The 57671-nt window shown below is 34.3% G+C and carries 47 protein-coding genes and 3 tRNA genes (1 of these 50 running past the window's edge); 19 read left to right on the top strand and 31 right to left on the bottom strand.

From position 1 onward, the window contains the following. The 5 genes from ACT3CE_RS17585 to tnpA all read left to right on the top strand — a co-directional run. Positions 1-790, top strand: the end of a protein-coding gene (locus ACT3CE_RS17585; protein ID WP_444711077.1) for a sodium:solute symporter family transporter. The gene continues 944 nt to the left of window position 1, outside the view; the window shows 790 of its 1734 coding nt (coding positions 945-1734); its start codon lies beyond the left edge, outside the window; the stop codon is at positions 788-790. Between the two features lie 66 nt (positions 791-856). Then, positions 857-1558, top strand: a complete 702-nt coding sequence (locus ACT3CE_RS17580; RefSeq protein ID WP_444711076.1) for a hypothetical protein — start codon at positions 857-859, stop codon at positions 1556-1558. Positions 1559-1664: 106 nt separating this feature from the next. Continuing rightward, entirely contained in the window at positions 1665-2711 is a 1047-nt protein-coding gene (gene thiL, locus ACT3CE_RS17575; RefSeq protein WP_444711075.1) for a thiamine-phosphate kinase, read from the top strand. Between the two features lie 165 nt (positions 2712-2876). Beyond that, on the top strand, positions 2877-3338 hold the full coding sequence (locus tag ACT3CE_RS17570) for a hypothetical protein (protein WP_444711074.1): 462 nt from the start codon (positions 2877-2879) through the stop codon (positions 3336-3338). 300 nt (positions 3339-3638) lie between these two features. Then, positions 3639-4088, top strand: coding sequence for an IS200/IS605 family transposase (gene tnpA, locus ACT3CE_RS17565; protein WP_444711073.1), 450 nt, complete (start codon positions 3639-3641; stop codon positions 4086-4088). Between the two features lie 271 nt (positions 4089-4359). On the opposite strand, the gene lpxA is transcribed toward tnpA, so the two are convergent. The 4 genes from lpxA to ACT3CE_RS17545 form a co-directional block, all read right to left on the bottom strand. Continuing rightward, the gene (gene lpxA, locus ACT3CE_RS17560; RefSeq protein WP_320117535.1) at positions 4360-5142 is read right to left on the bottom strand and encodes an acyl-ACP--UDP-N-acetylglucosamine O-acyltransferase; all 783 of its coding nucleotides are present in this window, start codon (positions 5140-5142) and stop codon (positions 4360-4362) included. Between the two features lie 67 nt (positions 5143-5209). Next, on the bottom strand, positions 5210-6601 hold the full coding sequence (locus ACT3CE_RS17555) for a bifunctional UDP-3-O-[3-hydroxymyristoyl] N-acetylglucosamine deacetylase/3-hydroxyacyl-ACP dehydratase (RefSeq protein ID WP_444711072.1): 1392 nt from the start codon (positions 6599-6601) through the stop codon (positions 5210-5212). A gap of 50 nt (positions 6602-6651) precedes the next feature. Then, complete coding sequence (gene lpxD / locus ACT3CE_RS17550) at positions 6652-7692, bottom strand: UDP-3-O-(3-hydroxymyristoyl)glucosamine N-acyltransferase (protein ID WP_444711071.1); 1041 nt, start codon at positions 7690-7692, stop codon at positions 6652-6654. 220 nt (positions 7693-7912) lie between these two features. Then, positions 7913-9175: an HD domain-containing protein gene (locus ACT3CE_RS17545; protein WP_444711070.1), complete on the bottom strand. Its 1263-nt coding sequence runs from the start codon at positions 9173-9175 to the stop codon at positions 7913-7915. A gap of 347 nt (positions 9176-9522) precedes the next feature. Between ACT3CE_RS17545 and rimP the strand changes: the two genes are divergently transcribed. The 6 genes from rimP (at position 9523) to ACT3CE_RS17515 (ending at position 16916) form a co-directional block, all read left to right on the top strand. Next, positions 9523-9987 carry a ribosome assembly cofactor RimP gene (rimP, locus tag ACT3CE_RS17540; RefSeq protein ID WP_444711069.1) on the top strand — a complete coding sequence of 155 codons (465 nt, stop codon included), beginning with the start codon at positions 9523-9525 and terminating at the stop codon, positions 9985-9987. 20 nt (positions 9988-10007) lie between these two features. Continuing rightward, the gene (nusA, locus tag ACT3CE_RS17535; protein WP_444711068.1) at positions 10008-11240 is read left to right on the top strand and encodes a transcription termination factor NusA; all 1233 of its coding nucleotides are present in this window, start codon (positions 10008-10010) and stop codon (positions 11238-11240) included. Between the two features lie 64 nt (positions 11241-11304). Continuing rightward, entirely contained in the window at positions 11305-14310 is a 3006-nt protein-coding gene (infB, locus tag ACT3CE_RS17530) for a translation initiation factor IF-2 (protein WP_444711067.1), read from the top strand. Positions 14311-14589: 279 nt separating this feature from the next. Further along, positions 14590-15129, top strand: a complete 540-nt coding sequence (locus ACT3CE_RS17525) for an RNA polymerase sigma factor (RefSeq protein WP_444711066.1) — start codon at positions 14590-14592, stop codon at positions 15127-15129. Beyond that, the gene (locus tag ACT3CE_RS17520; protein ID WP_444711065.1) at positions 15107-15706 is read left to right on the top strand and encodes a hypothetical protein; all 600 of its coding nucleotides are present in this window, start codon (positions 15107-15109) and stop codon (positions 15704-15706) included. Before ACT3CE_RS17525 ends, ACT3CE_RS17520 begins: the two co-directional genes overlap by 23 nt. A gap of 4 nt (positions 15707-15710) precedes the next feature. Further along, a complete protein-coding gene (locus ACT3CE_RS17515) occupies positions 15711-16916 on the top strand; it encodes a hypothetical protein (protein WP_444711064.1) in 1206 nt (401 codons plus the stop codon). A 60-nt stretch (positions 16917-16976) separates the two neighbouring features. On the opposite strand, the gene gcvH is transcribed toward ACT3CE_RS17515, so the two are convergent. The 16 genes from gcvH to ACT3CE_RS17435 form a co-directional block, all read right to left on the bottom strand. Beyond that, entirely contained in the window at positions 16977-17351 is a 375-nt protein-coding gene (gene gcvH / locus ACT3CE_RS17510) for a glycine cleavage system protein GcvH (RefSeq protein ID WP_320117544.1), read from the bottom strand. A gap of 198 nt (positions 17352-17549) precedes the next feature. After that, the gene (gene sov, locus ACT3CE_RS17505; protein ID WP_444711063.1) at positions 17550-25025 is read right to left on the bottom strand and encodes a T9SS outer membrane translocon Sov/SprA; all 7476 of its coding nucleotides are present in this window, start codon (positions 25023-25025) and stop codon (positions 17550-17552) included. A 100-nt stretch (positions 25026-25125) separates the two neighbouring features. Continuing rightward, entirely contained in the window at positions 25126-25707 is a 582-nt protein-coding gene (gene ruvA, locus ACT3CE_RS17500) for a Holliday junction branch migration protein RuvA (protein WP_444711062.1), read from the bottom strand. A gap of 140 nt (positions 25708-25847) precedes the next feature. Continuing rightward, positions 25848-26906, bottom strand: coding sequence for a 4-hydroxythreonine-4-phosphate dehydrogenase PdxA (gene pdxA, locus ACT3CE_RS17495; protein ID WP_444711061.1), 1059 nt, complete (start codon positions 26904-26906; stop codon positions 25848-25850). A 180-nt stretch (positions 26907-27086) separates the two neighbouring features. Next, complete coding sequence (locus tag ACT3CE_RS17490) at positions 27087-28526, bottom strand: leucyl aminopeptidase family protein (protein ID WP_444711060.1); 1440 nt, start codon at positions 28524-28526, stop codon at positions 27087-27089. Positions 28527-28684: 158 nt separating this feature from the next. Next, positions 28685-29065 carry a hypothetical protein gene (locus tag ACT3CE_RS17485; RefSeq protein WP_444711059.1) on the bottom strand — a complete coding sequence of 127 codons (381 nt, stop codon included), beginning with the start codon at positions 29063-29065 and terminating at the stop codon, positions 28685-28687. A 3-nt stretch (positions 29066-29068) separates the two neighbouring features. Then, on the bottom strand, positions 29069-30064 hold the full coding sequence (locus ACT3CE_RS17480) for a DUF4837 family protein (RefSeq protein WP_444711058.1): 996 nt from the start codon (positions 30062-30064) through the stop codon (positions 29069-29071). A gap of 25 nt (positions 30065-30089) precedes the next feature. Then, positions 30090-31538, bottom strand: coding sequence for a transglycosylase SLT domain-containing protein (locus ACT3CE_RS17475; RefSeq protein WP_444711057.1), 1449 nt, complete (start codon positions 31536-31538; stop codon positions 30090-30092). 167 nt (positions 31539-31705) lie between these two features. Further along, positions 31706-31900 carry a twin-arginine translocase TatA/TatE family subunit gene (tatA, locus tag ACT3CE_RS17470; protein ID WP_444711056.1) on the bottom strand — a complete coding sequence of 65 codons (195 nt, stop codon included), beginning with the start codon at positions 31898-31900 and terminating at the stop codon, positions 31706-31708. Positions 31901-31949: 49 nt separating this feature from the next. Continuing rightward, positions 31950-33305 (bottom strand): RIP metalloprotease RseP, encoded by a 1356-nt coding sequence (rseP, locus tag ACT3CE_RS17465; RefSeq protein ID WP_444711055.1) that lies wholly within the window; start codon positions 33303-33305, stop codon positions 31950-31952. A 78-nt stretch (positions 33306-33383) separates the two neighbouring features. Beyond that, positions 33384-34532 (bottom strand): 1-deoxy-D-xylulose-5-phosphate reductoisomerase, encoded by a 1149-nt coding sequence (locus ACT3CE_RS17460; RefSeq protein ID WP_444711054.1) that lies wholly within the window; start codon positions 34530-34532, stop codon positions 33384-33386. A 20-nt stretch (positions 34533-34552) separates the two neighbouring features. Then, positions 34553-35425: a M23 family metallopeptidase gene (locus ACT3CE_RS17455; protein ID WP_444711053.1), complete on the bottom strand. Its 873-nt coding sequence runs from the start codon at positions 35423-35425 to the stop codon at positions 34553-34555. A gap of 115 nt (positions 35426-35540) precedes the next feature. Further along, positions 35541-35613 (bottom strand) — tRNA-Met (locus tag ACT3CE_RS17450). An 80-nt stretch (positions 35614-35693) separates the two neighbouring features. Beyond that, positions 35694-35766, bottom strand: a tRNA-Met gene (locus tag ACT3CE_RS17445). 82 nt (positions 35767-35848) lie between these two features. After that, positions 35849-35921 (bottom strand) — tRNA-Met (locus ACT3CE_RS17440). Between the two features lie 164 nt (positions 35922-36085). Beyond that, positions 36086-36535, bottom strand: coding sequence for a DUF4268 domain-containing protein (locus ACT3CE_RS17435; protein WP_444711052.1), 450 nt, complete (start codon positions 36533-36535; stop codon positions 36086-36088). A gap of 127 nt (positions 36536-36662) precedes the next feature. On the opposite strand from ACT3CE_RS17435, the gene ACT3CE_RS17430 reads away from it, so the two are divergent. From ACT3CE_RS17430 to rnhA, 6 genes are all read left to right on the top strand, one after another. Then, positions 36663-37811 carry a metallophosphoesterase gene (locus ACT3CE_RS17430; protein ID WP_444711051.1) on the top strand — a complete coding sequence of 383 codons (1149 nt, stop codon included), beginning with the start codon at positions 36663-36665 and terminating at the stop codon, positions 37809-37811. Positions 37812-37825: 14 nt separating this feature from the next. Continuing rightward, on the top strand, positions 37826-38506 hold the full coding sequence (locus ACT3CE_RS17425; RefSeq protein ID WP_444711050.1) for a DUF4956 domain-containing protein: 681 nt from the start codon (positions 37826-37828) through the stop codon (positions 38504-38506). Between the two features lie 35 nt (positions 38507-38541). Continuing rightward, positions 38542-39618 (top strand): hypothetical protein, encoded by a 1077-nt coding sequence (locus ACT3CE_RS17420; RefSeq protein ID WP_444711049.1) that lies wholly within the window; start codon positions 38542-38544, stop codon positions 39616-39618. Between the two features lie 83 nt (positions 39619-39701). Continuing rightward, positions 39702-40307, top strand: a complete 606-nt coding sequence (locus ACT3CE_RS17415; RefSeq protein WP_444711048.1) for a ribonuclease HII — start codon at positions 39702-39704, stop codon at positions 40305-40307. Positions 40308-40563: 256 nt separating this feature from the next. Next, positions 40564-42741 carry a S46 family peptidase gene (locus ACT3CE_RS17410; protein ID WP_444711047.1) on the top strand — a complete coding sequence of 726 codons (2178 nt, stop codon included), beginning with the start codon at positions 40564-40566 and terminating at the stop codon, positions 42739-42741. A 125-nt stretch (positions 42742-42866) separates the two neighbouring features. Next, positions 42867-43325 (top strand): ribonuclease HI, encoded by a 459-nt coding sequence (gene rnhA / locus ACT3CE_RS17405; protein WP_444711046.1) that lies wholly within the window; start codon positions 42867-42869, stop codon positions 43323-43325. 8 nt (positions 43326-43333) lie between these two features. Here rnhA and ACT3CE_RS17400 read toward each other — a convergent pair whose 3' ends face one another. From ACT3CE_RS17400 to ACT3CE_RS17365, 8 genes are all read right to left on the bottom strand, one after another. Further along, positions 43334-44359, bottom strand: coding sequence for a potassium channel family protein (locus tag ACT3CE_RS17400; RefSeq protein WP_444711045.1), 1026 nt, complete (start codon positions 44357-44359; stop codon positions 43334-43336). 119 nt (positions 44360-44478) lie between these two features. Continuing rightward, positions 44479-44829, bottom strand: coding sequence for an S-adenosylmethionine decarboxylase (locus tag ACT3CE_RS17395; RefSeq protein WP_444711044.1), 351 nt, complete (start codon positions 44827-44829; stop codon positions 44479-44481). 38 nt (positions 44830-44867) lie between these two features. After that, complete coding sequence (locus ACT3CE_RS17390; RefSeq protein ID WP_444711043.1) at positions 44868-46409, bottom strand: polyamine aminopropyltransferase; 1542 nt, start codon at positions 46407-46409, stop codon at positions 44868-44870. Between the two features lie 110 nt (positions 46410-46519). Continuing rightward, complete coding sequence (locus tag ACT3CE_RS17385; protein ID WP_444711042.1) at positions 46520-47389, bottom strand: DUF350 domain-containing protein; 870 nt, start codon at positions 47387-47389, stop codon at positions 46520-46522. A gap of 32 nt (positions 47390-47421) precedes the next feature. Further along, complete coding sequence (locus tag ACT3CE_RS17380; RefSeq protein ID WP_444711041.1) at positions 47422-48207, bottom strand: hypothetical protein; 786 nt, start codon at positions 48205-48207, stop codon at positions 47422-47424. A gap of 101 nt (positions 48208-48308) precedes the next feature. After that, positions 48309-48845 (bottom strand): DUF4178 domain-containing protein, encoded by a 537-nt coding sequence (locus ACT3CE_RS17375; RefSeq protein ID WP_444711040.1) that lies wholly within the window; start codon positions 48843-48845, stop codon positions 48309-48311. A gap of 134 nt (positions 48846-48979) precedes the next feature. Further along, a complete protein-coding gene (locus tag ACT3CE_RS17370) occupies positions 48980-49684 on the bottom strand; it encodes a PspA/IM30 family protein (protein WP_444711039.1) in 705 nt (234 codons plus the stop codon). A 21-nt stretch (positions 49685-49705) separates the two neighbouring features. Further along, positions 49706-50101, bottom strand: coding sequence for a YbjN domain-containing protein (locus ACT3CE_RS17365; protein WP_444711038.1), 396 nt, complete (start codon positions 50099-50101; stop codon positions 49706-49708). Positions 50102-50622: 521 nt separating this feature from the next. Here ACT3CE_RS17365 and sucC point away from each other — a divergent pair. Together sucC and sucD are read left to right on the top strand one after the other, a co-directional pair. Beyond that, complete coding sequence (gene sucC, locus ACT3CE_RS17360; RefSeq protein ID WP_444711037.1) at positions 50623-51792, top strand: ADP-forming succinate--CoA ligase subunit beta; 1170 nt, start codon at positions 50623-50625, stop codon at positions 51790-51792. Then, the gene (gene sucD / locus ACT3CE_RS17355) at positions 51792-52667 is read left to right on the top strand and encodes a succinate--CoA ligase subunit alpha (protein WP_444711036.1); all 876 of its coding nucleotides are present in this window, start codon (positions 51792-51794) and stop codon (positions 52665-52667) included. Before sucC ends, sucD begins: the two co-directional genes overlap by 1 nt. A 68-nt stretch (positions 52668-52735) precedes the next feature. Here sucD and ACT3CE_RS17350 read toward each other — a convergent pair whose 3' ends face one another. From ACT3CE_RS17350 to ACT3CE_RS17340, 3 genes are all read right to left on the bottom strand, one after another. Next, positions 52736-54880: an OmpA family protein gene (locus ACT3CE_RS17350; protein ID WP_444711035.1), complete on the bottom strand. Its 2145-nt coding sequence runs from the start codon at positions 54878-54880 to the stop codon at positions 52736-52738. 18 nt (positions 54881-54898) lie between these two features. After that, a complete protein-coding gene (locus tag ACT3CE_RS17345; RefSeq protein WP_444711034.1) occupies positions 54899-55843 on the bottom strand; it encodes a PorP/SprF family type IX secretion system membrane protein in 945 nt (314 codons plus the stop codon). 10 nt (positions 55844-55853) lie between these two features. Further along, positions 55854-57671 (bottom strand): Ig-like domain-containing protein (locus ACT3CE_RS17340; RefSeq protein ID WP_444711033.1); only part of this gene is annotated, 1818 nt, incomplete at its 5' end.

Below are 57671 nucleotides of genomic sequence, written 5' to 3'. Positions count from 1 at the left end.
GGAAATGTATCTTAAGTTTATTCCTGAATTATTAAAACCCATTGTAATAATAGCTTTACTAATGGCTTTTATTAATGGAATAGAAGAATTATTCAATTGGGGATCGAGCATGTTAAATTTTGATTTATACAAAGGATACATCAACAAAACAGCATCAGATAACCACTACAAGTACTCTGGATATGCAATCATGTTCCTACTTCTATTCATCGGATCTACAATAAGCAATTGGCAGGATTCATTTCTCAGATTAATTAAATTCTTTTTTTCGATATCAGCCGGAGTGGGTCCTGCTTTTATTGCAAGGTGGTTTTGGTGGAGAATGAATGCATGGGCACAATTATCAGCAATGTTAAGCTCACTCCTATATGCGGTACTATATAACTATCTCATTACAAACTCAACAATATTTTATGAATTCACAACAAACACTTCATCTACACTCCACATTTCCGATTTTTACACCAAACTTATCATTCTAAGTTTATCTGTCATTTTCACATGGATAATAACTGCATTATTCACTCCTAAAGACAACAACGATACTTTACAGAAATTCTATACAACAGTTCAACCAGGAGGATTTTGGCCATGGGCAAATAAAAATGACAATCTTATTTTATTAAAAAAGATATGTTGGATTCTACTATTCTCATTAGCCAACATCACAATTGTAATTGGAGGATGGATTCTAAAATACCACAATCTTACTTTAGGCTCTTTACTTATTCTTACATCAATCATTATCTTTATATCAGGAGTATTTAAAATAAAGAAAATATTACAATAGTTTTGTAACTTACATGCAGAATTTAATAGTCTATAAATAAATCTTAACACACTTCAATCCCACATAATGAACATTCTGGAAATATTAAATACAACAGATTTTATAGAAAAGTATTTAGATGAATCGCAATTCCCTAATGGATATAAATATTCAGATATTGACGAAATTTCTTTAGTAGAAGACGACCAGGTGAAAAGCAACGAAATAGATGGGGTAATTGAGGTTTCTTTCATTGGAAATTTTAGAAAAAGAAGTGAGTTCATTAAACACGATGAAGAAACCACTCTTTGGGTAGATTATACTGCCCAAAACACCGATACTGAATACGACTTTAAAATCACAAATTACGAGCTTAAAAAAACCAGATCTTTATTTCCAGACAAAATTCTCTTCTTAAAATCTGTAAAATCTGTCCGATCTCCAAAAACCTTAATAAAAAAAGAAGTTGAAGTTATACATATACCTCCCAAATACATAATCGATGACAACAACAACAAAATTGTTATGGAATCTTCCAATGGACTAAGGTTCGTAACTGCATTGCTTTATTATATCGATTACTATTGTGTAGGAGTAAGATGGCACTCTTTAAATGGTCTTGGCACACCTCAATCCACAGCCAAAAGCACATGGATGATCCTACCTCAGGAAGTCGGAATTAACCTTATTGAATTCTATCAAAAAATGAATTATGGATTTGTAGAAAATGATGCGCAATATTTTCTTGATAAACTACACTCGAACAAAACAATTAGAATAAAAGATTAATTATAGACCTGACAGGTTTAAAAAACCTGTCAGGTCTAATTTAATATTTTCCCTACCTTTGCAAGCAAATTCTATTAAAAGATAATTACATCACATAGGCAACATTATGCAAGAAAACAAGGCACAGGGAACCGATATTTCATCAATGGGAGAATTCGGTTTAATCAAACATCTTACTAAAAACATCAAGTTAAAGCACGAGAGCACCAATGTTGGTATTGGCGACGATGCTGCCGTATTGGATTACAGCAATAAAAAAACTGTTGTTACTACCGATTTATTGGTAGAAGGAATTCATTTCGATTTAATGTATACCCCACTAAAACATTTGGGTTACAAGAGTATTGCAGTAAATGTTTCGGATGTTTATGCCATGAATGCTTGTCCTAAACAGGTAACTGTATCTATTGCAATCTCAAAACGATTTACTGTTGAAGCAATAGAAGAAATTTATGATGGCATCCGTTTGGCTTGCGAAAATTACAATGTCGATTTGGTGGGTGGAGATACAACTTCATCGCTAACCGGAATGTGTATTTCGGTAACTGCTATTGGTGAAGCTAAAGAAGAAGAATTAGCATACAGAAGCGGTGCTAAAGTAAACGATCTAATCTGCGTAAGCGGAAATTTGGGTGCTGCCTATGCTGGTTTACAATTACTAGAGCGCGAAAAACGTGTTTTCGATAGTAACCCAAACATGCAACCTGACTTAACTGGCCACGATTACATTTTAGAGCGCCAGTTAAAGCCGGAAGCCAGAAAAGATATCTACGAAAGATTAAAAGAGGCTAAAATTGTTCCTTCTTCTATGATTGATATCTCTGATGGATTATCGTCGGAATTGATGCATATCTGTGAAAAATCGAAAGTAGGTTGTCAAATTTATGAGGAAAAAATTCCTGTCGACTACGAAACCCATAAAATGGCCGAAGAGCTGAACATGAACTACAGCACTTTCTCACTTAATGGTGGAGAAGATTATGAATTACTTTTTACTGTTCCTTTGGATAAATTCGATGATATTGAAAAAATGGAAGACGTAAAAGTAATTGGCCATATTACCGAAGAATCGAAAGGTCTTTATTTGGTTACCCGCGATAATGTGGAAATTGAATTACAGGCTCAGGGATGGAATCCGTTGAAGGAAGAGTAATCCACAAATGCACTCAAATAAACACAAATAAGTAAAAAAATATCATATAAAACACATCCTGAGGGTATCACTCCATGTGATGCTCTCAGTTGTTTAATACAAGCTATATTTTTTTTAGATTGATACCTTCACTTGAAGTGAAAGCATCAAACTAAAAACAAAAAAATGAAAAAATACTCCTATACCTACCTATCTAAAGTTCGCTTTCTATTCATCTTGTTATCAATGCTATTTACAGTATTGATTGGTGCTGTACTACTACTCGTATCAATAAAACCATCAATCAACTGGTCTATATTTATACTTTTCTCACTTCCTATATTGTTTGTCATACTCTTGAACCTTCTAGCAAGAAAACAGGCTGAGATTAAAACATTATTAATTACGGATATAGGCATCCAATATGATGATCAACTTGTAATGTGGGAACAAATTAAATGGTACCGATTCGACCATAGCCCAAAAGGTTCTTATGAAAAAATAGTAATTCAAACTTTAGATGAAAGATTTCGAATCCATTATTTTGATACCAAATCACACAAAAAAGACTGGAAGCAACTAAAGAATAATTTGAAAATTGCCATTGAAGAGAATTGCCCAGATTTGGAGAAAGCAAAACTGTTTTAAACTAACTTATTCTGTCCTTCTTATCAATTCTCTAAAAAACAAAAAACTGATTTTAAAATTCTTCACAATTTAACCTGCCCTTTCAGGGCGAATCCATCTATTCGTTATCAACTAACCCAATGCGTTGCATTGGTCTGAATTAGGTTGCCTTTATTAACCAAGTATTAAATTCTTATAAAGAATATTTTCTTTCAATTGAAATTCTGTCACGAAGTGATTAAATTTGAGTAACCACCTATGAAATAGGTGGATAATCCCAAAACACTTTACAATTCCCTGAAGGGGATAAACAGAGAACTTATGAGTAGCTACAAACAAATCTATTACCACATTATTTTCAGAACTAAAAGAAGTGAAAAGACCATCCCAACAGAACATTCCAAAAAACTATTCGCCTACCTACTCGGAATTATCAAGAATAAACAATGTCATCTATACCGAATAAATGGAATGGAAGAACACATACATTTATTAAGCGATCTTCATCCTAGTATAGCTCTTGCTGATTTTTTAAGAGATTTAAAAACATCATCTTCAATTTGGTTAAAACAACAACCCGAATTTAAAGATTTTAAAGGATGGGCTGATGGATATGCTGCTCTCACAAAATCATTTCATGAAAAAGAACAAATTATTAACTATATCAAAAATCAACAAAACCACCACAAAAAAGAGTCTTTTACTGAAGAACTTCGCAGATTATTAATAGAAGATGGTATAGAAATTAATGAAAAGTATTTCTTAAAATAATTGAATTTACCCCTTTCAGGGGAAATCTTGTACATTGCATACATACCACCCGATTCCCGGGTGGTTATTCACCTTTTACCTCTCCGAGGCATTAAATTCATAAAATAATTTCCTTCAATTTAAATTCTGTACAAAGTGAATACATCTAAATAACCCCCATTAAATAGGTGAATAATCCCAAAACACTTTACAATTTCCTGAAGAGAAGCAAATAAAAAAAGTGAGACCCTCTCACGAAGATCTCACTTTTTTTTATGCTGTTTGCGATATATCAATCTGGAAAATAACCTCTCATGATCCCACGCTTAGAATTCTTCACAAAAAGAATAATTTCATCACGCTCGGGAGAAGCAGGCATTTCGGCCTCAATCGCTTCTAAAGCTTTAAAATTATTCATTCCTTTTTGGTACAGGTAACGATATACATCCTGAATTTCACGAATTTTTTCGTTTCCAAACTCACGACGACGCAATCCAATTGAGTTCACACCAATGTATGAAACCGGTTCACGACCAGCTTTCACATAAGGAGGAATATCCTTACGAACCAATGATCCGCCTGATACCATAACATGAGAACCAATATGAACAAACTGGTGAACAGCTACTAATCCACTTAGAATTGCAAAGTCATCAATAATAACTTCACCTGCAATTTGCGATGCATTACCAACAATAATGTTGTTCCCTAAAATACAGTCGTGAGCGATGTGAGAATAGGCCATCAGCAAACAATTGTTACCTACAATTGTTTTTCCTTTTGCTGCTGTTCCTCTATTAATGGTTACACATTCTCGAATGGTTGTATTATCACCTATTTCAACAGTTGTTGTTTCGCCACGGAACTTTAAATCTTGTGGAACTGCTCCAATTACAGCTCCAGGAAAAACAGTACAGTTTTTACCAATTCGGGTTCCCTCTAAAATGGTTGCGTTAGAACCAATTCGGGTTCCTTCCTCAATCACAACATTTTTATCAATCGTTACGAATGGCTCAATCACTACATTATCAGCGATTTTTGCCTCTGGATGCACGTATGCTAACGGTTGCTTCATTTTTTTTATATTTCATTACAAACAAACCATAAATTCAAAGAATGATCTGTCTGGTAGTAGTTAGTATCTATTTCTTTTTTGCAATCTGAGCCATAAACTCACCTTCTGCAACAACAGTATCACCAACAAAAGCTAAACCGCGCATATTAGCAACTCCCCTACGAATTGGAGATAAAAACTGCAATTTAAAAATAAGAGTATCTCCGGGAACAACTTTTCGTCTAAACTTAATGTTGTTTTGAGTTAGGAAGTAAGTAGAATAATTCTCAGGATCATCGACCTGATTTAATACCAAAATACCTCCACATTGAGCCATAGCTTCGACCATAAGTACACCTGGCATTACTGGTTCTCCCGGAAAGTGACCAACAAAGAAAGGCTCATTCATTGTTACATTCTTAACACCTACAATAGAGTCTTCCTTAATATCAATAATTTTGTCAACCAACAAAAAAGGCGGACGGTGCGGCAATAAACCCATTATTCCATTAATGTCTAATACTGGCTCTTTATTTGGGTCGTAAGCCGGAACTGAATCTTTTCCCATTTCTTTTTTAATTCGTTTGATTAATAATTTTGCCATTTCGGTATTGGGTCCGTGACCCGGACAAGATGCAATCACCTTTCCTTTAATGAACTTACCACACAGAGCAAGATCACCCATTACATCAAGTAATTTATGACGCGCACATTCATTCTCGAAATAAAGTTCGAGATTACTAAGAATCCCTTCTTTTACTTCCACATGCTGATGATCGAATAAATCTGCAATTCGGTTAAGCTCTTTTTGGTCCATAACCTGATCCATAATTACAATGGCGTTATCCAGATCACCTCCTTTTACCAAATTATTATTTAATAAGAATTCCAGCTCACGTACAAAAACAAAGGTACGACACATCGAAATCTCATTTTCATAATCCTTTAATGATGTTAATCTTGCATATTGATTTCTCAAGACTTTCGAATCGAAAGAAATCATAGCATCTACACTATATTCATTATCAGGAAGAATTGTTAACTCCGAACCGCGGGCTTCATCTTTATAGGTAATTGGCTCTTTAACGAGGTAATATTCACGTTCTGCATTCTGCTCAACAATACCTGCTTTCAAAATTCCATCTACATAAAACTTTGCACTTCCATCTAAAATTGGAGGCTCTGGAGAATTCATCTCAATCATGCAGTTGTCCACTTCCATTCCATACAATGCCGATAAAGCATGTTCGATGGTTTGTACTTTAAACTCTCCTTTTTCCAAAACAGTCCCTCTCGATGTATCTCCAACAAATTCGGCACTTGCCTTTACTATTGGTTGCCCTTCAAGATCTACTCGTTTAAACTGATATCCATGATTTTCAGGAGCAGGTACAAATTTAATAGACACCTCTAAACCCGTGTGAAGCCCTTTTCCTGTTAATGTAAATTCTTTTGCTAATGTTCTCTGCTTATCTGCCATAAAACCGACAATAATGTTTTTGATATACTATTTCGGAAATAGAAATCCCCCTATTTCTCCTCTTGAATCTTCTTTACCTGTTTCTCTAAATCCATAAGTTGTTCTCTCATCTTTGGCAGATTTTTAAACAATACATAAGATTTTTGATAAGGTCCAAATTCAAATGCTGGCGATCCCTGAACAACAGCACCCTCTTTTTTAATGTTTTTGCCAATACCCGATTGAGCGGCTATTTTAACTTCATTTGCAACAGACAGGTGCCCGGCAAAACCAACTTGTCCGCCAATCATGCAATTTTTACCAATTTTAGTACTTCCTGCAAGACCTGTTTGCGATGCAATAACAGTATTTTCTTCTATTTCTACATTGTGTGCAACCTGAATAAGATTATCCAGTTTTACACCTTTACGAATAATGGTCGATCCCATTGTAGCACGGTCCACACAAGTGTTAGAACCAATCTCAACATAATCTTCTATTATCACATTTCCCACCTGAGGAACTTTTTTATAATCATTAGCCGAGGAAGGTGCAAAACCAAATCCGTCGCCACCAATTACTACCCCCGAATGAAAAATACAATCCGATCCAATTTTACAACTATCGTAGATTTTTACTCCCGAATTCAGAATGGTATTGTCGCCAATTACAACATTATCGCCCACATAGACATGAGGATAAATTTTTACGTTAGTTCCAATTTTTACGTTAGTTCCAATATAAGCAAAAGCACCAATATAAGGTTTTTCGCCAATAGTGGCTGTTTTACTAACATACGACGGCTCTTCCACTCCAATTTTTTGTGGTTTACTCTGCTCATACATCTCAAGCAATTTTGCCAAAGACTGGTATGCATCATCAACACGAATTAAAGTAGCCGAAATTTCTTTCTCTGCTTTAAAATCCTTATTTACCAATACAATTGATGAATTGGTAGTGTAGATATAATGTTCGTATTTAGGATTTGCTAAAAAAGATAGAGTTCCTGGTTTTCCTTCTTCAATTTTGGATACATTGTTTACTGCAACACTATCGTCGCCATCAACTTCTCCATTAAGGAACTCTGCAATATCTTGTGCCGTAAAGTTCATTTGTTCTGTTTTTTATCAGATACATTTTGTTTTTTTCAAACAAAGAATTGGCCCTTATTATTCTAAAGCCTAACCCTCCAATATATCTGATTAATACGAAAAAAATTTCTGCAAATCTAACAATTATTTAACGCAGATAAAATTTTTTTCCAGATTAAGCCCAATTTACAAGCACTTAAATCCTGAATATCTGCAACATAAAGCAACCCCACCCTTAAGATTAAGCGAAGTTAATTTTTGGATAGCAGAGATAGAATTTTTTCACCGTTTTAGATAAAACATCAACATTCAACATATCCGATGCTTCAGCAATATCGCAACAAGTCTCATCTTTATTTAAAATGCTAATATGATCTTCTCCCGAACTGTAGGCATTATTACTAATATCACCAGATATCACCAAAAAATCGAGCGCATGATCGGAACACCCAAAAAAGCTTTTTATTTCGCTTCGTACTTTCTGAATATAGTCGGCAGTAAATTCTGTTTTTTGTATTTCTATCTTAAACAAGCGTCTGTCGCGGATACACCTACTCATGTAAGACAATACTTTATCGCTGTGCTTCGACCATACTTTAATGCATACCATAATATCATCATCATCAAGATCTGCAAAAACTTCCAATGCGCTGCGACCATTTTCAATCGGCTCTAAACTCTCAAACCTGTCAATTCCAACCTTATTATACAGAAAATAACGCAATGCTGGCGTTGTAAAAAGTTCCTCTCCTCGTTCGGCCAAATATTTTGCTCTTTTTAGCACATAAACCATCATCTCTTCGGCTGCAATAACTGTTTTATGCAAATAAACTTGCCAGTACATTAGTCTGCGAGCAATTAAGAATTTCTCGATTGAGTATATTCCTTTAGCCTCCACCACTAAATTATCCTTACGCACATCAAGCATTTTTATAATTCTTGCAGAACCCACCACACCCTCGGTAACACCGGAAAAGAAACTATCGCGACGCAAATAATCCAAACGATCCATATCGAGCTGGCTGGAAACCAACTGATTTAAAAATCGCTTAGGGTATTTATTATTAAAAATCTGAATAGCCAAATCGAGCTCACCATTAAACTGTTGATTAAGGCGATTCATAAACAGATCTGAAATTTTCTCGTGTGTAATTCCCTCTACAATACTATATTCGAGAGCATGCGAGAAAGGACCATGCCCAATATCATGCAATAAAATAGCAGCACATACTGCTTCTTCCTCTTCATCGGTAATCTCATTACCCTTCGATCGCAAAACTTCAATTGCCAGTCCCATTAAATAGGTAGCTCCTAATGCATGCTGAAAACGGTTATGAAATGCACCAGGAAAAACCAAATACGTTAAGCCCAGCTGTTTTATTCTTCTTAAACGCTGAAAAAATGGATGCTCCACTAAATAACTGGAAATTCCATTGGGAATATGAATAAAACCATGAACCGGATCGTTAACAATCTTCTTTTTTACTCTATTAATTTCAGACATACACACTAAAGAATTGAGTTTAAAACAAATGTATAAAAAGCTGAATAAAATGCCTATGAAAGAAAAAAATCATCACTTATTGAAATGCAGGTTTCATAGTAAGCCCAATGAACTAAGCAGAGCTAAATATTTATCCAACTGAATATTAAACCAAAAATTATTAAAATTATATCGTAAAAAAGTAAGGCTTTTAATAAAAAAAAATTCTTTAGGAGTTAGAATCCAATAATTTAGAGGAATGCCATTTGCTTTTTAAAACATTTATCTCTAATTTTGCATCGAAAAGTAAAAGTAACGTGTACTTTAGGGGGCGGAAAGTCCCCTATTTTATTGACATTAACCGATATATGATTGATAAAAAAAATGTACTTGAAATTGTTGAAAAAGAGATTGCCGATACAGATCTATTCATTGTGGATATAACTGTATCGACGAGTAATGCAATTTCAGTAATGATTGACAGTATGGATGGTGTACCAATTAGCACCTGTATTGAGTTAAGTCGGGCAATTGAAAAAAACTTTGATCGAGATATTGAAGATTTTGAACTTCAGGTTGCTTCGGCAGGAATCGGTCAACCATTCCAGGTCATTCAACAATACCATAAAAACATTGGTAAAGATGTGGAAATCCTTACTACCGAGGGATTAAAACAAAAAGGGAAATTAATCACCGTAGGTGAAAACGAAATAACAGTTGAGGTTGAAGAGAAAGTAAAAGTTGAAGGTAAAAAGAAGAAGCAAGTCATTCTTACGCCATACACTTTCACTTTTGATCAAATTAAAACAACAAAAGATATCATTACTTTTTAACAAGTAAACAGCTGAATAACATGAATCTTATTGAGACTTTTTCAGAATTTAAAGAATTGAAAAACATCGATCGTGCTACCATGATGAGTGTTTTAGAAGATGTATTTAGAAATCTTCTATTAAAGAACTATGGTACCGATGAAAATTTTGATATAATTATAAACCCAGATAAAGGTGACTTGGAAATCTGGAGAAACCGTGAGGTGGTTGCAGATGGAGAAGTTGAAGATTCGAATCTTCAAATTTCACTTTCCGAAGCAAAAAAGATTGAAGAGGATTATGAACTTGGAGAAGAAGTAACCGATGAAGTTAAATTTTTAGATTTCGGAAGACGATCAATTTTAACATTACGTCAGAATCTTTCAGCCCGTATTTTGGAATTAGAAAAAGATAATATCTTTAATAATTACAAAGATCGTATTGGTGAAATTATTACTGGTGAGGTTTATCAGATCTGGAAAAAAGAAATTTTAATTTTGGATGATGAAGGCAATGAACTAATTCTTCCAAAAACAGAACAAATACCATCTGACTATTTCCGTAAAGGAGAGTCGATAAGAGCTGTTGTTATTCGTGTAGAAGTGAAAAACAATAGCCCGTTAATTATTATTTCGAGAACTTCTCCTGTATTCCTTGAGAGATTATTTGAACTAGAAGTTCCTGAAATTTTCGATGGACTAATAACCATTAAAAAAATCGTTCGTATCCCTGGTGAGAGAGCTAAAGTTGCTGTTGAATCGTACGACGAAAGAATTGATCCTGTTGGAGCTTGTGTGGGAATGAAAGGATCGAGAATACATGGTATTGTTCGTGAATTAAAAAATGAGAACATTGATGTAATCAATTATACAACCAACAAGCAATTGTTTATTACAAGATCATTAAATCCTGCAAAAGTTTCTTCTGTGAAGATTTTAGAAGAAGACGGGCGCGCTGATGTATATTTGAATCCTGAAGAGGTTTCATTAGCAATTGGTAAAGGTGGTTTAAATATTAAACTAGCCAGTCAGCTTACAGGATACGAAATTGATGTATATCGCGAAAAAGCAGCTGATGAGAGCGAAGAAGATGTTAATCTTTCGGAGTTTGCCGATGAGATTGACAGTTGGATCATTGATGAATTGAAGAAAATTGGTTGCGATACTGCAAGAAGCGTATTGGAACTTTCGGCTGAGGAATTGGAAAAGAGAACAGATTTGGAAATTGAAACTATTAATGAAATTTTAAACGTTTTTAAATCCGAATTTGAATAATCCGCTTTAGGTAATTCCTCATAAAATTATTGAAACGGCACATTTTAACAGTTAACTTATAAATATGGCAAAAGTCAATAAAAATATAAGACTTAGTAAACTAGCAAGAGAATTCAATGTTGGAATATCTACAATTGTTGATTTTCTGAACAAAAAAGGTATTGAGATTGACTCTAATCCAAATACTAAAGTTTCAGGAGATACATATACTATTCTAGCGAAAGAGTACAGTTCAGATTTAAATCTGAAAAAAGAATCGGAAAAGGTAAACTTGAAGAGTACCCGAGAAAAGAAAGAAACAATTTCGTTGAATTCCAACTCTGAAGAAACTGCCAAAGAAGAAACTGTTGAAAAAACGCAGGAGAAAACTCCGGCTGAAAATCCTGTTAAAGTGGTTGGTAAAATCGATTTAGATGCTTTAAAACCAAAATCGAAACAAGCAAAACCGGAAGTTGCCGAAGTAAAAAAAGAAAAGGTTGAAGAAGTAAAACCTAAGGTTGTAAAAGCTGAGAAAAAAGTAGAAAAACCTACTAAAGAAGCTAAACCTAAAAAGGTAGAAAAACCTCAACCTGTAAAAGAAGAAGTTACTGAAAAACCATCAGAGCCGGCTGAGAAGCCCGCTAAGGATGACCAAAGCGTTAAAATGGAAAGCCCGAAGAAAGAGGAAAAAACTCATCCTTCTAAAAAAGATAGTAAGGAAGAACTTAAAGTAGTAGGAAAAATTGATTTGGATTCTCTGAATCAAAAAACACGTCCTGCTAAAAAGACAAAAGCTGAAAAAGAGGTAGAGAGAAGAGAAAAGCAAAAAGCTTCGGCTCAACATCAATCTCAAAAACGAGGAAATGCTCCTGCTGAAAAAACAGGTGCTAAAGAAGAGATTTTTAAATCATCTACTCAAAAACTATCCGGCCCAACTGTTGTTGGAAAAATTGAACTCCCTGTAGAGAAAAAATCTAGTAACGGAAACAAAGATAAAGCCGGTAATCAGCAGCGTAAAAAACGCAAAAGAATTAAAAAAGACAGCGAAAAAGTTAACGTTGCCAACCAATCAGGACAAGGTAAACCAGGTCAGGGACGCCAACAAGGCAATCAGCAAGGTAACCGTCAAAAACCAGGAGGTGGTAAATTTAACAAACTGAAGAAAAAACGGGTTGTTAAAAAAGAGGTTAGCGAAGAAGATGTACAAAAGCAAATTAAAGATACACTTGCCAGATTAACTTCTAAAGGAGGTAAATCGAAAGGAGCAAGACACCGTCGTGAAAAACGTGAAATTGCCAGTGCCAAGCAGCAAGAACTTGCTGAACAGGCAGCAGCAGAAAAGAATGTTTTGAAGTTAACAGAGTTTGTTACTGTTAACGAGCTTGCAACCATGATGGAGGTTCCTGTAACCAATATTATTGCAACATGTATGGGATTAGGTTTATTTGTATCAATCAATCAACGATTAGATGCAGAAACAATTGCCATTGTTGCTGATGAATTTGATTACAAAGCCGAATTTGTAAGCGTTGAGCTACAAGAATCTATTGAAGAGGAAGTAGATGCCGAGGAAGATTTGGTAGATCGTCCACCAATTGTTACCGTAATGGGTCACGTTGACCATGGTAAAACATCACTTCTGGATTATATTCGTCATGCGAATGTAATTGCTGGTGAGGCCGGAGGAATTACTCAGCACATTGGAGCTTACAATGTAGCATTAGAAGATGGCAGAAAAATTACTTTCCTTGATACTCCGGGTCACGAAGCCTTTACAGCTATGCGTGCTCGTGGTGCTCAGGTAACAGATATTGCAATTATTATTGTTGCTGCTGATGATAACGTGATGCCACAGACTATTGAGGCAATTAATCACGCAAGTGCAGCAGGTGTTCCAATTGTGTTTGCAATTAATAAAATTGATAAGCCAGGTGCTGATGTTGATCGTATTAAGAGCGAATTGGCAAATATGAACTATATGACTGAAGATTGGGGCGGTAAGTACCAGTGTCAGGAAATATCAGCTAAAAATGGTGTTAATATAGAAGAATTATTAGAGAAAGTTTTACTGGAAGCAGAATTGCTTGAAGCTAAAGCTAATCCTAACAAACGTGCCATTGGTTCTGTAATTGAATCATCATTAGATAAAGGTCGTGGTTATGTAACAACATTACTGGTACAGGCTGGAACACTAAAAGTAGGTGATGTATTGCTTGCTGGTAGTTATACTGGTCACGTAAAAGCGATGTTTAACGAACGTGGCAATAGAATAGAAACTGTTGGTCCTTCGGAACCTGCATTGATCCTAGGATTGAACGGTGCACCTCAGGCTGGTGATAACTTTAACGTAATGGAGAGTGAAAAAGAAGCTCGTAACATTGCTAACAAACGTGAGCAGTTACAACGTGAGCAAGGTCTTCGTACTCAGAAACACATTACTCTTGATGAGATTGGTCGTCGTATTGCAATTGGAAACTTCCAGGAGTTGAATGTAATTGTGAAAGGTGATGTGGATGGTTCTATCGAAGCACTTTCTGACTCATTGATTAAACTTTCTACTGAAGAAATTCAGGTAAATGTTATTCACAAGGCTGTTGGTCAGATTTCAGAATCGGATGTTATGCTTGCAACTGCATCTAACGCGATTATTATAGGTTTCCAGGTTCGTCCATCAATCGGAGCGCGTAAGCTTGCCGAGAAAGAAGAAATCGATATCCGCCTTTACTCAATTATCTACGATGCAATCGAAGAATTGAAATCGGCAATGGAAGGTATGCTTTCTCCTGAGATTAAGGAAGAAATTGTGGCAACTGTTGAAGTTCTTGAAACATTCAAAATTTCTAAAGTTGGAACAATTGCTGGTTGTATTGTTCGTGAGGGTAAAATCAAGCGTAGCTCTAGAATCCGCTTAATTCGCGATGGTATTGTAATCCATACAGGAACTTTAGGATCGTTGAAACGATTTAAAGATGATGCCAAAGAGGTTGTTAAAGGTTATGAATGTGGTTTGAATATCGAGAAATACAACGACATTAAAGTTGGCGATATGGTTGAAGCATTCGAAGAAACCGAAGTGAAAAAGAAATTGTAATACACAATTCAAATATATCTAAAAAGCAGTCCTAACGGACTGCTTTTTTTATGCCCTAAAATTCGAATTTACTATATCCAATAAAGTACTTATAGTAGAAACTAACTACTACACAAAGCAGCTTCCCGATTTTATTTAGCACCAACATTTTTATATTTTTTAAGTTTAATGCAACGTTTTTAATTACTTATGTATTCTATAGGTAAATTAGGATGATTTAAATTTTAGAACATCATTAATCTATTAGAAAATTTGAGTTAAAGTAACCAAACAGAACTAATGCTAAACCTCTTTAATAAAAATAAGAAAACAATTTTCAATAAAATTTACGAACAATATTCGGAACGCTTATTCCTATTGATTCTTAGATATGTTAAATCGCAATTCGATGCTGAAGAGGTTTTGCAAAGAGGATTTATAAAAGTTTATAAAGCCCTGGATAAATTTAAATTTGAAAATGAAAAAGCAAGTATTTCCTGGCTTACAAAAATCATGGTAAATGAAAGCTTACTATTCTTAAGAGAACAAAAAAGGTTGAATTTATCGGAAGACAGTGATTTTCGAAATTTATCGATTTTTCAAATACCAGAAGCTGAGGATAATTTAGCACTAGAATCTTGTTTACTACTAATTAGAAATCTACCCGATGGATATAGAACCGTTTTTAATCTCTACGTTATAGAAGGTTATTCGCATAAAGAAATAGCCGAAAAATTAAAAATAAGCGAAAGTGCATCTCGTTCGCAACTTAGCAGAGCACGAAATATTTTAAAACAACAACTAAAACCAAGCAGCTATGCAACAGAAATCGTTGGATAACATATTTTCAAAACAACTAAAAAATCAAGATAAAGTCCCTTCTAATGTATCATTTAGAAAGGATAGTATTTTTGCATCTTTAGAAAATAGATTGGCTAAAAAATCGACTAGAAAATGGAAATTGGCAGTTGCAATTCTAATTTTACTTTTAGGATCGTCAGGATATTTTCATTACCAGCAATATTGCATTATTAACTCTCAAGGGAGTGAGCTAACAAATCAAACGAATTTTATTTCCATGCTTGAGAATGAAAATGAAAATATTGAAATAAAAAATCGGGCATTACTAGATTCTATCTCGAAATCGAATTTGGTACGATTAGAACAAGTAAAATGCGAACCACTACCTAAGTTACCAACTATTGTAATTAATCAGCCCATAGTATTCCAAAATAATGTAGAAGATAAGCTATACATACATATAAGCGAACGTGTAAAACTGAAAGAGACAGAAAGCGAGATTCCGGAACTCGATTTACCTGTTTACTATGAAAGTAATCGTTTGGCAAATAATTCAGAGGCATCGATAGATAACAAATCGTTTGCCAAAAAGATTAACAAACTATTTAAAGATTAGCAATATGAAAAAAATTATAATATTATTCCTACTAACCTCTATTTTGATTCCAAAAGTGAAATCACAAGGAAAATGGTTTAACGCACCTAAAAATTACCAATGGGGTTTATCGAACAAAAGAGATACACTTTTCATTGATTATGGAAAAGGAAAAATGATTGAATTAAGTTATACTTGGTACAATATTTTTGGTTCTATAAAGGACGAATATTCCAATACATATTTTTGGAACCCTCTTAATCATGATCTGGAAATTTTAAAAGAAAAGCTAAATGAGATACCTTTTAAGAATGAAAGAAAATATCATATTACCCTTCATTCAGAAAGACCGAATTTATACTCCAAGGAATTTTTCGAAACTATAAAACTTAATAATCAAAAATCAAAAGAAGAAGGAATTTCAAAGGAAAAAAGAGATAGTTTAAACTTTATTGCTTACAAAAACTATAATAAAGGTAAAATCAGTAAAAAATATAAACTAAGCGTTAACGAAAGAAAAACTTCGCAAGAAAACAGGGAATTTATAATTGAAAAAAACAAATTATACAATAAAATACAATGGCAACATATAATAGAAATTAAAGAAGTACTTTGGAGTGTAAAATTATATGTAACCGATTTGGAAGAAATATCTGAATTTGATTTTGATGAAATTAGGAGATTCTTAGCAAGTGAAAAAGAAAGGTTTCTAAAGAGAAGATACTACCAATATTTTTCTAAACTACATTATAAAAAAGAAAATGATGAATTTAAATATGAACGAACAATTGGGGAAAAAATATCAGAAAGACCCAGATTTTTAAAACTAGGTTTTGACGCAGGTTTTGGAAGTTCTGTAATTAAAAGTAAATTATCTGCAGATTTATCAGCAGGAATAAGTCTGTATTTTAATGAAAACTTACAATATGCCTCTAAACTAGGTTTACGTTCACATTTAAAATCGTTTGGGGTTGACAATAAAATAAAAAACAATGTATTTATTGACGCAATAATGGATGTTAATATTGCCAAAAGTTTTACAAAAGAGCAATGGATTGGAGCAGGTTTTGGATATCTTGTAAAACGAGAAGGAGATATTTACGGAAAAAATACTGGTAGAGTCTTTTTCAAGTATGGTTTTTCAAATGGTTTGGCAATTCAACCCGAGTTTAATTATTCATTTCATGATAAAAAATTTCTTCTGGGAATTGGATTTTCATTTAATTTTTAAGAATACAAAAAACCCTCATACCATTAAGTACGAGGGTTTCTTTTATATGCTAATTACCTATTATAGTAATGCTTTGTATGCTTCTGCAGTAAGAAGTTCTTCTAATTCTGCTGTATCGGCCATTTTCACTTTAATAATCCAACCTTCTCCATAAGGATCCGAGTTAATTAGCTCTGGAGCATCTTCTAACTTTTCGTTAAATTCTAGTACTTCACCACCAACTGGCATAAATAGGTCAGAAACGGTTTTAACAGCTTCGATAGTTCCGAATACTTCTTCTTTATCTAGTTCATCGCCTTCTGTTTCAACTTCAACAAAAACGATATCGCCAAGTTCACTTTGAGCAAAATCGGTTACTCCAATAAAAGCTTCTTCACCTTCTACGCGAATCCATTCGTGATCTTTAGTATACTTCAAATTTTCAGGTACATTCATGATAGTATGTTGTTTTAAAAGATTTTGTTAATAGCTCCAAATTTACAGTTTTTTTTCAATAATGAAATATGATTTAAATCCTTAATTTACGATTTTGCAAAGCTTACGTTATAAATTCTATTAAAGCTCTAAATTACAATCTTTAATAACTTAATAGACTCATTATAAATAGAATTACTAAATCACAAATACACAAACTTAGTTTGCCAGTGTAAATCTTATACTAGCACCAAACTCGGTAGTTGTAGTAGGATACGAAAGCGATACATAAGGTGTATTCACAATACGATCATAATACAATCTTAAATTAAAACGGTTACTTAATACGTAATCGGCACTTAATTTAAGAGTAACAACTTTTTGTCCGGATGTTAGCTGATCTACTTCATCAACAATTTTACGAATTATTGTACTGTTCTTACGAATTGACAAATCTCCACGTAAATTTAAATCTGAATTATATTTCTTTTGTTTCGATCCGGAACCTATAATCATACCAAAATTATCGAAACGATAACCCAATCCGAATATAACTTCGTTAGAGGCAACTTCGGTTAATTGGGTATTCGACAAACTTAGAATAAGATTTCGGGTACGTTTAATTTCAAAACTAGTTGAAAAATTGTTCTTCCAAATCATATCAACATTAACTAACGGATTAAATTGTTCGTTAATAGATATTGAATTTGCCTCGTAAAGCGGTAGAAAATTATCCGACATGTCTCTAATCATACTAAATCCATCCATATCAGCTTCATAAGTTAAATTGGTATTGTAAGATCCTACATCGTAAGTTGAGGTATATGCATGACTTAAATTAATCGATTTAAAGTATCGTTTTATGAAAGGAAGTTTTGATAATCCCTCGAAGGTAACCCTCCAGTTAGGCATCATTTTATCAATTCCAGGAAATAGTTTGTTATAACCACTTCCGCCACTACCATAGGCTTTTAAAAATGCAGGTATCAATACATCTTGCGAAGTTGTACCATATCCTTCATAAAATCCTGTCTCCTCCCCATCATCATCAAGTAGTGCATAGTTTTCATAAGAAGCACCATATCTGTTCTGAGCCAATCGCAGCGATTCAACTTTTCTATTTTCAAGGAAATTATCGAAGTACTCAGAAGAATAATCTCCCGTATTTCCAATGGTAAAGAAAGCTGATTTTAAACTCATAAAACTCATACTAAAGTTACCCGATTTCACCAAATTCTCATTTGAAAAACTAGCATTATCAGTATCATATACATAGTACTCACTTCTGTTTCGGGAATAGTTTCTATTTGCTGTTAAATCAATTTTTAAACCTTTAACAGGTTCAATGGTACTACGCACCGACAGGTTTTGAGTATGAGTCATCACATAAGGCTCATTTAATGTCTGGTCGGTTGTAATCCATCCATTATCCGCTGCTCTTCTTGCAAACTCTTTATCTTGTCCCCCTCTTAAAAATGTAAATCCAGGTGCTTTTGAACCATTAAATGTTTCTCCCCCAAAATAATTTGTTTCAGGCAAATAACCCGATAATGTACTCGAATTAATTTCGGAATAGTTAATACTGATATTTCGTACGCTCATTAAGGTTCTCAGAAATTTTTCACCAATTACAGTAAGTATTCCATCTTTCTCGGATACTTTACCCGTTACTCGAACCCGAACATCCTCTACACTGCGCGAAGCTGTAATTTTAGCACGATTTCCGGTTACAGGTTTTACTTTTACTTTTACCTCTTTACCTTGTTTATCGTAAACTTTAACTACAATATCCTGAGTTAATAATTTGTGATATATGGATACAGGAACACCAGCTTTTAATTTCTCAACCTTTCCTTCGTAATTAACTTTTTTATATGCTTTTGTCTTTGTTTTGTATTTTCGATTCGAATCGTATTTTCGATTAATTTTTTTCAGGAAGCCTATTTTATTGTATAAACTCACCATTTTTAACTGTCCATTTAACTGAATATTATTCGAGTTTCGAATGGTATTTCCCAACTCGATACTATCGGCAGTAATTGCTCCGGCATTCCAGTCGTAAGAACCAGCATAACGCGCATTAAGCGAAGTCCAGTTAAACAGTGGAATTTTATTTATTGGCACCGTATAGGTAAGATTAAAATTATGGTGATACTGAATATTTCTACCTCCATCCATTAAATTATTCCAGATAGAATCTTTCCAAACATCATAAGCATCACGGTTTCTATCTTTATCAACAATTCCATCAGGCTCATCGATACGAGAAGTATTTGTTGCCGAAAAATCAAATTTCAATCCTTTTGTCAAATTATACTTTAAATCGTAATACCTATACCAGATAAAGTCCTTGTCGTAAGAAGGATCAATTTTAAGTCCAGGTTCTTCGATATTTCTATTTTCAATTTCATGATAATAACGCTGCAAATCAGATCTAAAAGAGAGCTGTGTTGGCAAATAATAAAAATTAAAATCCTTTAATAATCTAAACACAGGTTTTTGTAAAGCTTTAACTTTTTTAAATGGCTGTACCATTTTAGGGCGATTCGTATAGTTGTAACTTATTACTCCACGATAATTTTTCTCTAAATCGCGAACCGTATTTACATCTCTGCCATAAGTTTCATTATACGAATAAGTTAAAGAAACATTCGATACATCAAGTAATTTTGATTTACCTTCTTTTTTCTCGATTCTTACATTGGTAAGATTAAAACTCTTCCGCTTGGTATATTCTTGCGAAATGTGCTTAATAGAATCTCTTTCAGCTTTAGTATCTGCATTATCCAAAGCCACATCCAGGGGAATATCAGGATCTAAAGGATTGTATTCCGGACTTATGGTTTCCTCGGAAATTGCATAATACAATGGAATTTTTACGCCTGATTTTTCTGGGAAAAACTTACCTAACTCTAAACTAGCCGATAAATCGTATTGAAATATATTGTCATCGTAACGCTCATTCACACCATCTTCGATACCACCAAAACCCGAAGTTATTTTACTTCCTGCCCAAGTTACAGTACCTAAATCTGCCAATTTAGTTGTTACCCTAAGATTTGCTGCCCAGCCACCATCTTCATCGAAATCAGTTAAACGCAATTCATTCATCCACACCTCTACCGATTTTGGCAATTCGTCATCCATTCCACTTATGTCATCAGTTGGATTCTTCACTCCAATCATTATGGTTTTAACATTGGCCAAACTAGGATTACCCTTAATTCTAACTCGATGATCTGCTTTTATTGGGTCAGAACCGCTCGAAAGTTCAGGAACCGTTAAATCATAAACTGTAGTATAGTCAATTGTAGAACCTACCGATCTCATGGCATCATTTCTTAATTGCTTAATGCTTTGAAACAATTTTAGTTCAAAATCGAACCTATTCTCATCGGGCCATACTATCAACCGATCCTCATCGCTATCACCATCGTATACACCGCCAGGAGTTAACTTTAATGGTATTTCATATTCGTAATAGTTATCCTGATAATCCGATCCCAAACGAATAAAAGCAGTAAGCTCATTGTCATTTAATGGATAAGCATCAATTTCTTCGGCATGCACATCCATTTTAAGTTTACCATACTTTCTAACATCCATGCTTAATGTTTTGTAAGCACCTTTCCCTTTTCCATTTTCCAAATCGGTAACTTTTAACAAAATGGCTTGCTCGTTTAGTTGAATAAGCTGTGGATTACTAGGATCTACAACTCTGTCGATTCCCGGAGGTAGTACATAATTAACAGGTTCTTTAGATGCATTTTCCTCAATATTTATGGCCTGAATATCAAAACCAGCATCAGAAACAATAACATCATTTTCATCGTCGTTAATTGCCTGTTCGTACTTTCTCCAATCATCGCGAACCAAATCAAGAGTTGCAAAACGCATAATTACGTCCTCATCAAAATCCTTTAGGAACATTCTCATGAAACGAATGGACGTAAAATCACTAATATTACCGAACTCACCTTCATATTCATTAACCGGAATCTTAAACTGATACCAATTTACAGAACCCTCGGTTCCATTTGCCAAATCAACATTACTCGTTATTTTATCGGTAATAAAGTTCTTTCCCACTTCCATTTCACTTGGCTCCAAATGAACCCGATATTGGTAATAAGCCTCGCTCTCGCTTAATGTATTGTCATAATTTATATCTTCAACATCGGGTAAAGTGGTAGCAGAAGTAGGATAACTTTCTGTAGATAAATCTGAAGTTGGCGAATTACCTTCTGGTCCGTTATATCTTTTATATCTTTCTAAAATTCCCAGCTCATCGGCATCATAATCGCTTCCTCTAAAGTAATGATAATCGTCACTAGATGGGTCACTAAGAGCATTTTGATAAGCCTTTGAAGCAGGGCCTAAATCTGGAGACAGACTAATAGCCTGCACATAATCATTAAAATAGCTAAGTTCGTCTTCACTTGCTAATCCATCTAAACCAACATCCTGATATTTACGGGAATTTGAGTTATTATCAAAAGCATTTACCAACGATTGTACTAAAGGAACACGTCCCCAAACCGTACTATCAACCAAAGTAACATCTTGATCGGTAGGCAAACCATTTTCAAAAGATTTTCGCGAATCTCTAAGCACATCCTCTGAAACATTACCCAGGTTAAAATAAAGATCACCACCTTTATGGGTTTGGTCGTAAACAAAAGGATCCATCATCCAAAATTCGATATACGCAATATTGGCAGCTTCAAAATCGTTGGTTTCAATTCTACGCATGATACCACCCCAACGACTTTCGGGATCTTTCAATGTTCCATCTGGATTCATTCCTTCCGAAATACCTGGTTCTCCGTCAACATCATAATTATAAGGACCTTTTTCTTCGGGATAATAAGCAAGGTTTAAAACCGATATATTGGTCGGAACACCTGAAGCTCTCTCCTTGTTTGGCCATATTTCCTCTTCATAAATTTCACGTACAAAGTGATTCGATTGCTGATCGTTATCGGATTTTATATGAGCTGGAGTAGACGAATTGTCTCTCAAAAACAATGGATCAATTACATACCAGGCTAATTTTGCACGGTTAAAACCGTAAGATAAATCATTATTTAAATCTCCTTCGGGAAACTGAGCCTCATTATTTTGAGGCGTACTTGCCAAAACCCAGGAACTTAAACTCTTCATATCGATAGAAGTTTGAGTTCCCTCAAAATCGTCTATATAAGCTGTTCCCGAACTACCAATTGCATTATTGTGCCCTGGAGATAATTGAGCAAATTCTCCTTCGACCGAAATTTTAGAAGGTTCTTTAGTTTCTATAAAAGGAAGCTTATCAATCATTCGGGTTAAAAACATAGACTCGGTTTGATAGCTACCATTTAATCCCCAAATTGTATTTGCGATTGGTTCGTCGCCAATATTTACTTTTTGTGTTAATGGCTGCTCCGAAAGATGCATTACTGTAGCACCCAAGTTAAAATCATCGTTTATCTCATAATCCATCTGAAGCCCAAGTAAAGTCTTAGTTTGAATATTAAAGAGTGAATTATTCTCCGATTCAATTGTAATTGCTGTACTGGACTCCAATAAACTCTGATTAATAATTTTAACTCTACCCAAGGTATAGTCAACTGTATAATCGATATTTTCGGTCAGTTCAATACCTCCCGCCTTTACCGTAACAGAACCAGGTTCAACATTAAGGGCATTTAAAGAAATCTCTGAACTGGTTGATGATTTATATGTACCCTTTAGCGAATACTTATTCTTCTCAGCCATTTGCTGTGCCTCGTTTTGTGTTTCTGTGTAAAGCTCTTCAAACACATATTTATCGGCAATGGCATTATTTCCAATTTTTCCTTTTAAATAGGAACCGAATGGTTCAATTTCGGGAAATATAATTCTACCATTACTACTATATATAGTAACTCCTTCTATAAAATCAAACATTCCATCGGCTCCAACATCTAACTGAGAATTTAAACCATCGAGATTTAAAACTTTTAGTAAGATCTCATTTTTAATATTTCCTTCGGGCAAATAATTAACATTGGTTCCTGCCTGATCGTTCTGATAAAGAATATTTAACACAAAATCTTCTGAGTTAACCTGATAAGCTCCAATATTATAAATATTCTTCATCATTAACTTCCAAGTAGGCATCTTTGGACTTAGATTGGTTCCTTTTAAAAGTTTCATGATTAGTGTTTGCGGCGCGCTTACTCCGTCGGAAGTAAATTCACCAACTCTAAACACCTGTCCGCGATAGGTATATTCGTAAGATACTGCCAAAACCTCATCGGCATTCAAAGCCTGATTTAAGGATATATAACCTAATTTTTCGTTAATGGTATATTCCGACTCGGAAAGTTTACGAGCATTTTCAACTTTTTCGTAATCGGTTCCACTGGCAAAGCCTGGAGCCAAACCCGATAAAGTTCCTGTTACCTGATTAATATCCCTGATTCCAGAATAAGAAGTGGTCATTTGCTGGTAAACATTATTCAAGTCGTTACTAGGAAGATTTCCCGATCCTGTTTGCGAAAACAATGAAGTATTGTAAATATTTGGGGCATCTTCTGCCAAATCAACAAAAGCCACTAAATTTCTTGAATCCTGAAAATTTGAGGTTTTATTCGTGATCCAAACCTCAACTTTATTAATTGCAATTGCTGAATTAATTACTGGTAAGTTTTCTAAAGCCTCATCATAATGATCGTAAAAATACTTAGAAAGGAAAAAGTGACGATTTGCCTCATACTGATCTACAGAAATCTCGAATTCATTTTCTTCAGCACCGTTTTCTAATTCTATAACCGAAGTTTCGCCCTTTTGTTGCGAAAAAACCGAGGTAACAGATAATTTACCAAACTGCATTTGTGTTTTTACACCAAATAAATTTTGCCCTCCTGTAATTAATGTATTCGAAATTGGCATTGAAACATTACCAGCTTCCACTTTCTTAACAATTTCATCTTCATCACCAGTATACTCCAGACGCATCTGATTTTCAAAATCAAATGTTGCTTCGGTATTATAGTTGACATCCATTTTCAGTTTCTCTCCTACCGTACCGGTAACATTCATCTGAATTTTCTCATCGAAATCGAAACTGGTTGTTTTTCTTAAATTCTCTGGTAAAGTTGGGTTATCTACTTCGGTTGTATTTATACCAAATGTAAGTTCTGCCGACCCTTGAGGCTTTATTTTAATGCTATTACTACCAAATATTTTATCTACAAACTGGCCGCCAAATTTCATTTCCGGAACCAATTCATTATTGGAAGAAGCTCCATCGTTTCGGCTTCTTTCCAGCCAGTAATCTCTAAGTGAGGTTTCTGCCACATACTTTTCATATTCCTCTGCAGTCATAGAAATTGGCCTGCGATAATCCAAACCTCCCACTGTTTTCACTAAAATATAATTCCCACTTTCCGGATCGTAATGAATAGAAGTCTGAATATTCTTAGGATCTTTTAAATACAAAGGTGATTTTTGTTGAGAATCATATTCAAGATTATCATTCTCATCATCAAAAGGATATCTTAAGGAATCATTTTTTGCATTTGGATTATCTCTAAAAAAAGGAGAACGAGGATTTACAATTTTTTGAGATTTACTTCCTGTGCTGTTTAAAGTATCTGTTTGCTGATAATTTTTATAAAAAATCTCATTAGAAAAATTACCTGCATTTGCTGAATAGTTGCTCTTTAACACGCTACACAGTAATACAAAACAGAGGGCCAGTATATATTTAATCAGTTTTTTCAATTATAGCTAGATTACCTTAGGTTAGTAAAGCAAATACGATGATTCTTTACAATTGTTTCAACGCAAGTTTTATTAATTCCTCAACACTTGATTCAGGATTTGCCTTATATAATTTATCGACAACTTTTGTTACTGAATTTTTGGCAAAACCTAACATTACTAATGCTGATAACGCTTCATCCTTGCTTGTATTGTCTTGTTGAAGCGAAATTTCAGATATATCAGAATCTTTTGCCAGCTTATCTTTTAATTCAATTATAATTCGCTGCGCTGTTTTAGCACCAATTCCTTTTACTCCCTGTAAGGTTTTTACATTATTGGATAAAATTGCAGTTTGAATTTCTGATGGACTTAACGAAGACAGCATCATGCGTGCTGTATTAGCACCTACTCCTGATACAGAAATTAAAAGGCGAAAAATCTCTCTCTCTTTCACATCTATAAATCCAAATAAAAGATGGGCGTCATCTCGTATTACCTGATGAATAAACAATTGAGCGCTCTTATATCCTGATAATTTAGAATAGGTATTCAACGAAATATTAAGATAATAACCAATTCCATTGTTATCGATTACTGCAGATGTAGGATTTAGATCAGCAAGATCTCCTTTTATATACTCAAACATAAATTATGAATTGTAGATATCAAATTTTAGGAATGTAAATTATGCAAATTTATGCAATTTTAATAATGAAAATCGGGCTTTTAACAAAAAAAGAAGAGCGATTTACATTTAACCGCTCTTCTTATATTACTGTTAATTGTTTATTGGAAATTTTTCACATTCTCAACAGGCTTCATCGGATTCTTATTTGCCTCCTCGTAGAGAGCTCTATTGTTGTGAATATCTATTGCCAAATACATTGCTTCACGAAAAGAAGTTTCGGAAGCTACATTAGTACCTGCAATAGCATAAGCTGTTCCATGAGCCGGCGAAGTTCTTATACCCGATAATCCAGCTGTAAAGTTAACTCCCGAATCAAAAGCCAAAGCTTTAAAAGGGGCTAATCCCTGATCGTGATACATTGCAAGAATAGCATCAAACTTTTTATAATCATCAGATCCAAAAAAGCCATCAGCAGGAAATGGTCCCAAAGCCATAATGCTATTTTTTCTGGCTTCGTCTAATGCCGGATTAATAATTTCTTTCTCTTCCATTCCTATTAGTCCATCGTCTCCTGCGTGCGGATTTAAACTAAGCACTGCAATTTTTGGTCTTTGTATACCAAAATCTTTTAAAAGAGATGTATTTAAAATAGTTAGTTTTTCAACAATTGCCTCTTTGGTAATCTTTTTAGGAACATCAACAATAGGTACATGACCTGCAACAACACCAACACGAAGTTTATCGCTTAAGAGAAGCATTAATGATTTTCCCGATTCCAGTTTACTTTCTAAATATTCGGTATGTCCCGGAAATTCGAAGTCTTTCGACTGAATATTTTTTTTATTAATCGGTGCGGTCACCAAAACATCAATAGCACCTTTTTTTAAATCGGCAACGGCAGCTTCCAAAGCCTGAAAAGCAGAATTTCCAGCACTACGGCTCGATTTTCCCAATTCTACTTTTATATTCTCATCAACACAATTAATGATATTGGCTCTTTTAGGATGCGCTTCTTTTGCCTCTTTAATATTGTTTAAACTAAAATTATCAATATTCAGAGCTTTACGATGATAAGCTGCAACCTTTGGCGATCCATAAATTATTGGCGTACAAATATCAAAAATACGATTGTCTATCAGGGATTTTATAATCACCTCATAACCAATTCCATTAATATCACCATGCGTTATTCCAACTTTTATCTTAGTATTTTTCATGATTAAATCTTTCTTTAATTTGCCACGAGTTTGTAATTAACTCTGTAAGCCTTAGATGTAGAGTAATAATTATTAAAAGTAATACTCTGTTGCAAGATATTGTTATCCGAAAAAAAACAATGTCTACGAATACAAAAATAGAAAGAATCATCTAATCACAGGCATGTTTTTAATTATTCCTTATGATTGATAATTTTTAATAAAATTGAATAGTAAACGAACACCTGTTCCTGTTCCACCTTTACCTCGGTAGTTATCGCAAGCTCCTAAAAAGGCCGGTCCGGCAATATCGATGTGTACCCATGGATAATCGGTAAAATGTTCCAGAAATTTTCCAGCAGTAATTGCGCCACCATCACGGCCACCCATATTTTTAAGATCAGCAATATCCGATTTAATCAACTCATCGTATTCATCCCAAAAAGGAAACTCAACAACACGTTCGTAAACATTATCGCCAGCTTTCTTAAGACTTGCCATATTATCTGAGCTTTCCTGATTACCCATTGCTACCAATCCATATTTTCCAATAGCCACAGCGGCCGCTCCGGTAAGAGTTGCCAAATCGATTACAAATTCTGGTTTGTATTTTTTTGCATAACTTAAAGCATCTGCTAATATCAAGCGTCCTTCAGCATCGGTATTTAGCACCTCTACTGTTAAGCCATTGTGCATTGTAATAATATCGCCGGGAGCATAGGCATTTCCACTCGGACGGTTATCGGTTGCTGGAATTAAACCAATTACATGTACTGGCAATTTTGCTTTTGCAACGGCATACAAAGCTCCGGCAACAGAAGCTGCTCCTCCCATATCCGATTTCATAAGATCCATGCTATCTTTGGTTGGCTTTAAACTTAAACCTCCCGTATCGTAAACAATGCCTTTGCCTACCAGTACAATTGGCGCTTTATTAGTTGCATTTTCAGGTTTCCATTCCAAAATAGAAAATGTAGGATCATCGATACTTCCCTTATTTACAGCAAGCAAGCCACCCATTTTCAGACTTTGAATTTTATTCATTTCCAACACATCGACATTAAAGCCCGATTCCTTTCCCATTTTCTGGATCTCCTGGCTTAATTTTTTTGCTGTAAGATAGCTTAATGGCTCATTAACCAGCTCGCGAGCATATTTAACACCATTACAAACAGCATTTAATTCATCCAAATCTTCCTGACTCATAATCTTGGTCTGAATTTGAACTTTTGTAAGATAATGCTTCACCTTGCTAGTATCTTTCAAGTATTTTATAAACTGATAATTACTAAGTGAAAGCCCTTCAATTAAAGGCAAAATGGTGTCTTTTAATTGGATTTGATCAACAACAATAAGTTCTGAAATTTTACTTTCCTGAAGCTTAGCATGAAGACTATATCCAAGCTTTCGCATTTTCTCAGATTCTTTATAGGTATGCTCTTTACAATTCGACACATACACAAATACCTTGCGGTGATATTGATTAATCTCTACAATAGCATCATTATCATCTACTTGTTTAGTAAGGTACTGAATCTCGGGCTTTGAAAGAGGTAAGGCTTTAAAATTTTCGGTAGTTGATAAATAAAGTACGTTATCAGATTCTACTGATATATCAAAATTTATGAGTTCTAATTTCATTGGTTTATATTTTTAAGATAAGAAACTTATAAAAAGCTTTCTTATATAGAATTAATCCTTAAAATTTAAGAGCATAGTAAAAATACTAAAAAAGAATTCTATCCTTTCAATTTGGCACAAAAAGAAAACCGCAGCAGTATGCTACGGTTTATTCTTTTTTATAATTTATCAGGATTTTCTTTAAAATAATTCCTGATTAATACTTTTTTAAGTTCTCTAAGAATAACCAAATCTGCCAACAGTTTCTCTTTAGGCATATCAGGATATTTTAGCTCTGTAGTCATTATTTGTTTCTCGCTTAAATCTATTTGATATAAAAGGAGAACCAAACGATGATAATCTCTATCGAGTAAATCACGTAAGTGTTCTTTTAACTGCAAATAAAGCTCCTGATAAGCATTATTAATATCGCCCGAGAATTGAACCTCTAAGCCAAATTGGGCAAAATCTTTTTCTATTTGCGCCGCAACCTGTCTAATAATCTTCTCTTTGTTACGATAAGGTTCTATACTAAGATTTTTATAATCGGGCAATTGCATAAGCTATTTGTTCAAGTTTTCAAATGAATACATTATTGCCTCTAACTCTCGCAACATTTCACGTTTTTTATTATTTGGGTAATAAACGTAAGAATCCAAACATACAATTTTATTGGTTTTTTCGTCCAAATAGGTGATACTTAGAAAAGGACCTCCCATAAAATCATTCTCAACTTTCCATAAACCTCTTGCCTCACAAGCATAATTTCCATCGAATTTAAACTGACGATAAGTAATTGGAAAATTACTTTCGGTACTCATATAACTATTTGGAGTTGGCCCTGGAACATATTTTCGTAGCAGATTATTTCTTCTTTTTATTACTTCTTCCTTAGCAAACATATCCTCAGATGAATAATCGAATGAATAAATAAACATTCCCTGACTTGATGAAGGAGTTTCATTACTTACCCATAAAAAATCTTTCTCGTCTTTATTAATGGTATAACCACCTGGAAAGGAAAGCGTAAAATTATATTTTTCTTTTACTTTTTCGAAGAGCTCCTGAACCACATTTTTCTTTATGGTTTTAATTTTTCTATTTCGCTCTCCAATAATAAAATAAGCCAAAATTTTATTCCTGTTTTCGAACAAGAAATTTACCATTTCTTTATTATTATTAGCTTCAATTTTCATGAACGACTGTGTTCTGGCATACAGCTCATCCTTAACCGCAAGATTATTCTCTTTTATTTTATTCGAAACACGCAAGTCAAGAATACTTCGATGTGTTTTAAACATGCTACTAAACCCGTTATGAGAAACATGAAGAATATCCAATAATGGTTCGTTTTGAGGCAAACCTGCCTGAGAATCATTAATAATACTTCTTAGAGTATCTCCCACAGCTCCATCCCAAAGGGCATCGTTAATTAAAATCAAAAGTTCTCCTGATTTTCCTGTAACAACAGGGCGCAAACCTTTAGTGGTTTTTTTACAGGATACTGTAGCCGTTAAAATCAGCATACAAACAAATGCTATATGTATTATTTTTTTCATATCTGGGTGTTTATTGATGTTTGAACTATTCGTACTGAACAATTTTTAGGATTGTGCCAGGCTCTACTGATGCAGATTGATTAATGCTATTTATGTCTACCAAATCGGTTACAGATTCGACTTCGAAACGATTGGCTATTGATTGCAAACTATCCCCTTCCTGAACTTCGTAAAGCAAGAATTTACTTTTCTTCAATAAAGGTTCTCTATCTGGCTTTTGAGCAATCTCGTCGGAAGGACGAACCCAAACCTTTAACCTTTGACCGACATAAATTTCCTGATTTTTCAGATTATTCCAAGCCATAATATTGTGGGTAGTACAAGAATATTTCATGGCTATTTTATGAAAATACTCTCCCGATTTAACCACATGAACAATGCAATATTTTCCTTTGGTAGAGGAAAGTTCCGATTGAAGTTCGAGGTATTTTTTAGGTTCGTTTGTCATGGCATAAATCTTCTCTTCAGTATCGATAAAAGAACCTATTTTATTTGCCGGAAGGACCAATTTCGCTGGCAACTCACTTGCCGGGATAACATCACGTTTATAAATAGGATTTAATTTACGCAAATCCTCAATAGGTATATTTATAGCTATTGCGACATTTTTAAACGAAATTGATTTTTTAATATTTACAGGTGAAATACTATAATATGGATACTTAAAATGACCAGATATAATGTTGTGTTCCCGATTATAATTCATAATATAATTGGCCGCTATAAATGCCGGAACGTAATTTCTTGTTTGTAATGGCAGATATGGTGAAATCTCCCAAAAATCTGTCTTCCCCCCCGAACGCTGAATAGCATCTCGCACGACTCCCGGACCACCATTATAAGCAGCGATTGCCAACTGCCAGTCTCCAAAAATTCTGTATAGATATTGAAGGTATTTACAGGCTGCCTCTGTTGACTTTTCGGGATCCATTCTTTCATCAACATAAGAAGTTACCTTTAAATCGAACATTTTACAGGAGTTATACATAAACTGCCATAAGCCTAATGCACCTGAACGAGATTTTGCCTTAGGATCCAAGGCCGATTCAATAACCGAAAGGTATTTTAATTCGAGAGGCAAATTGTATTTATCCAAGTACTCTTCGAACAATGGAAAGTACAAATCAGATCGTTCTATAATGTGTCCGGTTTTCTCACGATGACGCACTGCATAAGCCTCTATATGTCTGCGAACAACAGGTTTAAAATCAAGACCTATAGGAGTTTGATCATCAAGCATTTTCATTCTTTCCCGATAAACATCATCGGAAAAAACAGGGATATAATTAGCATCCAGAATTTTATTTTCGGGCAATTCCTCTTTTAGTATTTCATGACTAAAATATTGTAAGCGCTGATTAATTTCAAGTAGATTTTCAGGCTTATCTTTTTGCAGGATACGAAAAGATGATTGAGCAGCAAGCTGAGCACTTCCTACAAAACAAAAAAGAAATAGAAGTAAATAATTCTTCATGCAATTGAGTGGTTAAATGTTTCGACTAATCGAAATTCGAATTGAAAATAATTAAATTACATGTAGCATCCAAATGAATCTTAATTTTTTAAACTAATTTTTTAGTTGTAGGACTCATTTATCTATTTCAAGCATTAAAAAAAGCAGGTAATGATACCTGCTTCTATCTATTTTCCTATGGAGTCATTTTCTTTTTTTTCATCCTCATCGTCTCCAGTAGCTTTCTTAAACTCTTTCATTCCCTGCCCCAATCCTTTCATTAGTTCCGGAATTTTTTTACCACCAAATAACAAGATGATTGCAAAAATAATTATAACAACTTGCCAAACACCAGGAATCCCTGCTAATACAAAAAGGTACATACTTTTTAGTTTTATTTATTATATCGCTAAGTTAATATTTTTTAATTATTTATTTCCAGCCAGATATCCATTTTACTACATCATTTGCATTCGCAAAAATCAATAATCCAAATAAGAGTACCATTCCTGTAACCTGAGCATATTCCATAAATTTATCTCCAGGTTTTCTTCCGGTAATAATTTCATAAAACAGAAACAATACATGGCCACCATCCAAAGCTGGAATGGGTAAAATATTCATTATTGCCAAAATAATAGACAAAAAGGCTGTAAGATTCCAGAAAGCATGCCAATCCCATACTGGAGGGAAAATACTACCAATGGTTCCAAATCCTCCAATTGATTTATATCCTTTTACCTCTTTATCGAAAATAAGACCAAACTGCTTAAGATAATCGGTTAATTTACTAATTCCTTTATTAATACCAGCAGGAATAGCCTGGGCAAAACTATATTTAACGGTTTCGTATTTGAAGTGATTAATATCAGATCCACCTCTAACCCCCATATATCCTTCTTTAGTAAGAATCATTTTTAAGGATAATTCTTTACCATCTCTTAGAACGGATACATTAACTTCTTTACCGGCCTTTGTTTTCATGTAATCCTGAAACTCATTAAAGAATTCAAAATCTACATCATCTATTTTAGTAATCTCGTCGTTTTTTTGCAACCCTACCACTTTTGCTGGCGACTCTTTCTCCACCTTAGCTATTTTATATGGATGAAATGGTCTTCGCAATTGTATGGATGGATCTACCGAAAACTTCTTACTGCTTCGCTCCAGTAAAGCTGGCACAAAGGAGGAAGGTATTTGAATATTTGTTTGGCTACCATTACGAATCACTTGCATGGTAGATGGACGATCAAGAATTATATTTGGTACAATCTGATTAAATTTATCAAGCTTCTTATTGTCTAAAGCGACAATAATATCGCCATCCTGCAAACCAATACTTTTAGAGAGAGAATCGCAAACTACACCATACTTTGCATTTTGGGCTGGTAAATATTGTTCGCCCCAAGCAAACAATACGGCAATATAAATTACAAATGCCAATATAAAATTAACCAAAACTCCACCAATCATAATTAACAAACGCTGCCAAGCTGGTTTTGCTCTAAATTCGTATGGTTTAGGAGGCAATGCCATTTGTTCCTTATCCATCGATTCGTCAATCATACCTGATATTTTCACATATCCTCCCAATGGAATCCAACCAATTCCATATTCTGTTTCGCCTTTTTTAAACTTAAAAAGCGAAAATCCCGGATTAAAGAACATATAAAATTTCTCAACTCTGGTTTTAAAAAGTTTGGCAAATGTAAAATGACCTAACTCATGTAGGACCACCAGAATAGACAAACTCAATAAAAATTGTCCTATTTTAACTAATACTTCCATTCAAATTTGATTAAATTATTTTATCCGAATCTATTCTAAAATCCAGAAGATTTCAAAGCTGCCTAAGATAACTATTTTTTATAACATAGATTGAGCTAATTTCCGAGCTTCGGTATCCGTTAGCACATAATCATCGTAAGTTGGATTTTTAATAAAATTAGCTTTGTGCATACAATTTTCAATAATATCGCTCATCTGCAAAAATCCTACTCTGTCTTTTAAGAATGCATCCACAACAACTTCGTTGGCTGCATTAATAATACATGGTAAGTTTCCACCTTTATTCATTGCTTCGTAGGCAAGAGCCAGATTTCTGAAATTATCTGAATCGGCAGCAGAAAAGCTTAGCTCCGGATAATCCATAAAATTAAAACGAGGAAAATCAGTTTTTAATCTTTTAGGAAAAGTTAAAGCAAACTGAATTGGTAATTTCATATCGGGTAAGCCCATTTGTGCTTTCATCGACCCATCCTGAAACTGAACCAAAGAATGAACAATAGATTGATGATGTACGACAACATCAATTTGATCGGCACGTAAATCGAATAACCACTTTGCTTCAATTGCCTCAAAACCTTTATTCATCATACTTGCAGAATCGATGGTAATTTTTGCTCCCATATCCCAATTGGGATGCTTAAGTGCCTGTTTCGATGTTACCGATTCTAAAAACTTTTTATCCTTACCTCTAAATGGTCCTCCAGAGGCGGTGAGGTAAATTTTCTCGATAGGATTATCAAATTCTCCCATTAAACACTGAAAAATTGCAGAATGTTCCGAATCTACAGGATAAATACTTACACCATATTTCAATGCCAACTTTTGAATAATTTCTCCTGCAACCACCAGAGTCTCTTTATTTGCTAAAGCAATGTTTTTTCTGGCTTTAATTGCATTTATTGTTGGCAGCAAACCCGAATATCCAACCATGGCAGTTACCACCACATCAATTGCTCCCATTTGCACTACCTGTGCAATGGCATCCTTACCTGCATAAACCTTTATTGGTTCATCTTTTAAAGCTTCTGATAATTGGGAATATTTATCCTCGCAGGCTACCACCACTACATCTGGTTTAAATTTCTTAGCCTGTTCAATTAATAATTCTACATTATTATTCGCAGTTAAAACATCTACTGTAAATTCTTCCGGATTCGCATCAACCACTTCTAATGTTTGAGTTCCAATGGAACCTGTCGATCCCAGAATAGCAATATGTTTACTCATTAATGTCTAGAGTTTTAATTTTAAAATTTGATATAATCTTCAGGATTTAAAGGCCTGCCATTGTGCCACAATTCAAAATGTAAATGCGGACCAGAAGTAAACTCTCCTGAATTTCCCAGTAAAGCAATAGCTTCGCCGGCTTTAACACGTTCACCTGCCTTTTTCAACAACTCTGAATTGTGTTTATAAACCGATAATAAATCATTTGCATGTTGTATTTGAATAACATATCCAGTATTTAAAGTCCACTCCGAAAAAATAACTGTTCCCTCCAGAATGGAGGAAATTCTCTCGTTTACACCACCGACAATATCAGTCCCATAATGCTCCGACTTACTATCGAAATGATTTGACACCATTCCTTTTATAGGAGCAAAAAAATGTATGTTCGACAAACCTTTTGACTTAGGCGCATCTTCTAATGTTAAATTATATTTTTCATCCTCTTCATGCTCTTTTCTGAACAAGGAGTCGGATGCTGATTTTGTAAATGCCAGATTTTTATATTTTGGATCAACAATGGTATCATTGGCATTTTGAGAAACATTATCAAAATCATTACCTGAAACTACATTTCTTATTCCCTGAAAAAACTGATCTCTTTTATTAAGCTCTATAATTAAAGAGTCGACTAAAACAGAATTTTGCTCTATATTCCTTCTCATTTCTCCATCGGGATAACCCGGAATATATTCTTTTAATGGAGTAAATGAAATTAGCAAAGTCACCAAAGCTATTAACAGAATAGAAAATATACCCGTAACTGTAAACACATTTAAACGAGACAAACGAATAGATAAAACCTCATCGAAAGTTGCTTCGTTGGAAATGGTTAAGCGGTATTTATTCTTTAATTTTTCTAATAAGGGCGTTTTTTCTTTTAATTGACTCATAGTGAAAGAATCTAAAAATATTTACGCAAAGGTAACAGAAATAGCTTAATTAAGGAGGCTTTTAAATAGGGGAATAAAAAAAGGCTTTGGAATAAACCAAAGCCTTTATCGATAGTAGCGGGGACCGGACTCGAACCGATGACCTTTGGGTTATGAGCCCAACGAGCTACCAACTGCTCCACCCCGCAATATATTTTTATAATGATATGTCTTAACAAATTGCCACCTGACAATAAATAAACCCTACTAAATAAAGTTTAATTCTTAGTAGCGGGGACCGGACTCGAACCGATGACCTTTGGGTTATGAGCCCAACGAGCTACCAACTGCTCCACCCCGCAATATATCTTTATAATAAAATGTCTTAACAAATTGCCCTTTGGCAAAATAATAAACTCTAATAAATTAAAGCTTAATTCTTAGTAGCGGGGACCGGACTCGAACCGATGACCTTTGGGTTATGAGCCCAACGAGCTACCAACTGCTCCACCCCGCAATATATCTTAAGACTTATATCTTTCTTTTTGCGGTTGCAAAGGTAAAAGCCTTTTATTCGAAAACAAAACTTTCGCCATAAATTTTTAATAAAATACTTGCCACTTACTTGGTGTAGATATTCTAATATTTGAAAATCAACACCCTACCTGTTTTTATTTTTTTCTAAATACTTTGCACAACTTCTTTTACATCTAAAAATGCAGCCTCTAATTTTGTCATTCCTTCAAATAGAAACTCATAATATTTTTCCCATTCCTCTTTATTAAAAACCGATGCCTCTTTCAAATGAAAATAAATAAGACTAACATCCTTAAAACCTTTGATATGATAATCTTGTTCCCAAATTAAATTATCTCCACAGGTTTCCATTATTACAGGCTTATATTTCTCAAAGCTTTTAAAAACTAAATTACGTTTAGATTCGAATTTACTATCAATTTGAAGCATAACAAAAGCACCATTTTCACCCAAATCGAACTTTAATTGAGCTTCTTTTATCTGCGTTCCTTTTAACACCCAGGAAGTCATTTTTCGACCTCTTTTTTTTGAATATCTTTTAAACCCATCCCAAAATTGAATTCGAATTTCTCTTTTTTCTTCTTTTGTATACATCTTTTATTTATTTGGAAACAAAAATAAGTGTTCTTAGTCATGTATTTTCATTCCTCCGTAATTTTATGCTATAATGAGATAAAAATAATTCTATCTTTAACTACTCTAAATAAAAACAGGCTAATTAATGAATCTTAATTTTGTTTATCTATTTCTTACATGTTTTATGTGTTTACCCATTGTAAACAGTCAAACCCATGCTCAGAATTTAAACGCAAAACAAGATACATTAACTGTTTCTTCTTATGTTGAGGGACCTCACATCAGACAAATATCAAACAGTAGGGCTACTATTTTTTATATAAAACATGATAGTTTAAACAATACAACCCAAAAAATCTCAAAATCGTTTCGATACAAAAACGACACCTTAGTTTTTAAAGGGTTTGTAGAAGAAGATACTTTAACTTACATAATCCCTAAAAAAATAAGGCCGCAAACAGGTATTAATAATCCTGCAAATAAAATTATTGTACTGGGCGATATACATGGTCAATTTAAATCTCTTATCGAAATATTAAGAAACAACGATGTTATTGACAAAAACAATCGCTGGATTTATGGAGATGGAAACCTTGTTTTTACAGGAGATGTTTTTGATAGAGGCGATCAGGTAACAGAATGTTTATGGCTTATTTTTCAGTTAGAAATTCAGGCAAAAAAAGCTGGTGGCAATGTTCATTATATAATAGGAAATCATGAAATGATGGCACTTTTGTTTGATGACAGATATGTAGCTGACAAATACAAACATGCAGCAAATTATTTGCATTCTCATTATTCTAATTTCTTTAACAGACACTCGGTACTTGGCAATTGGTTAAGATCAAAAAACACATTAATTCGTATAGGCGATCAATTATTTGTTCATGCTGGTATTTCACCCCAATTTTTAGAAAAAAAATTAAAAATTGACATGGTTAATATGAAAATGAGATATCATTTAAACAATTATACCCAACTTAAAGATACCAGTTTAGTCGATTTATTTTTATATTCATATAGTCCGATATGGTATAGGGGATATTTATCGAGAACCCCAAGTTACGACCGTATTTCCTTAGCCGATGTAATAAAAACTCTGGAGTTTTACGATTCTATTGTTATTATTTTTGGCCACACTCCTGTTGCTAGAGTTTACCCATTTTATTCGTTTAAACTTATTGCAATGGATGTACCCATAGGTGATCCGAATTATATCGATCAGGCCTTATTAATTGAGAATCAAAAATATTATCGGATATTTGCACATAAAGAAAAGGAACGATTACGTTAAAACTGAAAAAAAGAATGGAACTACTTACTAATCTGATAAATACCTCCGAAATATCAACAACAATTATGAATGCTAATAATATACTTGAGTTGGTGCTACGGTTTGGATTAAACCTACTTGTAACCGTATTTGTGATTAATTACGTTTATTTTAAAGCCACAGGTAAAAAAACTTATGTGTTTACATATATCATGATAAGCACTACTGTTTTCTTCCTTTGCTTTCTTTTGGGTAGCATTGATTTACAGTTAGGATTTGCTCTTGGACTTTTTGCAATTTTTGGTATTATTCGCTACCGGACCGATACCATTCCAATTCGTGAAATGACTTATTTATTTTTAGTAATTACTATTTCGGTAATTAATGCACTTGCTCGCAACGACGTAAGTCTGGGTGAAGTTTTACTTACCAACTCAGCATTTATGATTACAACCTGGATTATGGAAAGAGTTTGGATGAAGCGACACTTGGCCAGAAGAACTATTATTTATGATAGAATGGATCTTATTCATCCCGACAAGCACCGTTTACTTGTTGAAGATGTTAAAGCACGAACCGGAATGGAGGTAAATCGTTTTAAAATTGGGCAAATAGATTTAGCAAAAAACAATATCCGACTAACAATATTTTACAAAGAAAATCCTGATATTAAAATACTTACCGATGCAGAATTGAGCGATAAAGGTATAGAATAGTTTTCTTCTTATATTAATATGTAATTGACCTTATAATGATAATAAAAACCATAATTTTCTCTTTTACATTCATTTTACTCTCTGCTTTTAGTGCATTCCCTTGCGAGAAAGTCTACAGCGAAAATGATACTATTTTTCGTATTCCTAATTTATTCGAATCGGATACTTTAATTGAACTTTCCATAACTACAGATCTTAAAACCTTAATAAAAGATACTGGAAATAAAAGTAAATATCACAAAGCACGATTATCATATCATCTGGGCGATTCAATTGTTTCTATGTCTGTATGTATGAAAACACGAGGAAATTTTCGAAAAGACAGATCAATCTGTCCTTTTCCACCCATGAAAATTAAATTTAATAAATCTCAGGCTAGTTACTCTCTTTTTCATGATCAGAAAAAGCTAAAAATAGTAACCCATTGTCAAAATCGAAACCGCCGGTACGAACAAATGCTAATTCAGGAATATCTAATTTATAAAGCATACAATCTATTTACCCCAGAAAGTTTTAATGTACGTTTGGCTAAAATCACATACAAAGACAGTAAAAATCAAATGGCTTCACTCTCAAAATATGCTTTTTTTATTGAAGATTTTGAAAAAATGGCTGAACGTAATGGTAAAATTGCCCGTTACGATAAAAAAATTCACCAAAACCACACTCTTATAGGAAAAGTAACTAAGCTTGCAATTTTTCAATATATGGTTGGAAATACCGATTGGGGTGTTCCTACTCTTCACAATATAAAACTAATTGCAAAAACGCCTAATTCGCGACCCGTTCCGGTACCCTACGATTTCGATTGGGCAAGCCTTGTTAATGCTCCCTATGCTATTCCCAATAAAAAATTAAATATCAAATCGATTCACGATAGGTTGTACCGCGGTTACAAAAGAACTGCAAAAGATTTTGAATATATTTTTCGCGAATTTCGTATGAAAAAGGAGTCTCTTTACAATCTATATATCGAGTGCGAATATTTAAGTGACAAGGAGAAAGAAAGAGTCCTGAATTACTTCGATAAATTCTATGAAATTATTGATAATCCTAAGAAAATTAAAGCTGAGTTTATCGACCAATCGAGAACAATAAAATACAAGAAATAAAATAAATTAAAGCGTCATATTTCACAAAATAATTTGTCCCTCTACCTTTCAAATCTGTTATATTTGCCTAAATTTTTTATGTTATGAGTAATTTAGCACCATATTTACAAAAAGGTAGAATCGAAGCTGGATGTGACGAAGCAGGAAGAGGATGTTTAGCAGGTCCGGTATTTGCAGCAGCAGTAATTCTTCCGAATAATTTCTCCAACGATATACTAAACGATTCAAAAAAACTATCGGAGAAAAAAAGATATTTACTTCGTGAAACAATTGAAAAAGAAGCAATAGCATGGGCCGTTGGAATAGTTGATCATAAGGAAATTGATCAAATTAATATTTTAAATGCATCGTTTTTAGCAATGCACCGAGCTATTGATCAGCTAAAAATAAAACCAGAACATCTGCTTATCGATGGCAATAGATTTAATGCTTACAACGGAATTGATCATTCGTGCATAATAAAAGGAGATGGAAAATTCTTATCCATTGCTGCGGCATCTGTTTTAGCCAAAACCTATCGTGATGATTTTATGCTTTCCATCCACAAAAAATATCCCAAGTTCGATTGGAATAACAACAAAGGGTATCCAACAAAAAAACATCGACTGGCTATTCGCGAACACGGAATCACACCCTATCATCGCAAGAGTTTTGGTCTACTTCCCGATCAAATGGAGTTAAAGTTTTAACAAAATCATCATTAACAGTTAATTATAAATACATTTTAAACGAGAAAATTATGGTGTTTATCTAAAATTTATAATAGAACAAAAAGAATATTGACTGATAATTAAATCATTACAATAATATAAACATTTATACATCTGCAATTCAAAAAGAATAATATTAACTTTGCTTTTCAACAGAATACTTACAAATAATAAATACGCTCCAAACTTAAGAATTGATAAGCATGGAGAACTTATTAAAAATTAAACTACACAAATGAGAAAATTAGCATCATTAGTATTGGGATTAAGCCTTTTGCTTAGCTTTTCGAATGTAAAAGCTGACGAAGGAATGTGGCTTTTATCTCTATTAAAGAAAAATGCTGCAGAAATGCAGGAAATGGGGTTAAAATTATCCCCTGAAGATATTTACGATATCAACAATTCTAGTTTAAAAGACGCAATTGTTGGATTAGGTAGTGAAGGAAGACCATTCCGTCACTTTTGTACCGGAGAAATTATCTCTGATCAGGGATTATTTCTAACAAATCACCACTGTGGTTTTAATTCAATTCAATCTCACTCTACCACCGAGCACGATTATCTTTCTGATGGTTTTTGGGCTTACGATAAAAAAGAAGAACTAACCAATCCGGGTATTACTGCTTCAATTTTGGTTAGCATGAAAGATGTTAGCAAGAAAGTTTTGGCTAATGTTAAAGATAACATGACAGAAGAAGAACGCTACAAAGCGATTGAAGAAGCTGCAGTTAAACTTGAAGAAGAAGCTGTTGAAGGAACTCACTACAAAGCAAATATTAAAAGTATGTTCGAAGGAAATCAATACTTCCTTTTCGTTTATGAAATTTTTAAAGATGTACGTTTAGTTGGTGCTCCTCCTCAATCGATGGGAAAATTCGGTGGCGATACTGACAACTGGATGTGGCCTCGTCATACTGCCGATTTTTCGATGTTTAGAATCTATACCGCTCCTGATGGAAAACCAGCTGCTTATTCTGCAGAAAATATTCCTTTAAAGCCTAAACATCACCTACCAATTTCTATTAAAGGTGTTCAGGAAAAAGATTTTGCTATGATTATGGGGTTTCCAGGAACAACCAATCGTTACCTTACATCTTTTGGACTTGAAGAGACCATGAAAATAACCAACCAAAATCGTTACGACATTCGTACTTTAAAGTTGGATATCATGAAAAAAGATATGCTTAAAGATCCTAAGGTTCGTATTCAATATGCATCGAAACATGCAGGTAGTGCGAATTACTGGAAATATTCAAACGAACAAAACAAAGCCCTAAGAAAGCTTAATACAATGGCCAACAAAAAGAAAATTGAAAAAGATTTTCTTGAATGGGCAAATGCAAAACCAAAACGTGCAGCTAAATATGGCGAAGCTTTAAATATGATTGAAAAAGCTTTTGCAGATAGAAAAGATGCAAAATTTGCAAGTTCATACCTTGGAGAAGCACTTGGGCAAGGTGCCGAAGCTCCTATGTTTGCAGGCAGAGCTAATGGTTTAAAGAAATTATTATCTGCCGAAAAACAAGATCCGGAAGCAATTGAAAAAGCAATTGAAAAATTAAAAGCTTCAGCAAAGCGATTCTATAAGGATTATAATATGCCAACCGATAAAAAATTGATGGCTGGTTTATTTAAAATGTATGCCGATAATATTGCTTTGGAAGAGCGTCCAACTATTTTTAAAACAATTGCTGAAGAGTATGAAAACGACTTTGCTAAATTTGCTGATAAAGTTTATTCCACCTCTGTATTTGCCAGTGAAGATAGTTTTAACAAATTTATTGAAGCTCCTGAATTATCGGTATTAGAAAACGATCTATTATTTAAAGCGGGTCTTTCTATTGGAAAAGCTTATGGTGCTATTTATAGCAAAATGAGTGCAGGTAACGAAAACTTACAAAAAGGAATGCGTTTATTCGAAGATGGTTTATTACAAATAAACAAAAAGAAAAACCTTGCTCCTGATGCAAACTCAACCCTTCGCTTAACCTATGGTACTGTAGGTGGATATCAACCAAAAGATGGTGTTTACTACTACCACTATACAACTCTTAAAGGAGTAATGGAGAAAGAAGATCCAACCAATCCTGAATTTGTTGTTCCTGCAAAATTAAAGGAATTGTACAAGAAAAAAGATTTTGGCAGATATGCCGATAAAAATGGATACTTACCTGCATGTTTCTTAACCAATAGCGATATTACAGGAGGTAACTCTGGTTCTCCTGTTATTAATGGTAATGGTGAGTTAATTGGTACAGCATTCGACGGTAATTCTGAAGCAATGTCGGGTGATATCGATTTTGAAGAAAATCTTCAAAGATGTATCAATCTTGATGTTCGTTACACTCTTTTCATTATCGATAAGTTTGCAGGTGCTCAAAACCTAATTGACGAAATGACAATTGTGAAGTAATTAAAACTCACAAAATAATATCAAAGGATGTTCGAATTTTTCGGACATCCTTTTTCTATATCACTAAATGAAGTAATGGAAAATAAATTTTCTTACTTTTGATTTGAAAACAGCAAATTAAAAAGATGTCAGCAAAAATTACAATGTTTACCGATGGTGCGGCAAGTGGAAATCCTGGTCCGGGAGGTTATGGAGTTGTTTTAATATCGGGCAAGCACCGTAAAGATTTAAATCAGGGTTACAAATTAACCACCAACAACAGAATGGAGTTGCTGGCTGTAATTGTTGGCTTAGAAACATTAAAAAATCCAGGCTGCGATGTTACCATCTATTCCGATTCGAAATATGTTATAGACTCGGTAGAAAAAAAATGGGTTTTTGCTTGGGTAAAAAAAAGATTTAAAGGAAAAAAAAATGCTGACTTATGGATGCGTTTTCTTGAAATATATAAGAAACACAATGTAAAATTTGTATGGGTTAAAGGTCATGCTAATATTCCCGGTAACGAACGTGCCGACGAATTGGCTGTAATGGCATCGAAAGCTCCTAATCTTCCTGATGATGTAGGATATAATCCTGAATAAAAACTCTTTTACTCACCCTCATTCACGCCAAAGAAATTCTCAAGATCTTTTTTAGTTTCTCCGCTAGAAATTACGATCAGGTAATCGCCCTTTTCAATCATTGTGCCTTTTGATGGATTCTTCATTAACTTGCCAGCCTTCACCATCCCAATTAAAATTGCGTTGTGATCCAACTTCAATTTCATGAAAGCATCCATATACTCCTCACCAGAAAAATCGCAACCTTCTGTAATAATATATTGCTGAATATCTGAATCATCGTCATCAACACTTGTAGAAATTAAATCTTCGGTATAAGAAGCAACATAAGGCTCAAACAAATAAGATGCTACCAATTTTGAAGCCACTTCGCTTTGTGCAATTACATGAACAATGCCCGCATTTACAAAAGTTTCTCTCAAACTTGGGTTAACACAAGTAACTACAACATTCACATTAGGATATCTTTTCTTTAAATTGATTACAAAAACCAAAGTTCCCGAATCATCATCTAAGTTCACAAATATTCGTTTTGCCTTCTCAACATTCACTTTATTTAAAGCTTCAACATTTGAGTAATCAGCAAAAAGACTAAATGTACTTTTTGAAGGATACAAATCAGCAATTAAATCCAAATCTGCTTTATTGTTGGTTACAAAAGCTACTTTTTGCCCTGCTTGAATAATTTGGCTGGCTACTTTTTGTCCAAATTCATTATAACCAATAATGATATAATGATTCTCAAAATCACTTCCCCAGAAACCACTTTTTTTCTTTTCCATATACTGATTAAATCTAACTGTTACTTCACCAATTACAAATCCTAAAATTCCCAAACTCCCAATAATTACAATTAGGCCAATAATTTTACCAGCAATTGTTACCGGATAAAAATCACCATAACCCACAGTAGTTAAAGTCACAATAGCGTACCAAAAAGCATCACCTATGCTTTTAATATTGGCATCGGGAGATTGCCCTTCAAAATACTTGATTCCTAATATTGCCAGGATGTAAACCAGAAAAGCAATAAAAAATAGTAACTTTTTTTTCATATGTTTATTACTTTATATTTTTATCATATAGCCTGTCCGGAATTTCTCGAGAGAACTTACCATACAATCATCTCCCTATTTGCAGAAAGCTTTATACATGAATGTTTCATATAATCTACTTATTCAGGAACACAAATTTCAACCCCCTCACAATTCCACTTCACACTCAAGTCACTTGCAAGCACAAGACCTTCAAAATTTTCTGCTTTTTTCATATTGCAACTACTCAATTCTATATACGACCACCCTTTATCAGGAAAAGTATGGATTGCAAGATGCGATTCGGCCAACAACCAAAAAGCCGTATATCCTTGAACAGGAAAATGATAATTGGTAAAATTTAAAATATCAAAACCTACTCGTTCCAAATAATGATGAAAGAGAGCTTTTAAAACTTCAGGTTCAGTTTCTGTAACCCAAAATCGAAGGCTGTGAATTTTTGCTGCTAATATTTTTACTTTCGTCTCCATTCGACGTTAATTTATATGGTAATACTAGATACAATTACCTAGTAAAGATCCCAATTCCCTTTTAAATAATATTTATACAAAACGGGTTCGTGAATTCGATTAATATGCACAGTATCCTTTTCCCAAGGATAAATATCTTTTCCAAAAGAGGTAATCAAAGTCATTGCTTCGTTATTGATCCAACGAGTTGGCACATCAAATTTCAAGCTCTGCAATTGCTTCTTCACATTTATATTCACGGTTTGCTTTACTCCTAAACACCAGCCCCATTCGCCCAAGGTTATTACCTGATTGTGCATTGGCACTGTGTCGAAACCTGCACTTTTCATCGTCTCCAAAATGCAAGTGAATGCCTGCGTTGCAAAATAAGGACTACCAGACTGAGTAACAATCACACCACCCGGACGCATATGTTTGTAGCACAATTTATAAAATTCGTGTGAATACAAACGCCCCAATTCAATGTTACGAGGATCGGGTAAATCGATAATAATCACATCGTAATAATCATCAACAGAAGTCAAATATTTGTACCCATCATCATTCAGCACCTTAACTTTTTTATTCGTTAAGGAATTTTGATTTAGATGCGTAAGAATAGGATGCGTCATGCCCAAATGAGTCATTGCTGGATCTAAATCTACCAAAGTAATTTTTTCAACTTTTGAGTATTTTAAAATCTCCCGAACAGCACAACCATCACCACCACCTAAAACCAAAACATTCACCGGATTTGGATGTAAAGTCATGGCTGGATGCACCAAAGGTTCATGATACATTAACTCATCACGCGTACATAATTGCTCATTCCCATTCAAATACAACCAGTAATCACCTCTCCATTCAGTCATTACAATTCGCTGATACTTGGTCTGTTCCGTGTAAATAACCTTATCAGAATATTTTAACTGCTCGCCATATTTAATAATTGGGTCGGTAACAAAAACTCCTGTAGTTAGTGAAACGAATACAAAAGCACCGATACCAACCAATAATTTTCTTTCCAGAGATTTTAATAAATCCCAAAGAAAAATAAGCACCACAATTGAAACCAAGAAATTTACAAAACCAAGAATAAAAGGCGTGTAAATCAAACCAAAAAAAGGCAATCCTACAAAAGCAAAAAATATACCACCCAATAAACTTCCGTAGTAATCATTCTCTAAAATATTAGAGATATTAAATCTTAGCTTCTCGTAATCGTCGTTAATTCGAATCACCAACGGAATTTCCATTCCAATCAATAAGCCTATACATATTGCCAATCCATAAATAAGAATTCCTATGGACTGAGTGTAAGCCGAGGCCGTATAAACTAATAAAGCAGCAAAGGAAACGATAAACGATAATGTAAACTCTAAAATCAAAAATCGTTTTAATAATCCGCTCTCAAAATTTTTGGTTATTCTGCTTCCCAAGCCCATTGAGAACAACATGAGTGAAATAATCATCACCCAATGGAAAACAGAATTGCCCAAAAAGTACTGCGCTAGTGTGGACAAAATATACTCTGCAACTACACCCGAGAATCCAGTCGCAAAAATTGCGGCTTTTAATAATGTTGATTTATTCTTAAACACCTTTAGAGAATTATGAATTAAGAACTATGAATCATGAATTAGAAGGTACAAAACGATATCATCCAACTCACTATCTTTAATTCTTAATTCAACATTTATAATTCATAATTTTACAAGCACCATGTGATTAATACCGATCCACCAATATAAGCGAATGCTTCAACTAAGGCAGCTCCAACATTCGGCTTTTCCTGATTGATGATTTCATCGGTTAAGCGTTCTCCTGGAAGCAATATTTTATCGGTAATTAATCTCATCACTGGCAATAAAACAATCCCTACCAAAAGTTCAAAACCTGCTTCGGTAAAAGTTGGTAACCAGCCATCAAAATCGCCTACTAATCCAAAACGAATTAAATTCGCAATGGCAATAATAGCTCCTGCGAAACCAATTCCAACAGCTACATTGTCTTTTTCGATGTGCTCGTGTAAGCTGTATGGAGTAATCCAATTGTAAATACGAGTAGTTAGAATTAAAGCAATCTGACCAAAAGCCCAAAATACAACAGCGGTAAGAATACCAAAATATAAATCTCCACTTTCTCCTGATACAGCACCAAAAATGATTAAACCAGAAGCAACCGAAACGGCTCCTTCAACCACTCCTGTTCCTGCATTTTGATCTTCAATAATCTCTTTACGAATTGAAAATTTTCTAAGAATTAAATAATCCGATAAGAAGATAGAGATATTTAAAAGAACTATAGCCAACAAGCCGTAAATACTAATATCGATTACATCATTTAATAAACCATTTGAGGGGCCAACGATCGCGCTTCCTATTGAAAACAACAATCCGATGTAATAGCCAACATGAGCAATGGCAAAGGCAAAATTATCTTTCTTCACCAACTCTTCTTTTACTTTAAAAGAAGGATGAAGCAATTGATAAACAAATTTTCCAATTAGGAAAATGGCAAATGCTACAGCGATATAAACCACTGCATCATAAACGATAAACGAAATTTCTGATAATGACATCATAATATTTTAATCTATGAATTAACAATGGTTTATTTTCCTGATCCGCCACTACGTGAGCGAGTTGAACTTGATCTGTATCTTGATGAACTTCTTGAAGTTTTAGTCGAAGATCTTCTTGCACTACTTGCTGATCGACTCACTCTGCTTCGAACTTTACTTTTAAATGAAGATGGTTTACTCCCCCATTTACTAGTTCGTCCGGAATTTGAAGAAGTGTAAGACTTCGTTCCATAAACAGGACTGCTTCCACTTGGTCCATAATATCCTCTAGAACTTCCGTAATACCCACCGCCACGATAATCATTCCAATAAGAACGTCGATACGATCCCATATTGAACATCGATGACATGAATGCATACTGTCCGTAAAATGCCCAAAAAGAAGAGCCACCGCGATTTTCCCAACGACCGTATTTCTCATTTCCAATATAGTGATTGTATCCTGCAGGCACTGCTTGCTTAGTTACAACACCATCTTTCTTGGAAACTATTTCCATTCCCATATTGTTCAAATTCTGAGAAAAGAAAGTCGCACTTACATTTTTCCAGGCTGATTTTTTTTCCACAACGGTATCTGGACGTTGAATAATCACCTGATATTGGTGACGATAATCATCAGAACTTTCATTTGCATCCATATCAAATAAGATAATGGAAAAGTTCTTTTCATCATTCAACTCCTTAATCAGATTATCAACGGGAGATTTTTGCCATGTTTTAGCAACAGAAGAGGAGGAAGAATCTGATCGCCCACAAGTCTTTGCTATAAAAAACACCACAATAATCCCAATGATTACTTTAGTTAAAGTGTTCATAAATATTAAATTTGGTTATAAGTGTAATGTCTGAATTGTATAAATTAGTCAAATCAATAATGTGCAAGTTACTCCTTATTTATAACTCTTACTAGTTCAACTTATTTGGGTAAAATATTCGAAATCTCAAATTCCTTAACAACTTTGCCTGCTGAAGCTTCAAATTCTTTCTCGTCCCATTGTTCTATGGTTACCAAATATTCACCAGATTCATCTTCAAAATCCCATGCAATAAATTCAACCCAATCCTCACCACGCGCCTTATCGTTAAAATAACCTGGAGATTCTTTCTCGAAGAAATACTTTCTATCCTTGTATACTAAACTTGCTGGAGCCTTCTGATGATTTAGTAAATCAGCATGTACAGTCTCACCCAATTCACGAACTTTAATTTTATCGCAAACCGATAAACTAATTTCATCGTCATCTTCAACCGAAAGAAAAAGAGTTTTGCGACCATTGTTAATTTTGTATTCTTTAGAGAAATAATTATCGCCCCAATCGTACTCATAACTTGCTTGCACTTCCCAGCTTTCCAAATCATATTCAAAAACAAAACCAACATCCAGGTCGGTAACCCGGATATTGGTGCTGTCGTATTTCGGTTGTTTCCGTTTAAAAAAATCGGTAATTCCCATTTTTAATTTCGTTCAAATTTGTAACCCCGATTAGTAGTGAAATAAGAATTCATTTCACTACGTTCATGATTCCTTTTTAACTATCTATCGGCATTATTTCGTTTTAATTTTGCAACTATAGTCGAATAAAACAGCTATTCTTTATTTTTCATTTTTGCTTTCAATTCTTCCAATGCATTGGATGCTTTTACATTAGAATCACTTAATGTAGAATCAATCTCATCATCTAAACTACGATTTTCAAAAGCAATATCGCCATAAGCTTCGGCCATAGCCTCTTGCTGAGCCACTTTATCTTTCATTTTTTCTAACATCCCAACTGTTCCCGAACTATCAATTCCTGAAAGCTGCTTGTTAATTTTCTGTGTTGCTGAACTTACACGAGCACGAGCTTTTAAAGTTCTCAATTCATTCTCGTAACGCGTAATGGTCGATTTAAGTTTTTTAACATTAGCATCAAGCTGACTAATATTCGTATCAAATTTAGATACTTCCTCCTGAGCCCGAACAACATTGGAATTTGCTTCCTCTTTACGGCTAAGAGCTTCGGTTGCCAAACGTTCGGCTTCGGCCATTTCTAAATCGCCCTTTTCTGCTTTTTGCAATAACAAAATTGCTTTTTGCTCGTAGTTTTTAGCTACTGATTTTTGCTCATTTAATTCTCTCTTACTACGAATTGCCAAAGCTTTAACTTCCGCAAGTGCCTGTAAGCTTTTGTCTAAATCTTTTTTAAGATCTCTGATTCCCTGCTCGGTCATCTTAATCGGATCTTCTAATTTATCTATAGCGGAATGAGCTTCTGCTTTTCCCACATTAAAAAGTCTACTAAAAATTCCCATTTATATTTCTGTTTATATAGGTTACAATTTTGAAAATGAAATAATCTCCTCAGAATATTCGCTCAACAACATTTCCAAAGAATTTAATGTTGCTTCCAATTCATTCTGATCTAAGTTCTCTAACTGAAGAGTATCTCGGAAAATAACTTTCTTCCCTGATTCATCCAGCGTGAATGCTCCATGAATAATTTCACGATTTTTTATCAACAATGATTTATAGATATCAGGTTTTACATCAGACAATTCAAAAAGTAAACCTTCAATAACTAATATAGGATCCTCACAGTCTACAACCAGATTTGCAATTCCACCTTCAGGATTTTCGACTATAAAAAGTTCTTCTGTTTTATCCTCCTGAACAATATTGTATTCTAAATTCAATAGGTAATCTTTTACCCTGTTAAAATATGTACTCATTTTTTTATGTTTTAAAATTGAATCAATTAAAATTAGAACAATTTATCGGCTTAGAGAAATATTTATCTGTTATGGCCATTAAAACAAATCCATATTCTCCTTATTTATTTTCTTTGAGTTTGAAATTACTAAATCTGAATCATTTAAGCCATATTTAATCGGGAGAATATTTAAAAAAGTCGACAAATGGGAGTTTTTACATGTTTTTATCTCTTTCGAAGAACACTTTTATAATCTTTTTCTTATCAGCTCTATCTATAAGCCGATAGATAATGAAAAACACACTCTAATCAACTATATAAATGAAACTTAACACTCATTTTACTGCAAATACGAAGGGATCTTTAAATTTACGGCAAATGTACTTTTTATTTAATGCAGATATTTATATATTTAGGTTAATCTAAAAATTAACTAATTAAATATTAATGCTTACCGACTTGCTTAGCTGTTAAAATCAAGGCAAACAATAAACACAGAATACGCAGGTCTTTTCCAAGCCTAACAAAAAAACATACAGAATGAAGATTCACGAATATCAAGCAAAAGAAATTTTACGCTCGTTTGGTGTTCCTGTTCCGGAAAGCAAAATTGCATTCTCGGTTAAGGAAGCTGAAGAAGCCGCTACGGAAATTGGCCTGCCAGTAGTTGTAAAAGCGCAAATTCATGCAGGTGGTCGCGGTAAAGGCGGAGGTGTTAAATTTGCACCTACATCTCAGGATGTCTCCAAGTATGCCAACGACATTTTAGGAATGACTCTGGTAACACATCAAACCGGACCTGAGGGGAAACTGGTAAAGAAAGTATTAATCGAAGCTGCCTCAAATATTGATAGAGAGCTCTACGCAGGTATTGTTTTCGACCGGGCAACTTCCATGGTAACTTTTATGGTATCAACCGAAGGAGGAATGGAAATTGAAAAAGTTGCAGAAGAAACTCCTGAAAAAATTCTAAAAGTTGCAATTGATCCTGCTGTTGGATTACAGCCATTCCAGGCCAGACAAATGGCATTTGCCCTAAACTTAAGTGGAAATGCCTTCAAAAATGGTGTTAAATTCTTAATGTCTCTTTATAAGGCTTATATGGGAACTGATGCTTCTATTTTTGAAATTAATCCTTTGGTGGTAACTAAAGAAGGAGATGTTTTAGCTCTGGATGCCAAAGCGAATTTCGACGATAATGCAATGTATCGCCATAAGGACATTACTGCTTTGCGCGATTTAGATGAAGAAGAGCCTTTAGAAATAGAAGCTGGCAGATCGGGACTAAACTATATTAAACTAGAAGGAAATATTGGTTGTATGGTAAATGGTGCCGGCCTAGCAATGGGAACCATGGATATTATTAAACTTGAAGGTGGAGAGCCGGCTAACTTTCTTGATGTAGGAGGAGGAGCTTCGGCCGAAACCGTTGAAAAAGGCTTTCGAATTATTTTATCGGATAAGAATGTAAAAGCAGTTTTAATAAATATTTTCGGGGGAATTGTACGTTGCGATCGTGTTGCAAAAGGAGTCATCGAAGCAATTAACAATATCGATACTAAGGTGCCTATTGTAGTGCGTTTACAAGGAACCAATGCCGAAGAAGGAAAAAAACTTCTGGAAGATTCGGGCATGAATATTATTGCAGCAACCGAATTGAGAGATGCTGCCAAAAAAGTTGTATCCACCTTAAAAACAATAAAATCGTAATGAGTGTACTAGTTGATAAAAATACAAAACTGGTGGTTCAGGGAATCACTGGTTCCGAAGGGGCTTTTCATACCCAGCAAATGATCGATTACGGAACAAATGTTGTTGCCGGTGTTACTCCAGGTAAGGGCGGACAACTTTTTATGGATAAAATTCCGATTCACAATACCATGAGAGGTGCCGTTGCAAAAACAGGAGCCAATGCCTCTGTAATTTTTGTTCCACCTCCATTTGCTGCCGATGCCATTATGGAAGCTGCCGAAGCAGGTGTTGAACTGGTAATCTGTATTACCGAAGGTATTCCTACTTTAGACATGCTTCAGGTTCATGAATTTTTAAAGAAATATCCAGATACTACCTTGGTTGGTCCAAACTGTCCGGGAGTTATTACTCCTGGGGAAGCTAAAATTGGTATCATGCCAGGGTTTATTCACAAACCCGGTAATATAGGTATTGTTTCCCGTTCTGGCACATTAACCTACGAGGCAGTGCATCAACTTGGCGAAGCTGGATTTGGACAATCAACAGCCATTGGAATTGGTGGCGACCCTATTATTGGCACCAAGCACATTGATGCCGTTAAACTTTTAAATGATGATCCTAAAACCGAAGCCATTGTTTTAATTGGTGAAATTGGCGGTTCGGATGAAGAAACTGCAGCTGAATATATTGCAAAAAATGTAGATAAACCTGTTGTTGCCTTTATTGCCGGACAAACAGCCCCTCCGGGTAAACGTATGGGCCATGCCGGAGCAATTATTGCAGGTGGTAAAGGTACTGCCGAAGAAAAAATGAAGGCTTTATCTGCTGCAGGAATTCACGTAGTAAGTTCTCCTGCCGATATCGGTAAAAAAATGAAAGAAGTTTTAGGATAATAAGCAACTATAATTAATAGAAAGAGCCGTACATCAGATGTACGGCTCTCTTTTTGTATCAATTTTATTTACAATTCTAAAATTTTCACTTCGGTTCTACGATTCGCCTGGTGTTCTGCCTTACTACATTTTACACCATTAGCACAACGATTAATCAATTTAGTTTCACCATAACCTTTGGCAACAATTCTATCGGGAGAAATCCCCCTTGAAACGATAAAAGCAGCTGCAGATTTTGCTCTTCGTTCGGATAATTCCAAATTGTAAGAATCACTACCTCTAGAATCAGTATGAGAGCTTAACTCAATTTTCAAACCTGGATTAGACTCCATAATTAAAACTAGCTTTTCTAACTCAATGGCAGCATCTTCACGAATATTAGCTTTATCAAGATCGTATAAAATATTTTTCAGAATAAAAGTTTTTCCAACCTGTAAGCGATCGAATTTTTTACAAATATAGATGTTGTTACCAGATAGCTTTAAGGTACTTATTTGTTCATATTTCGACATCAGTCCTTTTTTTCTAAATTCCAGATTGTATTCTGTTTCGCGCTTCAAGTGACAAGTAAATTTCCCCAAAGTATCGCTTAATACATCAAACTCTTCTTTGGTTTGCTGATCTTGAACTGTAATAGTCATCTGCGCAATAGGTTTTTCATCTTCTTTAAAGATAGTCAATCCATTTAAATGTAAAATATTATCGGGAACCTGATAAACCAGAACATTCGTTTCTGTTTCATCCTGAAAATCGGAAGCTGACATAACAACACTTCCTTCTGCAAATCGTTCTTTTTCCGATCTAAGTTGATAACTTTTAACTTCAGGGATCAAGAATCTAAATTTACCATCTTCTCCTGTAGAAAATTTATCAATAAGATCGCCATTTTCATTTAAAAGAGACACTCGGGTATTTCCAAGTATTTCGTTTGTTTCTGAGTTAAAAACCTGACCTTTAAGTAATCTTGATACAATTGAAAAGTGGTAAATATCATCGAAACTTTCCCCTTTCAAACGATTAGAAGTAAAATAGCCCTGATCATTTTTCAAGATCAAACCGAAATCATCTTTAGAAGTATTGATAGGATAACCTAAATTAATAGGCGCCGAATTCTTATCCTTTAAATCAATAGAAAACAAATCTAATCCTCCAAGACCAGCATGTCCGTTAGATGCAAAAAACAATTGATTCCCTTCTGATATAAAAGGAAACATTTCATTCTCTGCTGTATTTATTTTGTCACCCATATTAACTGGAATACTCCAAGAAGAACCTTTTTTATGGGACACATAAATATCTGTTCCTCCATATCCACCCGGACGGTCAGAAATAAAATACAGGTCTTTTCCATCTTTTGAAAGACTTGGATGACCGGTAGAGAAGCCTTCCATATTAAAATTGAATAATTCCGGAGCAGACCAATCATTACCTTTCTTTTTTGAATAGTAGAGCTTAATATTTATAATACCATCCTCATTGGCTTTCGTTTTTTTACTTTTAGAAAGGTAGTTACGAGTGAGAAACATTTCATCGCCTTTGACATTAAAACAAACGGGACCATCGTGATAATTTGTACCTAATTTTTTTGAAAACAAAGCTGCATTTTCAACATCCCCATTATCTTTAATTGTAGCTCGATACATTCTAAGATAATTTTGATTATTCCATGTATAATTTCTTTTAATGACAGACTGTTTTTCTCTTGCTGATGAAAAAACAAGTTCATTTTTATAAAAACTAACTCCAAAATCAGATGCTTCAGAATTAACTGCTATGGGTTCAACTTTATATCGCAGAGAATCTTTCATTAAATCTGAGATATAATCGAGTTCTATTTTATTTCCTCTATCTATCGATCCACTTTCAAGATACTTATCCATCCAAATTTTAGCTTGAGCATACTTTTTATTACTCTGCAAAGCCTTCGCATAATAAAAAAGATCATCATTTTCAGCAACTGAATATCCTACAACACGACTATACCATAATTCCGATTTCTCTGAATTGTTTGTTAGTCGATAGGATGTTGCCAGCTGTTTAGCTACTTCTTGATTTAAAGTATCCTTCTTCCAGATAATTTCGTACAAATCAATGGCTTCTTCATAAGAAAACGAATCAAAATACTTATTTGCTCTTTCTATCATTTGTGCATTCACCGAAAAGCTCACTAATAAAACCCCGATGAATAGAATGTTACATGTTATTTTTCTCATAATTTTAATTCATTAGGATTAGAAATACCTTGGAGTCATTATTTTCTTCTTGTTGAACTGGAAATCGAAAGCAATCATAATTTCATGCGTTCCATTGTTGTATTTTCTCAGTTCCGATTCTGTAAGATCAAAAGCATAACCAACTCTCAATTGTTCTGTTAGCTGATAATGAAGCAAAAAACTCATGGAGTCTTTTATTCGGTATGCAGCACCCAGCCATAACATATCATTCAAAATAAAATTAGCCGATAAATCGACCGAAACCGGAGCATTCCAAACTACTTTTGCTAATACTGATGGCTTAAACTTTAGGTTCTCGTTAATATCAAATAAAGCTCCTGTTGTCACGAAATAGTGACGTTCCTTGTACCCATAACTTGTTGTATTAAAACCATCGTTATCGTAATTATTTTTTAACAAGCGAGGAACTGAGAGTCCCATATAAAAACGATCGGTATAATAGTATAATCCTAAACCAAAATTCAGAATAAAATCTTCTGAAAAATCATCGGCAAAAGTCTGATCGTTTTGTTGATTCAAATTCAGATTCATCAAATTAATTTGAATCATATCAAAACCTCCTTTAATTCCAAAGGCTAATTTGGCCCTATCACTTACCTTAAGATGATAAGCAAAATCGGCATATAAACTATTCTGTTTTACAGGCCCTAGCTCATCATTAATAAAAGCAATTCCAGCACCAATATCATATTTTGTAATGGGTGCACTCATGGTTAAAGTTCTTGATTTTGGTGCTCCATCGAAACCCACCCACTGTTCACGGGCCAGAAACATTGCACTTAGCATATCGGTGCTTCCGGCATAAGCCGGATTCACCGTTAATGGATTGTGCATATATTGTGTGTACATTGGATCCTGTTGAGCTTTTACACTATCGTCAAAAGGAAATATTAACAGCAATAATATTGCACATTTTAGAATTTGTATACTTGTTTTCTTCATGTTCTTTTAATTAGTAGTTTATGTAAATGAATCCTTTCAAGGCTTTTGATCCGTTTCCAAGATCAATCACATAATAATAGGTTCCTTCAGGAATAATTTCAGATCCAACAGTTAAACTGTTATCGGCTCTTCCATCCCAATCGTTTTGATATCCTTTTTTAGAGTAAATTTTAGCTCCCCAACGATTAAAAATCATTAATTCGCTATTTGGGAAATCTTTAATTCCCTTAATCACAAAGAAATCATTAACACCATCGCCATTAGGAGAAAAACCTTCTGGAATAGATACATATTCGGCACAATCATCATAAGCATCGAGGTAATCTACTATTCCATCGCCATCACAATCGTCATCACCTTCCTCTTCATCTGAATAGCCATCATTATCACTATCTAAATCCAGATAATCAGGAATTGAATCACCATCAGTATCAACTGGAAGATCCAAACATGAATCTACAATTTGGGATTCAACCCAATCAGATATACCATCGTTATCACTATCTGTATCCATAAAATTTGGCATACCATCTGAATCCTGATCTACCCAAAGTCCTTCAATTGCATCTGGAATTCGATCAGAATCACTGTCTAAAGGATCAATTGTGATCATCACTTCAGCCGTATCACACAAGCCATAAGGATCACAAATACTATAAACGAAGGAGTCTGTATTACAGTAATAACCCAAATCAGCTTTATAAGTTATTGAACCATCACTCTCCACTTTTACAGTTCCGTGTAAAGGTCCTTCAATAATACTCACAGTTAAATCATCTCCATCAGGATCTTCATCATTAATAAGAACTCTAATCGTAGTTTCTGTATTATCTAAAGTCTCAATATAATCATCAACAGCTACCGGCGGATCATTAACTGGTGTTACAATAACACTTACAGTTGCCTGATCGCAATGATCGTGATTATCGCAAATATTATAACTAAACAAATCCAGTCCGTTAAATCCTTCATTTGGTGTATAAGTAATAATTCCTGTTTCCGGATCAATAGTTACACTACCATTTTTAGGTTGATTCACGATTTCGAGTGTTGATAAATCGATATTACCATCTACATCCCAATCATTTGCCAAAACGTCAATATCAATAGCTACATCCTCAGGCGTAATCTCTTCATCATCGTTAGCAACTGGTAAATCGTACTGCTCATTCACTATAATTGTTACTGCTGCAGTAGTACAATTCCCTTTCAGATCGCAAACCTGGTACAGAATCTCATCAGTCCCATGATAATTAGGATCTGGAATATAATACAACTGACCAGTTACAGGATCTACTGTAACAACACCATTTGCTGGATCTGTAATAATAGTAACAGACGTTGGATCTAAATCATTATCCTGATCACTATCATTTGCCAAAATATCCATGAAAATAGCCACATCTTCTGGAGTAACATAAGTATCATCCAAAGCAATCGGAGCATCATCAATAGGACTAACAATAATATTTACAGTAGCAATATCACAGAATCCACCGTCATCACAAACCTGATATTTATAGGTATCGACCCCATTGAAACCAGCTTCAGGAGTATATGTAATGGTTCCATCGGCATTCACTACAACTGTACCGTTTGAAGGCGAACTGTAAATACTCAAACTAGTTGGATCAATAGTACCTTCAATATCGGTATCGTTAAGCAATACCTGAGTTGTTACTGGCGTATCCTCCTCTGTTGTGTCTGTATCATCCACAGCATTCATGTGGTCATTGACTTCTACAACCTCAACATAAACTACGGCTGTTGTACAAGCGCCATCATCATCACAAATCTGATAGGTAAACTCATCGTCTCCATGATAATC

The organism is Marinifilum sp. RC60d5 (assembly GCF_052400665.1).
In the GTDB taxonomy this organism is placed as follows: Bacteria; Bacteroidota; Bacteroidia; order Bacteroidales; family Marinifilaceae; genus JBQTGK01.
The sequence above is the reverse complement of the archived record's forward strand: the minus strand, read 5'-3'. Positions and strand labels throughout refer to the sequence as shown.

Coding starts and splice junctions, on each gene's coding strand:
- ACT3CE_RS17580 (WP_444711076.1), top strand. CDS start 857: ATGAACATTCTGGAAATATTAAATACAACAGATTTTATAGAAAAGTAT.
- thiL (WP_444711075.1), top strand. CDS start 1,665: ATGCAAGAAAACAAGGCACAGGGAACCGATATTTCATCAATGGGAGAA.
- ACT3CE_RS17570 (WP_444711074.1), top strand. CDS start 2,877: ATGAAAAAATACTCCTATACCTACCTATCTAAAGTTCGCTTTCTATTC.
- tnpA (WP_444711073.1), top strand. CDS start 3,639: ATGAGTAGCTACAAACAAATCTATTACCACATTATTTTCAGAACTAAA.
- lpxA (WP_320117535.1), bottom strand. CDS start 5,142: ATGAAGCAACCGTTAGCATACGTGCATCCAGAGGCAAAAATCGCTGAT.
- ACT3CE_RS17555 (WP_444711072.1), bottom strand. CDS start 6,601: ATGGCAGATAAGCAGAGAACATTAGCAAAAGAATTTACATTAACAGGA.
- lpxD (WP_444711071.1), bottom strand. CDS start 7,692: ATGAACTTTACGGCACAAGATATTGCAGAGTTCCTTAATGGAGAAGTT.
- ACT3CE_RS17545 (WP_444711070.1), bottom strand. CDS start 9,175: ATGTCTGAAATTAATAGAGTAAAAAAGAAGATTGTTAACGATCCGGTT.
- rimP (WP_444711069.1), top strand. CDS start 9,523: ATGATTGATAAAAAAAATGTACTTGAAATTGTTGAAAAAGAGATTGCC.
- nusA (WP_444711068.1), top strand. CDS start 10,008: ATGAATCTTATTGAGACTTTTTCAGAATTTAAAGAATTGAAAAACATC.
- infB (WP_444711067.1), top strand. CDS start 11,305: ATGGCAAAAGTCAATAAAAATATAAGACTTAGTAAACTAGCAAGAGAA.
- ACT3CE_RS17525 (WP_444711066.1), top strand. CDS start 14,590: ATGCTAAACCTCTTTAATAAAAATAAGAAAACAATTTTCAATAAAATT.
- ACT3CE_RS17520 (WP_444711065.1), top strand. CDS start 15,107: ATGCAACAGAAATCGTTGGATAACATATTTTCAAAACAACTAAAAAAT.
- ACT3CE_RS17515 (WP_444711064.1), top strand. CDS start 15,711: ATGAAAAAAATTATAATATTATTCCTACTAACCTCTATTTTGATTCCA.
- gcvH (WP_320117544.1), bottom strand. CDS start 17,351: ATGAATGTACCTGAAAATTTGAAGTATACTAAAGATCACGAATGGATT.
- ruvA (WP_444711062.1), bottom strand. CDS start 25,707: ATGTTTGAGTATATAAAAGGAGATCTTGCTGATCTAAATCCTACATCT.
- pdxA (WP_444711061.1), bottom strand. CDS start 26,906: ATGAAAAATACTAAGATAAAAGTTGGAATAACGCATGGTGATATTAAT.
- ACT3CE_RS17490 (WP_444711060.1), bottom strand. CDS start 28,526: ATGAAATTAGAACTCATAAATTTTGATATATCAGTAGAATCTGATAAC.
- ACT3CE_RS17485 (WP_444711059.1), bottom strand. CDS start 29,065: ATGCAATTGCCCGATTATAAAAATCTTAGTATAGAACCTTATCGTAAC.
- ACT3CE_RS17480 (WP_444711058.1), bottom strand. CDS start 30,064: ATGAAAAAAATAATACATATAGCATTTGTTTGTATGCTGATTTTAACG.
- ACT3CE_RS17475 (WP_444711057.1), bottom strand. CDS start 31,538: ATGAAGAATTATTTACTTCTATTTCTTTTTTGTTTTGTAGGAAGTGCT.
- tatA (WP_444711056.1), bottom strand. CDS start 31,900: ATGTACCTTTTTGTATTAGCAGGGATTCCTGGTGTTTGGCAAGTTGTT.
- rseP (WP_444711055.1), bottom strand. CDS start 33,305: ATGGAAGTATTAGTTAAAATAGGACAATTTTTATTGAGTTTGTCTATT.
- ACT3CE_RS17460 (WP_444711054.1), bottom strand. CDS start 34,532: ATGAGTAAACATATTGCTATTCTGGGATCGACAGGTTCCATTGGAACT.
- ACT3CE_RS17455 (WP_444711053.1), bottom strand. CDS start 35,425: ATGAGTCAATTAAAAGAAAAAACGCCCTTATTAGAAAAATTAAAGAAT.
- ACT3CE_RS17435 (WP_444711052.1), bottom strand. CDS start 36,535: ATGTATACAAAAGAAGAAAAAAGAGAAATTCGAATTCAATTTTGGGAT.
- ACT3CE_RS17430 (WP_444711051.1), top strand. CDS start 36,663: ATGAATCTTAATTTTGTTTATCTATTTCTTACATGTTTTATGTGTTTA.
- ACT3CE_RS17425 (WP_444711050.1), top strand. CDS start 37,826: ATGGAACTACTTACTAATCTGATAAATACCTCCGAAATATCAACAACA.
- ACT3CE_RS17420 (WP_444711049.1), top strand. CDS start 38,542: ATGATAATAAAAACCATAATTTTCTCTTTTACATTCATTTTACTCTCT.
- ACT3CE_RS17415 (WP_444711048.1), top strand. CDS start 39,702: ATGAGTAATTTAGCACCATATTTACAAAAAGGTAGAATCGAAGCTGGA.
- ACT3CE_RS17410 (WP_444711047.1), top strand. CDS start 40,564: ATGAGAAAATTAGCATCATTAGTATTGGGATTAAGCCTTTTGCTTAGC.
- rnhA (WP_444711046.1), top strand. CDS start 42,867: ATGTCAGCAAAAATTACAATGTTTACCGATGGTGCGGCAAGTGGAAAT.
- ACT3CE_RS17400 (WP_444711045.1), bottom strand. CDS start 44,359: ATGAAAAAAAAGTTACTATTTTTTATTGCTTTTCTGGTTTACATCCTG.
- ACT3CE_RS17395 (WP_444711044.1), bottom strand. CDS start 44,829: ATGGAGACGAAAGTAAAAATATTAGCAGCAAAAATTCACAGCCTTCGA.
- ACT3CE_RS17385 (WP_444711042.1), bottom strand. CDS start 47,389: ATGTCATTATCAGAAATTTCGTTTATCGTTTATGATGCAGTGGTTTAT.
- ACT3CE_RS17380 (WP_444711041.1), bottom strand. CDS start 48,207: ATGAACACTTTAACTAAAGTAATCATTGGGATTATTGTGGTGTTTTTT.
- ACT3CE_RS17375 (WP_444711040.1), bottom strand. CDS start 48,845: ATGGGAATTACCGATTTTTTTAAACGGAAACAACCGAAATACGACAGC.
- ACT3CE_RS17370 (WP_444711039.1), bottom strand. CDS start 49,684: ATGGGAATTTTTAGTAGACTTTTTAATGTGGGAAAAGCAGAAGCTCAT.
- ACT3CE_RS17365 (WP_444711038.1), bottom strand. CDS start 50,101: ATGAGTACATATTTTAACAGGGTAAAAGATTACCTATTGAATTTAGAA.
- sucC (WP_444711037.1), top strand. CDS start 50,623: ATGAAGATTCACGAATATCAAGCAAAAGAAATTTTACGCTCGTTTGGT.
- sucD (WP_444711036.1), top strand. CDS start 51,792: ATGAGTGTACTAGTTGATAAAAATACAAAACTGGTGGTTCAGGGAATC.
- ACT3CE_RS17350 (WP_444711035.1), bottom strand. CDS start 54,880: ATGAGAAAAATAACATGTAACATTCTATTCATCGGGGTTTTATTAGTG.
- ACT3CE_RS17345 (WP_444711034.1), bottom strand. CDS start 55,843: ATGAAGAAAACAAGTATACAAATTCTAAAATGTGCAATATTATTGCTG.